The sequence below is a fragment of the Dactylosporangium sp. NPDC050688 genome (genome assembly GCF_040654515.1).
Lineage (GTDB): Bacteria > Actinomycetota > Actinomycetes > Mycobacteriales > Micromonosporaceae > Dactylosporangium.
Genome location: NZ_JBFAIC010000039.1, coordinates 1 through 57,671 on the forward strand (window position 1 = coordinate 1; position 57,671 = coordinate 57,671).

The following is a 57,671-nucleotide window of genomic DNA, read 5'->3' on the forward strand; positions in this document are numbered from 1 at the left end:
CGGCGACGTCATCCAGCTCAGCGCCGAGAACGAGGACGTCAAGTTCGTCGCGCCCGAGTCGGGCCTGATGCTGTGGTCGGACAACATCCTGATCCCGTCGACGGGGACCCACAAGGGCAACGTCGAGCAGCTCATCGACTACTACTACGACCCGAAGGTCGCGGCGGAGCTGGCGGCGTACGTCAACTACATCTGCCCTGTCCAGGGCGCCCAGGACGAGATGCAGAAGCTGGACCCGGAGCTGGCCGGCAACCCGCTGATCTTCCCGGACGCCGCCACCCTCGCCAAGACCAAGGCGTTCAAGGCCCTCACCGAGGACGAGGACAAGAAGTTCTCGGCGAAGTTCGAAGCGATCTCGGGGGCCTGAGCCGATGACCGGGCCGGAGCGGAGCGCAGGAGCCGGGCATCATCGGCGCAGTTCCAGGTCAGGGCGGCGCCGGAGCGCAGCGGAGGTGACGTCATGACCGGGCAGGCATACGGAGCGAGCGGTGCCGACCTCAACCTGGTCGGCGTGACGAAGTCGTTCGGCGCGTTCACCGCCGTCGACGACCTCAGCCTGACGGTGCCTCAGGGGTCGTTCTTCGCCCTGCTCGGCGCTTCCGGTTGCGGCAAGACCACGACCCTGCGGATGATCGCCGGGCTCGAGGAGCCGACGACCGGCCGTATCCTGCTCGGCGACCAGGACGTGACCCGCCTGAGGCCGTACAAACGCCCGGTCAACACGGTGTTCCAGAGCTATGCACTCTTCCCGCACCTGTCCATCGCCGACAACGTCGCGTTCGGCCTGCGCCGGCGCGGCGTCAAGGGCATCGCCGGCCAGGTGGAGCAGATGCTCCACCTGGTCGACCTCGACGGGTTCGGCAAGCGCAAGCCGGCGCAGCTGTCCGGCGGCCAGCAGCAGCGCGTCGCCCTGGCCCGCGCCCTGATCAACCACCCGCAGGTGCTGCTGCTCGACGAGCCGCTCGGCGCCCTCGACCTGAAGCTGCGCCGGCAGATGCAGGTCGAGCTCAAGCGGATCCAGACCGAGGTCGGCATCACCTTCGTGCACGTGACCCACGACCAGGAGGAGGCCATGACCATGGCCGACACGGTCGCGGTCATGAACGCCGGCAGGATCGAGCAGCTCGGCAGCCCGGTGGAGATGTACGACTTCCCCGGCACCGCCTTCGTCGCCAACTTCCTCGGCCAGTCCAACCTGTTCGCCGCCACGGTCACCGGCCGCTCCGGCGACGACGTCCTGGTCGAGTCGCACGGCGCCCGCTTCTCGCTGCCGGCCGCCCGCAGCCGGGTCACCGACGGGCCGGTGTGGCTCGGCGTGCGCCCCGAGAAGCTGCACCTCGCCACCGGGCTGGACAAGGTGCCGGCCGGGCACCAGTCCGTCACCGGCATCATCACCGACTCCTCCTACGTCGGCGTGAGCACCCAGTACCTGGTGCGGCCGGCCTGGGGCGACGAACTGACCGTGTTCGCGCCCAACTCCGGCGTCGCCGCCCCCCTCGCCGTGGCCAGCGAGGTGACCGTGCACTGGCGGCCCGAGCACGCGTTCCTGCTGCCGCGTCCCGAAGGGCAGACGGTGGCGCCGGTCGTCGACGCCGAGGCGTTGGCATGAGCGGCCCGCAGCGGAGCGGAGGGCTGCGAATCAGCAGCTCAGGGTGGAGCTCAGGCCGGCGCCGGAGCGTAGCGGAGGCGTTGGCATGAGCGGGCCGCAGCGGAGCGGAGGGCTGCGAATCAGCAGCTCAGGGTGGAGCTCAGGCCGGCGCCGGAGCGAAGCGGAGGTGACGGCATGAGCGCACTCGGGCACGTGGGTGCGGGCGCCACCGGTACACCTGTGAAACTGGAGAAGCCGAGAAAGCGCTGGCTGCCGTACCTGCTGCTGCTGCCCGGCGGCCTGTGGCTGCTGCTCTTCTTCGCGGTGCCGGCGATCCAGCTCTTCGCGACCAGCCTCTACGACCCGAGCGGGTCGCTCGAAGAGGGCTACGCGATGACGTGGCAGTTCAGCAACTACGCCGACGCCGCCACCGAGTACCTCCCGCACTTCATGCGCTCGCTCGGCTACGCGGCCCTGACCACGGTGATCTGCCTGCTGCTGGGCTACCCGCTCGCGTACGCGATCGCGCTCAAGGGCGGCCGGTGGAAGAACCTGCTGCTCATCTGCGTGATCGCGCCGTTCTTCACCAGCTTCCTGATCCGTACCCTGGCCTGGAAGGTCATCCTGTCGGACAACGGCTGGGTCGTGTCGACGCTCAACGCGCTGCACGTGCCGCTGCCCGACGGCCGGCTCCTCGCCACCACCCCGGCCGTCATCGCCGGCCTGGTCTACAACTTCCTGCCGTTCATGGTGCTGCCCCTGTACGCCAGCCTGGAGAAGCTCGACCCGCGGCTGCTCGAGGCCGCCGGCGACCTGTACGCCCGGCCGGTCGCCCGCTTCACCCGGGTCGCGCTGCCGCTGTCGATGCCCGGCGTGGTGGCCGGCACGCTGCTCACGTTCATCCCCGCCGCGGGCGACTACATCAACGCGCAGTTGCTCGGCACCAACCGCCAGTACATGATCGGCAACGTCATCCAGTCGAAGTTCCTGAAGGTCGGCGACTACCCGAGCGCCGCCGCGCTGTCGTTCACGCTCATGGCCGCGATCCTGGTGCTGGTCTTCGTGTACGTGCGGCGCGCCGGAACGGATGAGGTGCTCTGATGCTGCATCGCCTGCGCCGCTACGTCGCCGACCACTGGGTCATGGCGATCGGCCTGCTCGTGCTGCTGTACCTGTTCGTGCCGATCGGCGTGGTCGCCGCGATGTCGTTCCGCGACGCCGGCCGCAACGCGCCGTACTCGCTGGAGAACTACAAGTTCACCTGGGCGCACTGGGCCGACCCGTTCGGCGCCGCCGGCATCGGCCACGCCTTCTGGCTCAGCATCGCCATCGCCGCGCTCGCCACGCTCGGCGCCGTCATCCTCGGCACGCTGATGTCCTTCGCCCTGGCCCGCCACTCGTTCCGCGGGCGCGCCGCGACCAACACGCTGATCTTCCTGCCGATGGCGACGCCCGAGATCGTCATGGGCTCGTCGCTGCTGGCGCTGTTCGTCGCCTCCGGCGTGCAGCTCGGCTTCTGGACGGTCGTCATCGCCCACGTCATGTTCTGCCTGTCGTTCGTGGTCGTCACCGTCAAGGCCCGCCTCGCCGGGCTCGACCCGCGGCTGCAGGAGGCCGCGATGGACCTCTACGCCAACGAGACGCAGACCTTCCTGCGGGTCACGCTGCCCCTCGTCATGCCCGGCATCGTGGCGGCGGCCCTGCTGTCGTTCTCGCTGTCCTTCGACGACTTCATCGTCACGAACTTTAACTCCGGCAGCGTCGTCACCTTCCCCATGTTCGTCTGGGGCGCCTCCCAGCGGGGCATCCCGCCGCAGATCAACGTGATCGGCACCGCCATGTTCGTCATCTCCTTCCTGGTCGTGCTCATCGGCCAGATCCCCAACATGCGTCGTCGGAAGGCCTAGCGCATGCGTCTGCTCATCGTCGGCGCCGGCGGCGTCGGCTCCGCCGCCGTGCGTATCGCCGCCCGCCGCGACTTCTTCGAGGCCTGCGTCGTCGCCGACTACTCCCTCGACCGGGCGCAGGCCGCGGTCATGGACGCCCGCTTCACAGCGGTCCAGCTCGACGCGTCCTCCGCCGCCGCGGTGCGGCAGCTGTGCGTGGCGCACCGCATCACGCACGTGCTCAACGCCGTCGATCCGCGCTTCGTCATGCCGATCTTCGAGGGTGCGTTCGCCGCTGGCGCGCACTACCTCGACATGGCGATGTCACTGTCGAAACCGCACCCCGAGCGGCCCTATACGGAAACCGGCGTGAAGCTCGGCGACGAGCAGTTCGCCGCCGCCGGGCAGTGGGAGGCCGCGGACCGGCTCGCCCTCGTCGGCATCGGCGTCGAGCCGGGCCTGTCCGACGTCTTCGCCCGGTACGCCGCCGACGAGCTCTTCGCCCAGGTGCACGAGATCGGCGTCCGCGACGGCGCGAACCTTGTCGTCGAGGGTTACGACTTCGCGCCGTCGTTCTCCATCTGGACGACGATCGAGGAGTGCCTGAACCCGCCGGTCATCTGGGAGCGCGAGCGCGGCTGGTACACCACGGCGCCGTTCTCCGAGCCGGAGGTCTTCGACTTCCCGGAGGGCATCGGCCCGGTCGAGTGCGTCAACGTCGAGCACGAGGAGGTCCTGCTCATCCCACGCTGGGTCAGCGCCGAGCGGGTCACGTTCAAGTACGGCCTCGGCGACGAGTTCATCGACGTGCTCAAGACCCTGCACAAGCTCGGCCTGGACGGCACCCGCCCGGTCCGCGTCGGCGGGGTCGAGGTCGCGCCCCGCGACGTGGTCGCCGCCTGCCTGCCCGACCCGGCCGGCCTCGGCGACCGCATGCACGGCAAGACCTGCGCCGGCACCCTCGTGACCGGCATCGGCAAGGACGGCTCGCCGCGCCGCACCTACCTGTACCACGTCGTGGACAACGCCTGGTCGATGCGCGAGTACGGCTCCCAGGCCGTGGTGTGGCAGACCGCGATCAACCCGGTCGTCGCCCTGGAGCTGCTCGCCGCGGGCACCTGGTCGGGCCGCGGCGTGCTCGGGCCGGAGGCGCTGCCGCCGAAGCCGTTCCTGGAGCTGCTCACCGCGTACGGCTCACCCTGGGGTATGCAGGAACAATGACGCGATACGGGCCGATGTACGGGCCGGACATCACGTTCCTCGGGGTGCCGGCCTGCGACCTCGCCGAGCTGCCCGAGGCCGACGTCGTCATCATCGGCGCGCCCTTCGACGGCGGCACCTCCCACCGGCCCGGCACCCGCTTCGGCCCCGGCGCCATCCGGCAGGCCTGCTACCTCGCCCACGACGGCTCCCGGCCGTCCCTCGCGCTGCGCGTCGACCCGCTGCGCGACCTGCGCGTCTATGACGCCGGCGACGTCGAGATGTTCTCCGGCGACGCGGCCGGCTCGATCGCCGCGCTGGAGGACGCGGTCGCCGGGGTCGCCGCCACCGGCGCCATCCCCGTGATCCTCGGCGGCGACCACACCATCGCCTGGCCGGACGCCACCGGCGTGGCCCGCCACCTCGGCTACGGCCGGGTCTCCCTCGTGCACTTCGACGCGCACGCCGACACCGGCGACACCGAGTTCGGCTCCCTGGTCGGGCACGGCCAGCCGATGCGCCGGCTCATCGAGTCCGGCGCGGTGCGCGGCGACCGCTTCCTGCAGCTGGGCCTGCGCGGGTACTGGCCGGGCCCGGAGACCCTCGACTGGATGGCGCGGCAGCGCATGCGCTCCTACGAGATGACCGAGCTCGTGGCCCGCGGCCTCGACGACTGCCTCACCGAGGCGTTCACGATCGCGACCGACGACTGCGACGGGGTCTTCCTGTCCGTCGACGTCGACGTGGTCGACCCCGGCATGGCGCCCGGCACCGGGACGCCCGAGCCAGGTGGGCTCACCGCCCGCCAGCTGCTCGACGCGGTCCGGCGCTGCTGCTACGAGCTGCCGGTCGTCGGGGTCGACGTGGTCGAGGTGTCGCCGCCGTACGACCATGCCGAGATCACCGCGTACCTCGCCAACCGCGTCGTGCTGGAGGCGCTGTCCGCCATCGCCCGCCGGCGCCGCGGCGACCCCTGGGATCCCCGCCGCCCGCTGCTCGACGGCCGGGGCTGAACGCTCCCCGGCCGTCGAGGCGGCCACCTACAGCGCGGCCTCCAGCGCGTCCAGCGCGCGGTGCAGGGTCGCGTCGTCCATGACCAGCGGCGGCAGGAAGCGGATCACGTTGCCGTACGTGCCGCAGGTGAGCAGCAGCAGGCCGGCCTCGTGCGCCGCCTTCTGGATCGCCGTGGTCTTCGCCGCGTCCGGGGTGGCGCCCAGCGGGGCGCCGCGGCCGTAGGCCCGCTCTGCGGTCATGGAGCCGGGCTCCGCCGAGCCCGGCACGACGATCTCCACGGCGAGCATGGCGCCCCGGCCGCGGACGTCGCCGATGACCGGGTGCGCCGCGGCGAGGGATTCCAGGCGCGGCCGCATGACCGACTCGATCCGTCGCGCCGCGGCGCACAGGTCGAGCTCCCGCATCGTCTCGATCGAGGCGAGCGCGGCCGCGCAGGCGACCGGGTTGCCGCCGTAGGTGCCGCCGAGGCCGCCGGCGTGCACCGCGTCCATCACCGCGGCCCGGCCGGTCACCGCGGCCAGCGGCAGGCCCCCGGCGATGCCCTTCGCGGTGGTGATGAGGTCGGGCTCGACCCCTTCGTGGGTGGAGGCGAACCACTCGCCGGTACGGCAGAAGCCGGTCTGGATCTCGTCGGCGACGAACAGCGCCCCGGCCGAACGGGCCCACGCCGCGATCGACGACAGGAACCCGGGCGCCGGGACGATGAAGCCGCCCTCGCCCTGGACCGGCTCGATGAGGACCGCGGCGACCTGGTCGGCGCCGATCTGCTTCTCGATCATGCCGATGGCGAGCGCGGCCGCGTCGGGACCGGACAGCCCGTCGCGGAACGGGTACGACATCGGCACCCGGTAGATCTCCCCGGCGAACGGGCCGAAGCCGTGCTTGTAGGGCATCACCTTCGCGGTGAGGGCCATGGTGAGGTTGGTGCGGCCGTGGTAGGCGTGGTCGAACACCACGACCGCCTGCCGCCCGGTGGCGTGCCGGGCGATCTTCACCGCGTTCTCCACGGCCTCGGCGCCGGAGTTGAACAGCGCCGAGCGCTTCTCGAACACGCCCGGGGTCAGCGCGTTGAGCTGCTCGCACACCGCGACGTAGGCCTCGTACGGCGCGATCATGAAGCACGTGTGGGTGAAGCGCTCGACCTGGCGGCGCACCGCCTCCACCACTTTGGGCGCGGCGTTGCCCACGTTGGTGACGGCGATGCCGGCCGCCATGTCGATCCACTCGCGGCCGTCCACGTCGGTCAGCGTGCCGCCCGACGCGTGGTCCACGTAGGACGAGATCATGCTGCTGACGCCGCGGGCGACGGCGGAGGTCCTGCGCTTGTGGATGTCCTGCGACGCTGTCATCACAGCTCGATGTTGTGCATGACGTGCTTGATCCGGGTGTAGTCCTCCAGCCCGTACATGGACAGGTCCTTGCCGTAACCGGAGGACTTGAAACCGCCGTGCGGCATCTCCGCGACGATCGGGATGTGGGCGTTGACCCACACGCAGCCGAAGTCGAGCCGGCGGGTCATCCGCATCGCCCGGCCGTGGTCCTTGGTCCAGACCGAGGAGGACAGCCCGTACTCGACGCCGTTGGCCCAGCGGACCGCCTCGTCCTCGTCGGTGAAGCGCTGCACCGTGATGACCGGCCCGAAGACCTCGTCCTGGATGATCTCGTCCTCCTGGCGCAGGCCGGACACGACGGTCGGGGCGTAGAAGTAGCCCCGGTCGCCGACCCGGGCGCCGCCAGCATTGAGCTTCGCGTGGTCCGGCAGCCGGTCCAGGAAGCCGGCCACCCGGGCCAGCTGGTTGGCGTTGTTCAGCGGGCCGTAGAGCACGTCCTCGTCGTCGGGCGCGCCGGTCTTCGTCGCGGCGGCCTGCTCGGCGATCGCGGCCACGAAGTCGTCGTAGATGCCGGGGCCGGCCAGCACGCGGGTCGCCGCCGTGCAGTCCTGCCCGGCGTTGAAGTAGCCGGCGACCGCGATCGCCTCGGCGGCCGCCTCGAGGTCGGCGTCGTCGAACACCACGACCGGCGCCTTGCCGCCGAGCTCCAGGTGGGTACGCTTGAGCATCGGCGCGGCGGCGCCGGCGACCTCGCGGCCCGCGCGCACCGAGCCGGTGATCGACACGAACTGCGGCGTCGGGTGCGACACCAGGGCCCGGCCGGTGTCCCGGTCGCCGGTGACCACGTTGAGCACGCCCGGCGGCAGGAACTCCGCGGCCATCTCGGCCAGCAGCAGGGTCGACACCGGGGTGGTGTCCGACGGCTTGAGCACGACGGTGTTGCCGGCGGCCAGGGCCGGCGCGATCTTCCAGATGGCCATCATCAGCGGGTAGTTCCACGGGGTCACCTGCGCGCAGACGCCGATCGGCTCGCGGCGCACGTAGCTGGTGTGGCCCTTCATGTACTCCCCGGCGGACTTGCCCTCCAGGACGCGGGCGGCGCCGGCGAAGAACCGGACCTGGTCGACCGATGGGGGCAGCTCGTCGCTGGTGGTCAGCGCCCGTGGCTTGCCCGTGTTCTGGCACTCGGCGTCGATCAGCTCGGCCGCGCGGTCCTCCATGGCGTCGGCCAGCTTCAGCAGGGCGCGCTGGCGCTCCGCCGGGGTGGCGTCACGCCACGTCTCGAACGCCTTGCTGGCCGCCTTCACCGCGCGGTCCACGTCCGCCTCGCCGGACACCGGCGCGGAGGCGAACACCTCACCGGTCGACGGGTCGATCAGGTCCGAGTAACGGCCGTCGGCGGGCTCCACGTGGGCGCCGTCGATGAAATTCTGCAGTTGCTTGGTCATGTCCACTCCTTTGAGTGCCGGCAGCCACATCCTTCCACCGATTCCGCAGTGCACAACCCTTTGAGCAACTGTTTCCGCGTCGTGAACGGGCGGGCGGCGGCGTAGGCTGGCGGTTGTGACCCCGTTCTACATCGCCGGCCGACCGGCGACCAGTGACGACGCCGTCGAGATCCGTCACCCGTTCGACGGCCGGGTGGTCGGCAGCACGTCCAACGCCACCGCGGCGCAGGTCGAGGAGGCCGTCGCGGCGGCCGCGGCGGTGCGTGCCAGCGCCGCCGCCCTGCCCGCGAGCGCCCGCGCGGCGGCGCTGGACCATGTCAGCGCCCGGCTCAAGGAGCGCGCCGAGGAGGTTGCCCGGCTGATCACCGGGGAGAACGGCAAGCCGCTGAAGTGGTCCCGCGGCGAGGTCGGCCGGGCGGTGTCGACGTTCCGCTGGGCCGCCGAGGAGGCCCGCCGCTTCTCCGGCGCCGTGCAGCGCCTCGACACCGACCCCGCCGCGACCGGCCGGATCGCGCTGGTCAAGCGGGTGCCGAAGGGGCCGGTGCTCGGTATCGCCCCGTTCAACTTCCCGCTCAACCTGGTCGCGCACAAGGTCGCCCCGGCGATCGCGGTCGGCGCGCCCATCGTGCTCAAGCCCGCGCCGGCCACCCCGCTCAGTGCCCTGCTGCTCGGCGAGATCCTCGCCGAGACGGACCTGCCGGAGGGGATGTGGTCGATCCTGCCGATCCCCAACGACCGCGCCCCCGCCCTCGTCGCCGACCCGCGCCTGCCGGTGGTGTCCTTCACCGGCTCCGGCCCGGTCGGCTGGCAGATCCGCGACGCGGTGCCGCGCAAGCACGTCACCCTCGAGCTCGGCGGCAATGCCGCGGTCCTGGTCTGCGAGGACTGGGACGACCTGGACTGGGCGGCGAGCCGCATCGCCACCTTCTCCAACTACCAGGCCGGGCAGAGCTGCATCGCCGTGCAGCGGGTGTACGTGCACGACCGGCACTTCGACGCGCTCAGTGACCGGCTGGTCGCGGCGGTCGAGGCGCAGGTGACCGGCTCGCCGTGGGAGGACGCCACCGACGTCGGCCCGCTGATCAGCCACGACGCCGCACAGCGGGTGGAGGCGTGGGTCGCCGAGGCGGTCTCGGCCGGCGCGAAGCTGCTCACCGGCGGCATCCGCGACGGCGCCGGCTACGCGCCGACCGTGCTGACCGGCGTGCCCGCCGGCGCGAAGGTCATCGCCGAGGAGGTCTTCGGCCCGGTCCTGGTCCTGGAGCGGGTCGCGTCCGACGAGGCCGGCCTCGCCGCGGTCAACGACTCGCAGTACGGGCTGCAGGCGGGCGTCTTCACCCGCCGGCTCGACCGCGCGTTCGAGGCGCACCGCGTCCTGGACGTCGGCGGCATCGTCGTCGGCGACGTGCCCAGCTACCGCGCCGACCAGATGCCCTACGGCGGCGCCAAGGCCAGCGGCGTCGGCCGCGAGGGCCTGGCCAGCGCGATGGCCGACTACACCGAGGAGCGGGTCATGGTGCTGACGGGCCTGCAGCTGTAGCCGTGGCGGAGCCCGGCGGCCGGGCCTGCGTCTCGTGCAGCCGCTGGTCCCACACGTCGGGCTCCACGAAGATGAGGCACTCGTCGTCGAGCGACTCGCGGATGCGGGCCTCGGCCCGGTTGATCGCCTCCGCGACCCGCGCCACCGTCTCGGCCGGGTCGAAGGCGACCTTCGCCGCGATCAGCAGCTGGTCGGGGCCCAGGTGCATGGTCCGCAGGTGGATCATGCGGATGGCCAGCGGCTCGGCCTCGATCGCCGCCTCGATGCGCCGCAGCGTCTCCTCGTCGGCCGACTCGCCGATCAGCAGGCTGCGCATGCGCTGCGACAGGGTGATCGAGATGACGACGAGCAGCAGGCCGATGGCGATCGTCCCGACCGCGTCCCAGCGCCCGTCGCCGGTGACGACGGCGAGGGTGATCCCGACCGTGGCGAAGAACAGGCCGGTGAGCGCCCCGAAGTCCTCGGCGAGCACGACCGGCAGCTCCGGCGAGCGGGTGGTCCGGATGAAGCGCAGCCACGGCAGCCCGCGCCGGGCCGGCTGCGCCTCGCGCACCGCGGTGCGCAGCGAGAAGGACTCCAGCACGATGGAGACGCCGAGCACCGCGAACGCCCACACCGGCGACTCGACCGGCTCGGGGGAGTGCAGCTTCTCCCAGCCCTCGAACAGGGCGAACACGCCGCCGACGAGGAAGATGACCAGGGTGACCAGGAAGCCGTAGAAGTAGCGGAAGCGCTGGTAGCCGAAGGGGTGCAGGGCCGAGGCCTCCCGCTTGGCCCGCCGCCCGCCGAGGAGCAGCAGCAGCTGGTTGGCGGTGTCGGCCACGGAGTGCACGGCCTCCGCGAGCAGCGCCGAGGACCCCGTGAAGAGGAACGCGACAAACTTGCTCACGGCGATGCCGAGGTTGGCGGCGAACGCGGCGATGATCGCCCTGATGGAGTTGCCTTCCTCGGCCACGCTTGACCTGTTACCACACTTGCGACGTGAACTAACGCCGGCAACGCCGGACTGACACGTGCGCGGAACGTCACCGCACTAGGCTTCGGCGTAGAGCAGAGACCATGACAGGAGTGCGGACTGTGATCGACCTGAGCCGGATCGTCAAGGCCTACGACGTGCGGGGCACGGTGCCCGACCAGCTCGACGAGCCGGTCGCCGAGGCGCTCGGCAGGGCGTTCGTGCAGACCTTGCGCAGCCGCGGCGAGTTCGCCGAGCGGGTGGTGACCGCGCACGACATGCGCGAGTCCGGTCCGGCGCTCGCGTCGGCGTTCGCAGCGGGTGTACGGGCCGAGGGCGCCGACGTGGTCGAGGCCGGGCTCGGATCCACCGACCTGCTGTACTTCGCCTCCGGCACGCTGGACCTGCCCGGCGCGATGTTCACCGCCAGCCACAACCCGGCGCAGTACAACGGCATCAAGCTGTGCAAGCAGGGCGCGAAGCCGGTCGGGCAGGACTCGGGGCTCGCCGAGATCCGCGAGCGCGCGCAGGCCATCCTGGAGGGCCGGGGCGAGCCGCCGGCCGGCGGCCGTGAGGGCGGCATCGAGCAGCGCGGCATGCTGGACGCCTACGCGAGCTACCTGCGCGGCCTGGTGGACCTCACCGGCATCCGCCCGCTCACCGTCGTGGTGGACGCCGGCAACGGCATGGGCGGCTACACCGTGCCGGCCGTGCTCGGCGAGGGCCTGCCGCTGCGGATCATCCCGCTGTACTTCGAGCTGGACGGCTCGTTCCCCAACCACGAGGCCAACCCGCTGGAGCCGGCGAACCTCGTGGACCTGCAGGCGAAGGTCCGCGAGACCGGCGCCGACCTGGGGCTCGCCTTCGACGGCGACGCCGACCGCTGCTTCGTCGTGGACGAGCGCGGCGAGGCGGTCTCACCCTCCACGATCACCGCGATGGTGGCGGTGCGGGAGCTGGCCAAGGCGCCCGGCGCCACGATCATCCACAATCTCATCACCTCCCGGGCGGTGCCGGAGATCGTGCGCGAGCACGGCGGCGTCGCGGTGCGCACCCGCGTCGGGCACTCGTTCATCAAGGCCGAGATGGCCAGGACCGGGGCCGTGTTCGGCGGGGAGCACTCGGCGCACTACTACTTCAGCGACTTCTGGGGCGCCGACACCGGCATGCTCGCCGCCATGCACACCCTGGCCATGCTCGGCGGTCAGGGCGCCCCGCTGTCGGCGCTGACCAAGGACTACGTCCGCTACGCGGACTCCGGCGAGATCAACTCCACGGTGGCCGACCCGGCGGCGAAGATGGCCGAGATCGAGGCCGCCTACCCGGTGCCGGTCGACCGCCTCGACGGGATCACGCTGGACTTCCCCGACGGCAGCTGGGTGAGTGTGCGGCCGTCCAACACGGAGCCGCTCCTGCGGCTTAACGTTGAGGCGCCGACCGCGGAGCGGATGGCAGCACTGCGCGATGAAATGCTAGCCGTCATCCGCCGCTGACGATCGCCGCTAGATCGCCGCTAGAAGGAGTTGGAACAGACGTGTCCGTCGACCCCGCCCTGCTTTCCATCCTGCGCTGTCCCGACGAGCACCACGCGGAGCTGACGCTCGACGAGGCAGCCCAGACGCTGACCTGCACGCAGTGCGGGCGGATCTTCGAGATCCGGGACGGCATCCCGGTGCTGCTGCTCGACGAGGCCCGGCTGCCCGAGGGTGGTGCCGCATGAACCCCCTGGAGGGCACCGCGGGCGTCCGCGGGCACCGCGAGATCGACCTGTCGCTGCTGGACGACGCCGCCGCCCTGGAGCGCAACGACCCGGGCGGCATGCTGCGCGCCACCGCGTCGGCCGGCGCCCAGGTCCGCGAGTCGGCGGCGCTGGCCGCGGAGACCGACCTGAGCGCCCTGGCCGACGAGGGCCGGCCCCGCGCCGTCGTGGTCGCCGGCGTCGGCACCGCCGCGCGCACCGGCGACATCCTGGAGACGGTGGCCGGCCCGCGCTGCCCGGTGCCGGTGCTCGCGCACCGCAGCGCCGGCATCCCGGGCTGGGTCGGCGCCGCCGACGTCGTCATCGCCGTCTCCGCGTCCGGCCGCTCCCCGGAGGCCCTGGCCGCGGCCGAGGCCGCCGGCCGCCGCGGCGCCCGGCTCGTCGCGATCGGCGCCCCGGACACGCAGCTGCACGCGCTCGCCGACCGCTTCCGGGCGCCGTTCATCCCGGTGCCGCGCCGGGCCCCGGCCCGCGCCAGCCTGTGGAGCCTGGCCGTGCCGGTGCTGCTGGCCGGCCGCCAGCTCGGCCTGGTCAAGGTCAACGAGGCGGACTTCGCCGAGACCGCCGCGCGCCTGGACGCCGACGCCGACCGGTGCCGCATGACGCTGGAGTCGTTCGTCAACCCGGGCAAGAGCCTCGCGCTGGACCTGGCGCGGTCCGTGCCGATCGTGTGGGGCTCCTCACCGCTGGCCAACGTCGCGGCGCGGCGCTTCGGCGACACCCTGGCCGCCAACGCCCGCTACCCGGCAGTCGCCGGTGCCCTCGGCGAGGCGGGCCGCGGCCGGGTCGGCCTGCTCGACGGCGTCTACGGCGGCCTGGCCGAGGCCGGCCGGGACATCTTCGCCGACCCCTCCGACGAGGACGAGTCGGTGACCCGGCTGCGGCTGGTCCTGCTCCGCGACGGCGGCCTGTCCGCCGACGAGGAGGAGGCCGACGGCGAGCCCTCGGCCGTGGAGGAGAAGCGCGCCGAGGCGGTCCAGCAGCTCGCCGAGCGCCGCGGCGTGCGGGTCAGCCTCATCACCGCCGAGGGCGGCTCGGCGCTGGAGCGACTTGCGTCTCTCGTCGCGGTGCCGGACTTCGCTTCGATCTATCTTGGACTCGCGCACGGCTTCGACCCCATGGCCGTGCCCGCCGTGTCCGAGATGAAGGAGCTGGTCAGTCCGTGAGAGGTCTGGAGCGAAGCGGAGGAGCCTCGAACCAGGAGGCTCAGTTGTGCGAGCCTCGCCGTAGCGAAGCGGAGGCGACGTGAGCACAGAAGGTGGGACGAAGGCCGTTGTTGCGGCGTTGTTCGCGAATCTCGGCATCGCTGTCACCAAGTTTGTGGCGTTCGCGCTCACCGGGTCGTCGTCGATGCTGGCCGAGTCGATCCACTCCGTCGCCGACTCCGGCAACCAGGGGCTGCTGCTCTTCGGCGGCCGGCAGGCCAAGCGCCGGGCGGACGCCGAGCACCCGTTCGGCTACGGCCGGGAGCGGTACGTCTACGCGTTCGTCGTCGCGGTCGTGCTGTTCTTCGTCGGCGGCATCTTCGCGCTCTACGAGGCCTGGCACAAGCTGAGCCACCCGGAGCCGATCGACAGGTGGCAGTGGGTCCCGGTGGCCGTGCTGGTCGCCGCGATCATCATGGAGAGCCTGTCCTTCCGCACCGCGATCCAGGAGACCCAGAAGGTCAAGGGCGACGCCGGCTGGTGGCAGTTCATCCGCCGGGCGAAGCAGCCGGAGCTGCCGGTCATCCTCCTGGAGGACCTCGCAGCCCTGGTCGGCCTGGTCCTCGCGCTGTTCGGCGTGGGCATGACGCTCATCACCGGCAACGGCATCTGGGACGGCGTCGGCACCGCGGCGATCGGCCTGCTGCTCATCGTGGTCGCCGCGATCCTCGCCGTGGAGATGAAGGGCCTGCTCGTCGGCGAGGCCGCGTCCCCGGAGCAGATCGCCCAGATCAGGGCGGCGATCGTCGGCGGGCCCGAGGTCGAGTCGCTGATCCACATGCGCACCGTGCACCTGGGCCCCGACGAGCTGCTGGTCGCGGCCAAGATCGCGGTCCGGCACGACGAGACCGCGGGCGAGGTGGCCCGGGGCATCGATGCGGCCGAGTCCCGGATCCGGGCGGCCGTGCCGATCGCCAGGATCATTTACCTGGAGCCCGACATCTACCAGGCCGGCAAACCCTCCTCCGGGACGGGCGTGCCGGACACCGCGGAGGCGCACTAGCGTGGAGCTGCTCGACAGCCCGATCCGGAAGTACGCGTGGGGGTCGCACACCGCGATCGCCGCGCTGCAGGGCCGCCCGGCGCCGGCCGCCGAGCCCGAGGCCGAGCTGTGGATGGGCGCGCACCCGGCGAGCCCGTCCCGGCTGGCGGTGAGCGGCACGTCCCTGGCGGACGCGATCGCTGCCGACCCGCAGGGCCTGCTCGGCGCGTCGGCCGTGGCCCGGTTCGGGTCACGGCTGCCGTTCCTGCTCAAGGTCCTCGCGGCGGCCCAGCCGCTGTCGCTGCAGGCGCACCCGACGCTCGCCCAGGCCCGGGAGGCGCACGCGGCCGGGCACCCGTCCTATGTGGACGCGTGGCACAAGCCGGAGATGCTGGTCGCGCTGACCGACTTCGACGCACTGTGCGGCTTCCGTGACCCGGCCGTCACCGCCGCCGACCTCGCCGCGCTCGGCGTGGCCGGGCTGGAGGAGACGGTCGGCGCGCTGCGCCAGGAGGACAAGGCCGCCGCACTGCACGATGCGGTGCGCGGCCTGCTGGGCAAGCCGGACGCGCGGCTCGTCGAGGAGGTAGTGGCCGCCTGTGCCACCCGCGGCGGGGCGTACTCCCTCGCGCCTGCGCTCGCCGAGCAGTACCCGGGCGACGCGGGTGTCATCGTCGCGATGCTGCTCAACCGGGTCAGGTTGCGGCCGGGCGAGGCGGTCTGGATGCCCGCCGGCAACCTGCACGCCTACCTGCGCGGCGTCGGCGTGGAGATCATGGCGGCGTCGGACAACGTGCTGCGCGGCGGGCTCACCCCGAAGCACGTCGACGTCGACGAGCTGCTGCGGGTGCTGCGCTTCGAGGTGCTCGACGATCCGGTCACCCGGCCGGTCGAGCTCGGGCCGGGGCTGGTGACGTGGCCGGTGCCGGTCGAGGACTTCACCCTGCACCGGGCGGTGCTCGACCCGGGCGACGCCGGCACGACGGCGGTCCGGCTGCCCGGCGGCGGGCCGCGGATCGTGCTGTGCGTGCGCGGCGGGGTGCGGGTCGACGACGGCGTGGTGCCGGCCGCCCTCGCCGCGGGGCAGGCGGCGTTCGCCCCCGCGTCGCGCGGTGAGCTCGCCGTGAGCGGTGAGGGCGAGGTTTTCCAGGCCGCCACGCCCTGACGGCGTACCGGCGGACATCGCAACCGAAAAAACGCTGACTTGTCCTGATTCGTCTTGACATTATGCTTGCGCAGGGTAGTGTTCTGACTACGCAGGGTTTGACGCTGAGTCCGAGCCTGATGCGGGGGAACCAAACCGGGGGGAAGCGCGGGGCGGTGAGATCGATCTCACCGCCCCGTGCGCTGTCCTGAGGCCGGTGAGCGTTCCTCGAGCGCTGCCGCGTACCGTAAGGGTCGCGCCGCTTTGGGCCCTTGGCCGCGTCTGGTCGATCAGCGCGGCCCGGGACGGGCCCAGGTTCACATCCGGCCCACAGACCAGGAGACTGCATGACCAGCACGCTGCCGCCGCGGACCGACCAGGCAAACCGCCCGAAGAGCGTCGCCGAAGGCGACTTCAAGGTGGCCGATCTTTCCCTGGCGGCCTTCGGGCGCAAAGAGATCCAGCTCGCCGAGCACGAGATGCCCGGTCTGATGGCGATCCGCCGTGAGTTCGCCGCGTCGCAGCCGCTGCGGGGCGCGCGGATCACCGGCTCGCTGCACATGACGATCCAGACCGCGGTGCTGATCGAGACCCTCGCCGCGCTCGGTGCGCAGGTGCGCTGGGCCAGCTGCAACATCTTCTCCACCCAGGACCACGCGGCCGCCGCCATCGCGGTCGGCCCCGAGGGCACCCCGGAGCAGCCGGCCGGCATCCCGGTCTACGCCTGGAAGGGCGAGACCCTGGAGGAGTACTGGTGGTGCACCGAGCAGGTCCTGCTGTGGCCGGACGGTGAGGGTCCCAACATGATCCTCGACGACGGCGGCGACGCCACGCTGCTCGTGCACAAGGGTGCCGAGTTCGAGGGCCTCGGCGCGGTCCCCGCGGTCGACACCGCCGACTCCGAGGAGTACGCGGTCATCCTCGGCCTGCTGCACACGTCCCTCGCGGAGGACAACCGCCGCTGGACGAAGATCGCCGCCGGCATCAAGGGCGTCACCGAGGAGACCACCACCGGCGTGCACCGCCTCTACGAGATGCAGCAGCAGGGCGCGCTGCTCTTCCCGGCGATCAACGTCAACGACTCGGTCACCAAGTCGAAGTTCGACAACAAGTACGGCTGCCGCCACTCGCTCATCGACGGCATCAACCGCGCCACCGACGTGCTGATCGGCGGCAAGGTCGCGGTCGTGTTCGGCTACGGCGACGTGGGCAAGGGCTGCGCGGAGTCGCTGCGCGGCCAGGGCGCCCGGGTCATCGTGACCGAGGTCGACCCGATCTGCGCGCTGCAGGCGGCGATGGACGGCTACCAGGTCGCCACGATGGAGGACGTCGTCTCGACGGCCGACATCTTCATCACCGCGACCGGCTGCCTCGACGTCATCACCGCCGACCACATGGCGCAGATGAAGCACCAGGCGATCGTCGGCAACATCGGCCACTTCGACAACGAGATCGACATGGCCGGCCTGGCCAAGCGCTCCGACGTCGCGCGGATCCAGATCAAGCCGCAGGTCGACGAGTGGAAGTTCGACGACGGCCACTCGATCATCGTGCTGTCGGAGGGCCGTCTGCTCAACCTGGGCAACGCGACCGGCCACCCGAGCTTCGTGATGTCCAACAGCTTCGCCAACCAGGTCATCGCGCAGATCGAGCTGTTCACCAAGCTGGAGCAGTACCCGATCGGCGTCTACACGCTGCCGAAGCACCTCGACGAGAAGGTCGCCCGGCTGCACCTGGACGCCCTCGGCGTCAAGCTCACCGAGCTGACCAAGAAGCAGGCCGAATACCTCGGCATCCCGGTGGAGGGTCCCTTCAAGTCGGACCACTACCGCTACTGACACCAGCGCGCACGCAGGGCCCGGTCGCTTCGGCGGCCGGGCCCTGCGGCGTTTCAATGGCCTCTTCTACAACTTGTAGAACACGGCGACCGGCCGGTAAGGTAACGCTGACCTAAGTAAGGTTCGGCTAACCTGCGGAGCGCTCGAATGACCGCCATCTACCTGATCGGCCTGCGCGAAGGGCTCGAGATCACCCTGGTGGTTTCGATTCTCGTCGCGTTCCTGGTCAAGAGCGACCGCCGGCATCTGCTCAAGTTCGTCTGGGCCGGCGTCGCAATCGCGGTGCTGCTGTCCGTGGGCTTCGCCGCCCTGCTGGAGGCGGGCGCGGCGACGCTGAGCTTCGAGCATCAGGAGCTGTTCGAGGCGTGCGCCTCGTTCGCCGCCGTCGCCTTCGTCACCTGGATGATCTTCTGGATGCGCCGGATGGCCCGCCGGATCGCCGCCGAGCTGCGCGGCCGCCTCGAAGAGGCGATCCAGGTCGGCGCCTGGGCGATCGCCGGTATGGCGTTCCTCGCGGTGATCCGCGAAGGCCTGGAGACCTCGATCCTGTTCTACGCCGCGGCCCAGGGCACGAAGGACTCCGCCGAGCCACTCATCGGCATCAGCCTCGGTCTGCTCACCGCGGTCGTGCTCGGCTGGCTGCTCTACGCCAGCGCGGTGCGCATCAACCTGACCCGCTTCTTCACCTGGACCGGCGCGCTGCTGGTGCTCGTCGCCGCCGGGATCTTCAAGTACGGGGTGCACGACCTGCAGGAGAGCGGGGTCCTGCCGGGCATCAACACGCACGCGTACGACGTGACCGGGGCGCTGCCGCCGGACACCTGGTACGCCGAGCTGCTGCGCGGCATGTTCAACATCACGCCGCAGCCGACCGTGCTGGAGACCGTCGCCTGGCTCGGCTACGGGATCCCGGTCCTGATCCTGTTCCTGCTGCCGCTGCTGCGGCGCAAGACCCCGACGCCGGCGCCCTCCCAGCCGGTCAGCACGCCTGCCTGAGCCTGAGCACTCACCCCCCTTTCGTAGGAGAACCATGCGTACATCAGCCTTGATCGCGGTGAGCGCCGGCACGGTGGCCGCGCTGACCCTCGGTGGTTGCGGCGGCGACGGCGCCGGCGATGGCAAGCCCGCGGCGGCCGGCAACGGCAAGATCGCCGTGACCGCGACCGACACCGAGTGCAAGGTCGAGAAGACCGAGGTGGCGGCCGGGGCCGTGACGTTCGCCGTCAGCAACAAGGGCGCCAAGGTCACCGAGTTCTACGTGTACGCCTCCGGCGACCGGATCATGGGCGAGGTCGAGAACGTGGCGCCCGGCCTGAGCCGCGAGCTCATCGTCGAGCTGCCCGCCGGCACGTACGAGACGGCCTGCAAGCCCGGCATGATCGGCAAGGGCATCCGCGGCGGGTTCAAGGCCACCGGCGAGGCGAAGCCGCTCACCGACGACGCGAAGCTCGCCCAGGCGACGCAGGACTACCAGCGCTACGTGAAGAGCCAGACCGGCGCGCTGATCGACAAGACCACCGAGTTCGTCGACGCGGTCAAGGCCGGCGACATCGAGAAGGCCAAGACGCTCTTCCCGATCGCCCGCACGTACTGGGAGCGCATCGAGCCGGTCGCGGAGAGCTTCGGCGACCTCGACCCGGCCATCGACGCCCGCGAGGCGGACCTGGAGGCGGGCCAGGAGTGGACCGGCTTCCACAAGATCGAGAAGGACCTCTGGGTCGCCAAGGACGTCAGCAAGTCCGGGCCGACCGCCGACAAGCTGCTCGCCGACGTCAAGACGATCGTCGAGAAGGCCAACAGCGTGCAGCTGTCGCCGCTGAACCTGGCCAACGGGGCGAAGGAACTGCTCGACGAGGTCGCCACCGGCAAGATCACCGGCGAGGAGGACACCTTCTCCCACACCGACCTGTGGGACTTCGCGGCCAACCTCGAAGGCTCCCGCGCCGCGATCGCCGCGCTGCGCCCGGTGATCGAGGAGAAGGACGCCGCCCTGGCCAAGACCCTCGACGAGAAGTTCGCCGCGGCCCAGGCCGAGCTGGACAAGCACCGCAACGGCGACGGCTGGAAGTTCCACAACGAGCTGTCCGAGGGTGACCTCAAGGCCCTCGCCGACGCGATCAACGCGCTGGCCGAGCCGATCAGCAAGGTCGCCCCGCTGGTCGCCGGGAAGTAGGCGACCGGCACCGGCACCGGCATCGCACCCACGGAAGGGACGCACGATGGATCGACGCAAGATGCTCGGGCTCGCCGGTGCCGGCGCCGTCGGCGCCGCCGCCGCGGGTGTGGCCGGCGCGACGCTGATCGACGGCGCCACGCACCCGGCGCAGGCCGCGGACGCGGGTGCGGCGATCCCGTTCTACGGCGAGCACCAGGCGGGCATCGTCACCCCCGCCCAGGACCGCCTGCACTTCGTCGCCTTCGACGTCATCACCGACAAGAAGGCCGAGCTCGTCGAGCTGCTGGAGAAGTGGACCCACGCCGCCGCGCGGATGACGCAGGGCCGCGACGCCGGCAGCATCGGCGCGGTCAACGGCGCTCCCGAGGCCGCGCCCGACGACACGGGCGAGGCGATCGGCCTGCCACCGTCCGGCCTCACCCTCACCATCGGGTTCGGGCCGACGCTGTTTCGCACCGCCGAGGGCAAGGACCGCTTCGGCATCGCGGACCGCCGCCCCGTCGCCCTGGCCGACCTGCCACGCTTCGCCAAGGACGCGCTCAAGCCGGAGATCTCCGGCGGCGACATCTGCATCCAGGCGTGCGCGCACGACCCGCAGGTGGCCGTCCACGCGGTGCGCAACCTCGCCCGCATCGGCTTCGGCGTGGTCAGCGTCCGCTGGACGCAGCTGGGCTTCGGGCGCACCTCGTCGACGTCCCGCGACCAGGTGACCGCCCGCAACCTGTTCGGCTTCAAGGACGGCACCGCCAACCTGAAGGCCGAGGACACCCAGCTGCTCAAGGACCACCTGTGGGTGCAGCCGGGTGACGGCGCGGAGTGGATGGCGGGCGGCTCCTACCTCGTCACCCGCAAGATCCGTATGCTCATCGAGACCTGGGACCGCACCTCGCTCGGCGAGCAGGAGGCGATCATCGGCCGGGACAAGGGCGAGGGCGCGCCGCTGGGCGGCAAGGGCGAGTTCGACACGCCGCAGTTCGCCGCGACCGGCGCCGGCGGCGAGCCGCTCATCGCCGCGGACGCCCACGTGCGGCTGGCGCATCCGGACTCCAACGACGGGGCCCGGCTGCTGCGCCGCGGCTACAACTTCGTCGATGGCTCCGACGGGCTCGGCCGCCTCGACGCCGGGCTGTTCTTCATCGCCTACCAGCGTGATCCGCGGCGGCAGTTCGTGCCCGTGCAGACCCGCCTCGCGCGGCAGGACACGCTCAACGAGTACGTCCGCCACGTGTCAAGTGGTTTGTTCGCGTGCCCTCCGGGCATCCGTGCGGCCGACGACTACTGGGGTCGGGCACTATTCGCGTAGATTGACCGCATTCGAAGGCGTGTTTCTCGGATATTTCGGGCGCAAGTCAGCAAGATCTAATTTCACCATCTGTAACTTGGGAACTTCGGAACGTCCATTTCGATGTCCAAATGGTCAGGCAACAGTCCGCATAACGGGACAGTTACGAATCTCTACATCCTCTATGCAGGTAGCCCCTCGCGTCGTTTCCTTTAGGCACCACAACGCAGCCTGGTTGGCCCACGGTCGTGCCCGCGACCGCGGACTCCATCGTGGCCAGGGCTGTCGTTCCTGACTGGAGGAGACATGCGCACGAGATCGAAGGGGCTCACCGGCCTCATCGCGGTCGCGGCGGCTTCGCTGCTTACGTTGACCGCCTGCGGTGGCGGGAGTGAGAGCAACAAGGAGACGCCGACGTCCAACGCCGGCTTCGCCGACTGCGAGAAGAGCCCGAACACCTGCAACAGCGGCAACACCAAGCCGGGCGGCGAATACATCTTCGGCCTCGAGCAGAGCTTCACCAGCTGGAACATCACCACCGAAGAGGGCAACACGCTCGTCGCGTCGCAGGCCCTGTCCGGCATCATCCCCCAGGTCTTCAAGTCCGACCCGAGCGGCGAGCTCCAGCTCAACTCGGACCTGCTGACCTCGGCCGAGCTGACGAACCAGAACCCGCAGACGGTGGTCTACAAGATCAAGGCCGACGCGGTGTGGAGCGACGGCACGGGCATCAGCGCCGAGGACTTCATCTTCATGTGGAAGATGAACTCCGGCAAGAAGGAGCACTGCTCGGAGTGCACGCCGGCCAGCACCTCAGGCTGGGACCTGATCAAGAGCATCGTCGGCTCGGACAACGGCAAGACCGTGACGGTGACCTTCGAGGACGGCAAGACCTACGCCGACTGGAAGGGCCTGTACTCCACCGACGGCCTCTACCCGGCCCACCTCGCGACCAAGCAGGGCTTCGACCTGAACAAGCCGGAGGGCGTCAACAGCGCCTCGAACTGGTTCAGTGAGACCGTGCCCACCTGGTCCGGTGGCCCGCTGCTGATCGACACGTTCAACAAGGACCAGTCGCTGGTGCTCAAGAAGAACGACAAGTGGTACGGCAAGGTCAAGCCGTCGCTGGACAAGGTCGTCTTCAAGTTCATCATCGACCAGGGCAGTGTCATCCCGGCCCTGCGCAACAAGGAGATCACCGGCATGTCGCCGCAGCCGAACGCAGCGCTGGTGAACGGCGCGGCCGAGACCCCCGGCGTGATCTACCGCATCGGTCACGGGTACCAGTGGGAGCACCTGGACCTGAACCTGAAGAACAAGTACCTGGCCGACGTCGCGCTGCGCCAGGCGATCTTCACCGCGATCAACGTCAAGTCGGTCATCGACAAGACCTACGGTGTGTTCGACAAGGCCGCCAAGCCGCTGGGCAGCCACAACTTCTTCCCGGGTGACCCGAACTACAAGGACGTCGTGACCCCGACGGGCCAGGGCTCCGGTGACGTGGAGAAGGCCAAGAAGATCCTGACCGACGCCGGTTACAAGATCGAGGGTGGCAAGCTCCTCACGAAGACCGGCGAGGCCGTGCCGGCGATGCGCTTCCGCCACACCAAGGGCAACCAGCTGCGCGCCACCACCGCCGAGCTGGTCCAGGCCGCGCTGAAGAACATCGGCCTGGACATCAAGATCGAGGTCACCGAGACGCTGGGCAAGACGCTCTCGACCGCCGACTACGACATGATCATCTTCGCCTGGGTCGGCAGCCCGCTCTACCAGGGTTCGGCCGAGCAGAACTGGGTCACCGGCAATGGCGGCAACTACGGCAGCTACTCCAACCCCGACGTCGACAAGCTGACCAACGAGGGCGCCCGCTCGCTCGACCCGAAGAAGGCCGCCGACCTGATCAACCAGGCCAACGAGATCATGGCGAAGGAAGCCTACGTCCTTCCGCTGGCTCAGAAGCCCACGCTGACGTTCACGTACTCGGACTACGTCAACATCCGGGACAACGCCACGCAGTGGAGCCCGACCTACAACATCCAGGAGTGGGGCCAGAAAGCGGCCTGACGCACCGGATCGACGGGGACCCCGGACGCCGACCGGCGTCCGGGGTCTTCCCGCACCTGCGAACAGCGGAGGAAACTCATGATCGCCTATGCGGTGCGCCGGCTCCTGATCGGAATCCCGGTGCTCATCGCCGCCTCGATATTCGTGTTCGCCATCGCCTCGTTCTCGGGCAACCCGATCGACGACATGGAAGCGCGCAACCCACCGGTGCCGCTGGAGACCAGGCAGCTGGAGGCTCACCGGCTGGGCCTCGACAAGCCTCTGGTGGAGCGGTATGTCTCCTGGCTGGGCAACCTCGTCCTGCACGGCGACTTCGGCCAGTCCACCGAGAAGACCATCAACATCGGTGACCAGCTCGGTGACCGGCTCTGGGTCACCCTGCGGCTGGTCTTCGTCGCCATGCTCCTGGCCGTGATCCTGGCAGTGATCTCCGGCGTGCTGAGCGCCGTCAAGCAGTACAGCAAGATCGACTACGGCTTCACCTTCGTCGGCTTCCTCGCCCTGTCGATCCCGTCGTTCTGGCTGGCGCTGCTGCTCAAGGAGGCCGGCGTCGCGTACAACCAGAGCACCGGATCCCAGGTCTTCTACACGCTCGGAGACAAGGACTACAACCACGACACGTTCGACACGTGGGGCAAGATCACCGATATCGCGGGGCACATGGTCCTGCCCACGATCTCGCTGACGCTGATCACGTACGCGGCCTGGAGCCGGTACCAGCGCAGCGCGATGCTCGAGGTGCTCAACAGCGACTACGTGCGGCTGGCCCGCTCCAAGGGGCTGCGCCGCCGCCAGGTCATGGTCCGCCACGCGCTGCGGACCGCGCTGATCCCCCTCGCGACCATCACGGCCGTCGACATCGGCGGGATCTTCGGCGGCGCGGTGATCACCGAGACCGTCTTCAACTGGTCCGGCATGGGCACCTACCTGCTGGAGTCCGTCACCCGGCGGGACGTCAACTCGCTGCTCGGGTGGCTGCTCGTCTCCGGCCTCGTGGTGATCGTCTTCAACATCATCGCCGACCTCCTCTACGCCGTGCTGGACCCGAGGATCCGCTATGAGTAGCTCACTGGTCACCAAGGCCCCCGAGGCCACCCCTGTCCTGACCACGCGCCAGCGCAGCCAGCTCGAGCTGGTGCTGCGCCGCTTCCTGCGGCACCGGCTCGCCGTCGGCAGTCTCGTGCTGTTCCTGCTCATCGTGCTGTTCGCGTTCGTCGGCCCGCTGCTGTGGAAGTACGACTACGCCTACATCGACGGCCCCAGCTTCTCCCCGCCGTCGGCGCAGTACCCGCTCGGCACCGACCAGGCCGGCCACGACCTGCTCGGCCAGAGCATGCGCGGCACCCAGCAGTCACTGAAGATCTCGCTGCTCGTCGCGCTGATCGCCACCACCTTCGGCGCGCTGTGGGGCGCCGTCGCCGGCTTCTACCGCGGCTGGGCCGACGGCGTGCTCATGCGCCTCGCCGACGTGGTGCTCACGCTGCCCAGCATCGCGATCGCGGTGACCCTGTCGGTCAACCTCCAGGGCGGCGCCAGCTGGTGGGGGCTCGCCCTCGTGCTGTCGTTCCTGGCCTGGGCCGGCATCTCCCGGGTCGTCCGCGGCGTCGTGCTGTCGCTGCGGGAACAGGAGTTCGTCGAGGCGGCCAAGGCGATGGGCGCGAGCGACCTGCGCATCATCGTCCGGCACCTGCTGCCCAACGCGCTCGGCACGATCATCGTCGCGGCCACGGTGACGATCGCGACCACGATCCTCGCCGAGACGGCGCTGTCCTTCATCGGCTTCGGCGTGCAGCGCCCGGACACGTCCCTGGGCCTGCTCATCAACGACGCCAAGCTCTCCGTGCAGGACCAGCCGTGGCTGTTCTACTTCCCGGGCCTGTTCATCATCCTCATCGCGCTGACGGTCAACTTCATCGGTGACGGCCTGCGCGACGCGTTCGACCCCCGACAGACACTGGTGCGCCGATGACCTCCATCGAACTCAACAGCCGCCCCGCCGCGACCGACACCGTGCTGGAGGTCGACAACCTCAGCGTCTCGTTCCCCACCGAGGACGGCCTCGTCAAGGCGGTCCGGGGCGTGTCGTACGCGCTGCGGCGCGGCGAGACGCTCGGCATCGTCGGCGAGTCGGGCTCCGGCAAGTCGGTCACGTCGCTCGCGCTCATGGGCCTGCTGCCCACCTCCGCGAAGATCACCGGCTCGGCCCGTTTCCGCGGCGAGGAGCTGCTCGGCAAGAACGACCGTGAGATGAGCAAGATCCGCGGCAAGAACCTGGCGATGATCTTCCAGGACCCGCTGACGTCGCTGAACCCGGTCTACACCGTCGGCAAGCAGATCGCCGAGGCCGTCCTGGTGCACCACGACGTCAGCAAGCGCGCCGCCTGGGAACGCGCGGTCGACCTGCTCAAGGTCGTCGGCATCCCGTTCCCGGAGCAGCGGGTGAACAACTACCCGCACGAGATGTCCGGCGGCATGCGGCAACGGGTCGTGATCGCCATCGCGATGGCGAACAACCCCGAGGTCATGATCGCCGACGAGCCGACCACGGCGCTGGACGTCACCGTCCAGGCGCAGGTCCTGGAGGCGCTCGAGGCGGCCCGCACCGAGATCGGCGCCGCGCTGGTGCTCATCACCCACGACCTGGGGGTCATCGCCGGGCACGCCGACCGGGTCTGCGTCATGTACGCCGGCAAGCTGGTCGAGTCGGGCACCGTCGACGACATCTTCTACCGGCCGCGGATGCCCTACGCCCTCGGCCTGCTGGGCAGCCTGCCCCGCGTTGACGAGGGCCGCGACGCCCGGCTCACCCCGATCGTCGGGACGCCGCCGTCGCTGCTCAACCTGCCGCCCGGCTGCCCGTTCCGGCCCCGCTGCCCGCTCGCCCAGGACATCTGCGACGAGGTCGAGCCCGACCTGCTCGAGGTCGAGCCCGGCGGCCGGCACGCCGCGGCCTGCCACTTCAGCACGCAGCTCGTCGACACCCAGGCCACCGACGTCTTCGCGGTGACCTCCGTCGACGTGGACACCGAAGAGGTCGCGGTGGCCGACACGGCCCTGGCCGCCGACACCCCGGAGGACGCCGCATGACGACCGAACTCACGAAGCCGGCCGCGACCGGGACGGTCATCTCGGCGCGCAACCTGGTCAAGCACTTCCCGGTCCGCTCCCGGGGCATCCTGCGCCGGCGGATCGGCGAGGTGCACGCCGTGTGCGACGTCTCCTTCGACATCGGCGCCACCGAGACCCTCGGCCTGGTCGGCGAGTCGGGGTGCGGCAAGTCGACCACGGCCCGGCTGCTGCTCAACCTGATCCGCCCGACCAGCGGCGAGATCCACTACGCGGGCAAGGACCTCGCCAAGCTGTCCCGCGCGCAGATGCGGCCGCTGCGCCGCGACCTGCAGATCGTGTTCCAGGACCCGTTCGCCTCGCTCGACCCCCGCATGACGGTGTTCGAGATCATCGCTGAGCCGCTGCGGATCCACGGCCTGTTCTCCGACGGCGGCGCGGCCAAGGTCCGCGAGCTGATGTCGACCGTCGGGCTCAACGCCGAGCACGGCAACCGCTACCCGCACGAGTTCTCCGGCGGCCAGCGCCAGCGCATCGGCATCGCCCGCGCCCTGGCCCTGCGGCCGAAGGTGCTGGTCCTCGACGAGCCGGTGTCCGCGCTCGACGTCTCCATCCAGGCGGGCGTCATCAACCTGCTGGAGGACCTGCAGCGCGAGCTCGGGCTGTCCTACCTGTTCGTCTCCCACGACCTGTCCGTGGTCCGGCACATCGCGCACCGCGTCGCGGTCATGTACCTGGGCCGCATCGTGGAGACGGCCACGGTCGAGGACCTGTTCACGAAGGCGTCGCACCCGTACACGCAGGCGCTCATCTCGGCGATCCCGCTGCCCGACCCGCGCAAGGAACGGGTCCGGCAGCGCATCCTGCTCACCGGCGACGTGCCCAGCCCGGTCAACCCGCCGAGCGGCTGCCGGTTCCGGACCCGCTGCCCCAAGTTCGCCGACCAGCTCAGCGCCGAGGAACGCAAGCTGTGCACGGACGAGGTGCCCGCCCTGACCGACCGCGGCCAGGGCCACCGCAGTGCCTGCCACTACGCGGAGGCCGTCAAGCTCGTCTAGGACGCGCCCCGCTCCGGCCCCGGTCTGCGCGAACAGGCCGGGGCCGCGGCGTGCGCCGCTCTGCGGCGTGCCGGCCGCTTTCCGCGCTTTTCCGCGGCGTGTGCTTGCTGCGGCGGGCCGCTTTTTCCGTGGTGCGGTCAGTACGGCACGGCGGGGCGCAGCGGGTGGGGCTTCGGGGCCTGCTCGAACGGGCCGACGAGCTGCGGGCCGGCCGCGCCGGGCAGGCCCGGCCACACGCTCGCCGACGCCGCCCGGGCCTTGACCAGCTGGACGCTCGCCCGGCGGTTGCGCTCGGCGATCACCGCCGCCAGGTATGCCCAGCCGGGGGCGTCCGGCGGCGGCGGGGGAGTCGTGCACAGGGCGACCTCGCGGGCCAGCGCGCGGCCCAGGGCGGTGCGGGACGGTTCGGTGATCTCGCGGTTGCGGGCCAGGAAGTGCCGCACGGCGAGCGCCAGGCTGTCGTCCAGGCCGGTCAGGTCGAGCCGGGCCGCCCAGCCGCGAAGCGGCGGCGGCATCGCCGGGACCCAGCCCCAGCTGGCGGGGGTCCGCTCGTGGATGACGATGGTGCCGGCGGCCCAGTCGCCGAGGCGCTTGCCGCTGCGGCCGACGAGCATCGTGCCGAGGCTCGCGACCCAGGTGACCACGGGCAGCAGCAGGCCGGGCCACTCCAGGGTCATGCCGACCAGGGCGCGGGTGAAGGCCTGACGGAAGCGCACGGGCCCGCCGTCGTCGCGGACCACGCGCAGCCCCATCGCGGCCTTGCCGGGGGTGCGCCCGCGCAGGACGGTCTCGAAGAACACCGGGTAGCCCAGCGCCGTGGTGGCCAGGATGACCGTGAAGATCGCCTGGCCGAGGCCGTCGTCGAACAGCCCGGCGGCGCTGCTCACCAGGCGGAGCAGCGCCGCCACGACGAACAGCACGATGAAGAGCACGGCCTGACCGAAGGCGTCGATGATGAGGGCGAGCACCCGCGAGCCGAGCCGGGCGACGCGCACGTCGAGCTCGACCGCCTCCCCGCTGACCAGGCGGTCTCCGGGGCTCTCCGGGGCGGTGGCGACGCTCATGGGCAACAGTGTGCAACAGCGGCGCCGCAACGGTGGCCCGCGCGGGGTGCCGGGGCCGTCTACGCTGCCGTCGTGGACCTGGACGCATACGTGGCGGAGCATGCGGCCGAGTGGCGGCGGCTGGACCAGCTGGCCCGCCGCCGGCGGGTGACCGCCGCGGAGGCCGACGAGCTGGTCGCGCTCTACCAGCGCGCCGCCACGCACCTGTCGGTCGTGCGCAGCCGCTCGCCCGACCCGGCGCTGGTCGCCCGGCTGTCCCGGCTGGTCCTCGCGGCCCGCAACGCGATCACGGGCACGCCCGCGTTCTCCTGGCGGCGGGTGGGGCACTTCTTCACGGCCGGGTTCCCGCTCGCCGTCTACCGGGCGTGGCCGTGGTGGTCGGCCGTCGCCACGACGTTCAGCCTCGTCGCGTTCGGCATCATGGGGTACGTGGTGGCCCACCCCGAGGTCGCCGACCTGTTCATGGACGACGCCACGATCACCAGGATGGTCCAGAGCGACTTCGTCGGCTACTACAGCCAGTTCGCGTCGCAGAACCAGACGCTGCGCGTGTGGACCAACAACGCGGTGCTGACCGCGGAGTGCCTCGCCGGCGGCGTGCTGATCCTGCCGGTGCTGGTCGTGCTGTTCTCCAACGCGGTCAACATCGGGCTGACCGGCGGCGTGATGATCGCCTACGGGCGCGGCGACGTCTTCTTCGGCATGATCATGCCGCACGGCCTGCTGGAGCTGACCGCGGTCTTCGTCGGCGCCGGCGTCGGGCTGCGCATCGGCTGGGCCTGGATCGCGCCCGGCCCGCTGCGCACCCGCGGCCGCGCGCTCGTCGAGGCGGCCCGCGAGGGCATGCTGGTCGCGCTCGGCCTGGTGGTGGTGCTGCTGGTCAGCGGCGTCCTGGAGGGCTTCCTCACCCCGTCGGCCCTGCCGATGCTGGTCAAGGACGTCATCGGGGCCCTGGTCTGGCTGGCGTTCCTCGCGTACGTGGTGATCCTCGGCCGCGCGGCACACCTGGAAGGCGTGTCGACGGACCTGCCGGAGGAGCTGACCGAGGCGCCGGTGCCGGCGGCCTGACGGTCACAGCCGGCCGGTGGCCTTGAGCGCCAGGTAGTGGTCGGTGACCCGGGACGCGAACACGTCCGCCGGGGCGTCGACCACCTCGACGCCGTGGCGGCGCAGCGCGGCGCTGACCCGCTCCCGCTCCGCGAGGGTCCGCTGCGCGGCCGCCGCGGTGTACACGTCCTCCGGGCCGGCGTCCGGCCGCACCTGGGCCATCCGGCTCAGCTCGGGGTCGTGCACCGCGGCCACGACGACCTTGTGCCGGGCGGCCAGCTGCGGCAGGACCGGCAGCAGCCCGTCGCCGAGCGCGCCCGGCTCCAGCGCGGTGAACAGCACCACCAGGGCCCGCTTGCGCTCCCGGCGCAGGACCTCGCCGGCGACCAGGCCGAAGTCCGTCTCGACCAGCGCCGGCTGCAGCGGGGCCATCGCGGTGACGAGCCGCCACAGCAGGGTGCTCTTGTCGACGTTGGTCACCGACGCGCGGACCGCGGTGTCGACGGCGAGCAGGTCGACCCGGTCGTCGGCGCGGGCGGCGACGGAGGCGAGCAGCAGCGCGGCGTCCATCGCCGCGTCCAGGCGCGGCTCGTCGCCGATGCGCGCCGCCGAGGTCCGGCCGGTGTCCAGGACGCAGACGAGCCGCCGGTCGCGCTCCGGCCGCCAGGTGCGCACCACCACGTCGGAGCGGCGGGCGCTGCCGCGCCAGTCGATGGAGCGCACGTCGTCGCCGATGACGTACTCGCGCAGCGTGTCGAACTCGGTGCCCTGGCCGCGGCCGCGGGTCACCACGGAGCCGTCCAGCACGCGCAGCCGGGCGACCTTCTCCGGCAGGATCCGCCGGGATGCGAACGCCGGGTACACCCGCACCAGCCACGGCGGGGTCATGGCGTCCGCGGCCCGCCGGGTGGTCTGCCGGTACGCGAGGCGCATCGGGCCGTAGGAGCGCAGCGTGACCCGGACCGCCGGCCGGTCGCCCCGCCGCGTCGGGGTCAGCGTGGTGGTCAGCCGGACCGAGCGACCCGGCTCGATCCGCACGTCCTGCTCGGCCGGGTACGCGCCGGCGGAGGGCACCCACGCGTCGCGGACCCGCCCGGTGAACGGCCGGTCGGCGCCGTTGCGGACGGTCAGCTCGACGCTGCCCGTGTCGCCGAGCCACAGCGACCGCTGCCCGGAGCGGGTCAGGGCCAGCGCCTTCGGCGGGACCGCGGCGAGGACGTCCACGACGCAGGCGGCGGCGACCGCGACGAGCAGCACCCCCGCGCCGAGCCACAGCCACTCCGCGCCGGCCCGGTCGCCGAGGGCGACACCGGCGAGCGCGAGCAGCAGCGCGCCGGCGGCGACGGCCGCGGCCGGGCGCCAGGTGATCACGCGGGCACCCCGTCGCCCGCGGCCGCGTTTTGGCGTGGTGCGGGCCGGTGCGGTGCGCGACGGCTTGTCATCGCGGGGTCGGCACGGTGGCCAGGACGGAGTCGAGCACCGTGTCGGCGGTGACACCCTCCAGCTCCGCCTCGGCCCGCAGCCGCACCCGGTGCCGCAGCGTCGGGCGGGCGAGGGCCTTCACGTCGTCGGGTGTGACGTACTCCCGGCCGGTCAGCCACGCCCACGCCTTGGCCGCGGCGAGCAGCGCCGTCGCGCCGCGCGGCGACGCGCCCAGCTCCAGCGACGGCGATCTGCGGGTGGCCCGGCACAGGTCGACCATGTACGCGAGCACGCCGTCGGCGACCGCGACCCGCTGCACGGCGGCGCGGGCGGCGGCCAGGTCGGCCGCGGTCGCGACCGCGCGCACCCCGGCGTCGTGCAGCCGGCGCGGGTCGAAGCCCTGGTGGTGGGCGCGCAGCACGCCGAGCTCCTCGTCGCGGGTCGGCAACGGCACGGTCAGCTTCAGCAGGAACCGGTCCAGCTGCGCCTCCGGCAGCGGGTAGGTGCCCTCGTACTCGATCGGGTTCTGCGTCGCGGCGACCAGGAACGGGTCCGGCAGCGGGCGGGCCCTGCCCTCGACCGAGACCTGGCGCTCCTCCATGACCTCCAGCAGCGACGCCTGGGTCTTCGGCGGGGTCCGGTTGATCTCGTCGGCGAGCAGCAGGTTGGTGAAGACCGGCCCCTCGCGGAACTCGAACTCGGCGGTGCGGGCGTCGAAGACCAGCGAGCCGGTGACGTCGCCGGGCATCAGGTCCGGGGTGAACTGCACCCGCTTCGTGTCCAGGTCCAGCGCCGCGGCGATGGTGCGCACCAGCAGCGTCTTCGCCACGCCCGGCACCCCCTCCAGCAGCACGTGCCCGCGGGCGAGGAGGGCGATCACCATGCCGGACACGACGGCGTCCTGGCCGACGACGACCTTGCCGACCTCGGCGCGCAACCGGCCGAGGGCCGCGCGGGCGTGCTGCGGGTCGCCGACCGGCTCGGGCGCCGGCTTGGCCAGCGGGACAGCGGTGTCGGTCACCGTCGGGCTCCTTCTGAGAGGTCGGGTTGTTCGGTGGTGACGGCCTCGACCAGGGCCTCCAGCCGGACGGCTGCGGTGACCAGCGAGTCGTCGTCCTGCGGCGGTGCGCCGAAGAGCGTGTCCATGACCACGTGCGGCGGCCAGCCGCTCGACGCGGCGACCGCGGCCACGACCGTCTCCCGGCTGGTGCCGGGCTCCAGCCGCAGCAGCCGCGCCATCCTGCCCAGCGCGGCGGCCCGCAGCGTCGTCAGGGACTCCTCACGGGCCCTGGCCCGCTGGTAGAGCCGGCCGCGACCGGTGACCGTCTCGCCGGCGCGGACCACGACGGGCAGCGGCTCCACGACCGGCCCGCCCATCCGCCGGGCCCGGGCGAGGGCGTACAGCAGGAAGACGACGGCGAGCAACGCGGCGATCACGTAGGTCCAGGCCGGGAACGCCTCCCACAGCGGGTTCGGCGGCTCGCCGGCCGCCCGGCCGCCGTCGGCCTCGCCCGACGGGGAGCCGGCCGGACCGCTGCGTCCGGCGCTGCCGGCACCGCCGCCGGGGACGGTGGCGGTGGGCCCGGTGGTCGCGGTGGGCCGTGCGGGGGTCGGCCCGGCCGTGGGGTCGGGCCGCTGCGTCGGGGCGCCGAGGCCCGGGTCCCGCTCCGGCTCCGGCGGCGCCTCACGGTGGTGCAGGTCGACCCAGACCAGTCGCGGCCTGGCGGTCAGCAGGCCCACGGCGAGCCGGGCGTTGCCGTGCTCGCCGATCCGGTCGTTGCGGAACGGGTCGGCCGAGCCGACGATCGCCATCGTGGTCCAGCCGCGGCTGAACACCACGAGCGAGTCGTCGTAGCAGCGGGCGAGCTGCCGCTCGACGCCCGCGTCGACCGGGCCGTACCGGGTCCGGCGCACCCCGGCCGGGCCGGCGTCGGCGGCGGGCCCGTAGTCGCAGCCCGGTGCGCTGACCCCGCTGGCGTACCCCCGGCTGCTGCGCCTGATGGGCAGCTGGCCGCGCAGCAGGGTCTGCCGGCTCGGCTCGACGACCACGACCCGGGTCGAGGCGGGCAGCAGCGCCAGCCGCCGCAGGTACTCGGGGTGCACGAACTGCGGGGTGGTGAGCAGGATCGTGACGTCGCCGCGGTGCTCGGGGCGGAAGGCATCGGCGGTGCCGCCCACCCGGGAGATCGTGACCCCGGCGTCGCGCACGGCGCCGGCGAGGGAGGCGGCGCCGATGCCGGCCGTGCTCACCGGTGACAGGTACGCGGGGTCGTCCTCGTCGGGCTGCTCCCACTGGTACAGCACCAGGCCCGTCAGTAGGACCAGCAGGACCGCGACGGGTGGCACCGCCAGCCGCAGCCAGCGCCGGGAGCGGGTCTTCCTCATGCGCCGACCTCCGCCGCGTACTGCCGCATCAGGGTGTCGTGCTCGGCGGTGGCGGGCAGCTGGCCGTACCAGATGTCGGAGAAGACCCCGGCCGCGCCGCGCAACGGGGACTCGACCGCCGGCGCCACGGCCGCCGCGGCGTGCGCCACCTCGGTGACCGTCATGCCGGGCAGGATCTCCACCGTGCGCCGGTCGGCCAGGCCGCGCACGATCGCCCGGAGCCGCTCGCGGACCGCCTCGGCGTAGCGGCCCTCCGCGGCGAGCCGGTCCGCCAGCGTGAGGAACACCTGCGCGGGCAGGTCGGGCAGCTCGTCGCCGGACGACGGCTCCAGATCCTCCCCGGTCACCTCGACCGGCCCGGGCGCATCCTTCTTCGCGCCTTTCCCACGCCGGCGCAGCCGCGGGAAGCGGGATGGGACCCAGCGTGGATAGCAGTAATGCAGGATCCCGCCGACGACCGACAGCAGCAACAGGCTGAACACCAGCAGCGGCAGCCCGATCGTGTCGTCGAGCAGCTGCAGGAGCTCGGCCCAGCGGCGCGTCACTGCCGCACCGAGCCGAGCAGGACGGTGTGCGCCAGGTCGACGGGGCGGCCGAGCCGGCGGGCGCGGCCGACCGCCACGTCCAGGCCCTCGACACGCATCCGGGTCTCCAGGTAGAGCACCGCGTCGAGGCAGGCGAGCGCGGCGTAGACGACCGTGTTGGCCAGGACCCACACGGTGATGGTGACGACCCGGCTGAGCAGCGCGTCGCTCGGCAGCACGGTCTGCAGCAGCGTGCCGGTGCCCCAGCCGATGGCCACCCGGATCGCCGCCCAGCCGCCGTAGCCGCCCAGCCGGACCGCCACCCCGCGCAGCCCCACCGAGGCGAGGCTGAGCGAGCGGGCCAGCGCGGCGCCGGGGCCGACCCGGTCGACCACCAGCGCGGGCGCGGCCAGGCCGATTGCGCCGAAGCACCAGAACCAGGGCAGCGCCACGATCGCGCTCGGCAGCAGGATCAGGCCGACGACCAGCGCCAGCGCCAGCAGCGCCGGGGCCCGCCGGCCCCACTGGCGCAGCAGGTCGCGGGCCGGCACCGGCGTACTGAGCAGGGCGGGCGCGGCGGCGGCGCCGGTCAGCCCGCCGAGCAGCGCCAGCACGACGCCCTCGGTGGTCAGCCCGATGCAGAAGACCAGCCACCACAGCCCGCCGTCGTCGCTGGTGAACAGGTCCGTCGTGCCGTCGACGCCGGCGGCGGCGCGCAGCGGGTACAGGACCGCCTGCTCGCATGCGGCCAGCACGAACGCGGCGATCAGGAGCAATCGGGCATTGATCCGCAGCAGCTGCACCGCCGCGTCGAGCAACTCACCGAACGTGAGCGGACGCAGTGGGATGACGGGGCTGGACTGCTCCACGCGGACACCGTAGTCGGCGGGTGCGAATGCGGTGGTCCGCCCTACCGGAAAGCCGGAAACTGACCAAGATCGGGCGTCGGGTTCCCACCTTCGGGCGTGGAGGTGAAATATTGGACCGCATGAGAGCCCGTGTCCTGGTGGTCGACGACGACCCCGCCCTTGCCGAGATGCTCGGCATCGTCCTGCGCAGCGAAGGCTTCCTCCCGTCCTTCGTCGCGGACGGTGAGCGTGCACTCGGTGCGTTCCGGGACAGCCGGCCCGACATCGTCCTGCTCGACCTGATGCTGCCGGGCATGAGCGGCATCGACGTGTGCAGGTCCATCCGCGCCGAGTCCGGCGTGCCGATCGTGATGCTCACCGCCAAGAGCGACACGGTCGACGTGGTGCTCGGCCTGGAGTCCGGTGCCGACGACTACGTGATGAAGCCGTTCAAGCCCAAGGAGCTGGTCGCCCGCATGCGGGCCCGGCTGCGCCGCGGTGAGGACGTCGCGCCCGAGCTGCTGACCATCGGCCCGCCCGGCAACCAGATCACCATCGACGTGCCGGCGCACACCGTCATGCGCGACGGCGAGGAGGTCAAGCTCACCCCGCTCGAGTTCGACCTGCTGGTGGCCCTGGCTCGCAAGCCGCGCCAGGTGTTCACCCGGGAGGTGCTGCTCGAGCAGGTCTGGGGCTACCGGCACGCCGCCGACACCCGCCTGGTCAACGTGCACGTGCAGCGGTTGCGCGCGAAGATCGAGCCCGATCCGGAGAAGCCGGAGATCATTCTCACCGTGCGTGGCGTGGGCTACAAGGCCGGCACGGGCTGATCCGAGGACAGGGTTCCACCGTGCTGCGTATCGACCCGATCATCGTGCAGGTCCGCCGCTTCCGCCGTTTCCGGCCGAGGCGGCTGGTCCCGCTCGCGGCCAGCCGCCGGCTGCGGCGCTACTACGCGGCGGCGCGGCGGCAGTGGCGGCGGTCGCTGCAGTTCCGGGTCGTGGGCATCACGCTGCTGCTCTCGGCGATCCTGGTGTCGGCGTTCGGCTACACGGTCGCGTACATGATCAGCCAGGGCGTGCTGCGCACCCAGGTCGACACGTCGAAGGAGCGGATCCTGCGCGGCGCCCGGGAGGCCGCCAAGCAGCTGGAGGGCTACACCCAGGCCGACGACCCGGGCCTGCCCGGCAAGATGCGGGTCGTCGCGACGGACCTGTCCAGCTCGATGGACGTGCCCGACTCCGAGGTGATCATCCTGCGGCGCAACTCGCCGCTGGCGGCCGCCTCGCCCGACACCGGCGCGGCCGCGGTGATGCAGCAGGCCCCGATGCGCAAGCTGCGCGAGTCGGTCGTCGGCAGCCGCCTCGGCACGTATCAGCAGATCGAGACCCTCGACGTCGGCCAGGGACCGACCCGGTTCCTGGTCATGGGCACCCCGATCGTCACCGGCGGCGAGCCCCTGGAGCTGTACTACCTGCTGCCGTTGGAGGCCGAGAACGCGCTGGTCGAGTTCGTCGCGCTGGTGGTGACCGTCACCGGCATCGCGCTCGTGGCGTTGCTGGCGCTGATCGCGGCCACCATGACCCGGCTCGTGGTCAAACCGGTCCGGGTCGCCGCCCGCACCGCGCAGCGGCTCTCCGCCGGCCTGCTCGACCAGCGCATGCAGGTCAAGGGCGAGGACGACCTGGCCCGCCTGGCGGCCGCGTTCAACCAGATGGCGGCCAACCTGCAGCGGCAGATCGTCCGGCTGGAGGAGATGTCACGCCTGCAGCGGCGCTTCACCTCCGACGTGTCGCACGAGCTGCGCACGCCGCTGACCACCGTACGGATGGCCGCGGACCTGCTGTTCGCCTCCCGTGACGACTTCGACCCGGCCGCGGCGCGCAGCGCGGAGCTGCTGCAGGCCGAGCTGGACCGGTTCGAGGACCTGCTCACCGACCTGCTGGAGATCAGCCGGTTCGACGCCGGGTTCGCCGCCTTGGACGCCGAGCCGACCGACCTCGTGCCGATCGTGCGGCGGGTGGCGGAGCGGCTGGAGTCGCTCGCCGAGCGCTGCGGCGTGCCGTTGCGCGTGGACGCCCCCGAGGACGGCGCGATCGCCGAGGTCGACCCGCGGCGCGTCGAGCGGGTGCTGCGCAACCTGCTCGGCAACGCCATCGAGCACGGCGAGGGCAAGCCCGTGGTGGTGACCCTGGCCATCGACGAGGCCGCGGTGGCGGTGACCGTGCGCGACCGCGGGGTCGGCCTCAAGACCGGCGAGGAGAAGCTCGTGTTCAACCGCTTCTGGCGGGCGGACCCGTCCCGGGCCCGGCAGACCGGCGGCACCGGGCTCGGCCTGTCCATCAGCCTCGAGGACGCCCGGCTGCACGGCGGCTGGCTGGAGGCGTGGGGCGCGCCCGGCAAGGGCGCCCAGTTCCGGCTGACCCTGCCGGTGCGCTCCGGCGACCGGCTGGTCTCCTCGCCGCTGCGGCTGGTCCCCGACGACGCCCGCGCCGACGAGGCCGCGCTGATCGGGGAGACCCCATGACCGGCCCGGAGCGCAGCGGAGGGCTGGGCATCATGGGCGCAGTTCGAAGGTCAGGGCGGCGCCGGAGCGTAGCGGAGGTGACGTCATGACCGGCCCGGAGCGCAGCGGAGGGCTGGTCATCATGGGCGCAGTTTCGTGGTCAGGGCGGCGCCGGAGCGTAGCGGAGGTGACGTCATGACCGGCCCGGGGCGTAGCGGAGGGCTGGTCATCGTGGGCGTGACCCGGCTGCGGCGGCTCACTGCGGCGCTGGCCGTCACCGCTCTGCTGCTCGGCGGCTGTGGCCTGCCCGACCGCACCGACCCGAAGTACGTCGGCCCGGCGGCGACGCCCAACCCGGCCCAGGACCGCGCCCAGGACCCGCCGAACCCGCAGGGCGTCAACAACCTGTCGGACCTCGTCGTGCGGTACCTCTCGACGTCCGTCGGCGGCAACGTCACCAGCCCCGACCAGCCGGACGCGGTCTCCGAGACCCAGGCCCGCATGAAGACCTTCATGACGGAGACGGCGCGGGCGCAGTGGTCGCCCGGGCCGCAGGCACCCCTGATCGTGGTCCAGGCGAAGTTCGAGAAGCTCGAGCGGGAGCCAGGCACCAACCGCAGCAGCCTCGCGGTCGAGTTCACCCCGATCGGCCAGCTCGACCGTGACGGCCGGCTCGTGCTGGCCCAGCTCGACGACACCTTCGAGCGCAACTTCGTGTTCGAGGGCGAGGAGAGCAACGGCGAGGTGCGGCTGTCCAAGGTGCCCGACAACATGCTGCTCAGCGTCGGCGGGCTCAATGAGTGGTACCAGCCGCAGCCCATCTACTTCTGGGAGGCGGACGTCGAGGCGCCGAAGCTGGTGCCCGACCTGCGGTACATGCCGCGGGTGCTGCCGGCGTCGAAGCGGATCAGCGAGGTCATGCTGTGGCTTGTCGACGGCCCGTCCTCGTGGCTGGCCCCGGTCGTGGACAAGCTGCCGTCGGACATCGAGACGAAGGACAACCCGACGCTGCAGCCCGACGGCAACGTCGTGGTGAACCTCAGCTCGAAGGCGCGGGCCAAGAGCCCGGAGGACCTGCGCAAGCTGTCGAGCCAGATCCGCTGGTCGATGGAAGGGCACCCGCCCGTCACGCTGTCGTACGAGAACGCCAAGGACACCACCAACGTCTCCGAGGGCTACGAGAGCGACAACGCCGCGGTCGTGCCGGGCGAGCCCGACCAGGACAAGTTCGTCGTCGTCGACGGGGTGGTCCGCCCGTCCGACATCCCGGTCGGCGGCCCGCCGCAGCTGTTCCAGCCCGGACCACCGTTCAACACCAACGTCGTCTCGGCCACGATCAACCGCGATCACACGAGGGCGGCGCTGGTCCGCAGGGTGGCGAACGGCCGGCAGCAGCTGGTCGTCAGCGCCGCCGACCCGTCGGCCGAGCCGCGGTACGTCGACAGCACCGTGCCCCTGAGCGCCGCGCTGAGCCGGCCCGCCTGGATCAACCGGCCGGCGCCGCGGTTTTTGGTCGCCGACGGTAGCCGGCTGTGGTCCGTCACGCCCCCGGCGAAGGCCGGCGAGGCGGCGAAGGCCGACATCGTGCCCGGCCCCAACGACGCGACCGTCACCGCCGTGTCGGCGTTCTCCGTGTCGCCCGACGGGCGCCGCATCGCGCTCATCGTCAACGGCAAGGCGATGATCGCCCCGGTGCGGATCGAGAACGGCCGGCTGCGGCTCGGCGAGCAGCGCCAGGTGCCGAACAGTCTCGGCGACAACCAGGCCATCGGGTGGATCAGCGAGACCACGCTCGCGATCGGCGGCAAGCCCAACCCGGACGAGGCGCTGCTGCCCGACGCCAGCTACTCGCTGATCTCGACGAGCATCGACGGCACGGGCGAGGCCCCGCTGCCGCTGCGCAAGCCGAGCGACACCAGCACCTACATCATCAGCCAGCTGTCGGCGCGGACCAACGATCCGACCGACTCGCCGCAGCAGGTGCTGGTCCTGTTCGAGGCCAACCAGGAGGCGCGGGCCGTGTTCGCCGACGACACGGGCGAGATCAAGCTGAGCAGCGCCGGCCCGGCGGTGGCGCCGTCAGCGGGCCAGCCGCCGACCGGGAAGCCGACGTCGCCCTTCTACGCGGACTGAGCTGCGCCGTGCTCGCGGATCTGCTGGACCTGGTGCTGCCGGCCACCTGCGCGGGTTGCGACGAGCCCGCGCGGGGGCCGCTGTGCGAGCCGTGCCGGGTGGCGCTCGCGGCCGCCAAGCCGGGCCGGACGCGGCCGGTGCCCGAGCCGCCGGGGCTGCCGCCGGTGTACGCCCTCGCGGCGTACGCGGGCTCGGTGCGGCGGATGCTCATCCAGTACAAGGAACGCAACCGCCACGAGCTGACTCCGGCGCTCGGTGGGCTCCTGGCCAGGGTGGTGCTCACGGCCGTCACCGCACCTGGCGGAACGGCGGCGCCCGGCTCCTCAGGGGCCTTTCAGGCGGCGGCCGGGTTCGGTGGGGCGGTGACGCTGGTGCCGGTGCCCGCCACGGCGGCCGCGGCGCGGCGGCGCTTCGGGGACCACATCGACCGGATCGCGCAGGAGGCGGCCGCGGCGCTGCGGCGGCGGGGCGTCGACGCCCGGGTCGTAGGACTGCTGCGGGCGCTGCCGAAGCGGGAGGACTCGGCCGAGCTGTCGGCGGCCGAGCGGGCCAGGGCGGCCGGGGCGGCGTTCACGGTGCGCGGGCGGCGCTTGGCGCCCGGCAACACCGCGGCGCCCGGCCGGCCCGCGTCAGGCGTCACCGGCGCGTCCGGACGAGCCGCATCAGGCGACCTCTCGACCGGCCGGCCCGCGCCGGGCGTTGCGTCCTTGTCCGCGGCGGGCGCTCCGGGCGCTCCGGGCATGCCCGGCGGCGGCTCCTTGTCCTCCCGGGCGGCCGCCGGCGCGCACGGACGGGGCGCGGGCGGCAGTGGCCTCCGGGGCACCGTCGTCCTGGTCGACGACATCATCACCACCGGATCGACGCTCGCCGCTTCCGCCGCCCGGCTCGCCGCAGCCGGAATCCGCGTCGACCGCGTCGCCGTTCTGGCCGCTACGCAGCGTGCCACGTAGCATGCGCTGTTCGTGGCGATATGAGCGGAACGTTACTTTGAGCGCTACTCGGGGTAATCCGCGAGGAGGGTTTCAGAAGTTGAACACAGAGTTCTTGTGAACCGGGGGTGACTAGTGGCTGTCCTCGGTTTAACGTCGAGAGACGAGCTGACCGAGACCTGTCCGGTCAGCCTCAGCCGGCGTTCGCGAACCGCCGGTTCGGAAGGGAGGAAGCTGCCCCATCCGTTTCGGTCGCGTGCCGCGTGGGCTCAGCCTCTGGGGAGGCGCGCTCCGGCCGAGCAGTCGACACAAACAACCCGAACCCAAACCCGTTGCATCAGCTAGACCCGTGGGGGAGGCCAGGAGTGGACATCGTCGTCAAGGGCCGCAACGTCGAGGTGCCCGACCATTACCGGCAGCACGTCGCAGACAAGCTGCAGAAGGTCGAGCGATACGACCACAAGCTCATCCGCGTCGACGTCGAGTTGTTTCACGAGCGCAATCCGCGCCAATCCGATCACTGCCAGCGTGTGGAGATCACGTGTGTCTCCCGCGGACCGGTGATCCGGGCGGAGGCTTGTGCCGCCGACTTCTATAGCGCGCTGGACGCCGCGATCACCAAATTGGACAGCAGACTGAGCCGGGCCGCCGACCGGCGGCGCGTCCATCGGGGGCGGCACGCGCCGGTCTCCGTCGCCGCGGCGACCGCGTCGCTGGCGTTTACGCCGCCCGAGCGGGCGGGCGTCGCCGCCGTGGGTGGCCGTGAGGACCAGATCGATGCCGACGGGTTCGACCTGATCGATGAGCAGGACGACCAGCCGTGGCACATCGTGCGGGAGAAGGAGCACCCGGGCGAGCCGATGACCGTGGACGACGCACTGTTCCACATGGAGCTGCTGGGCCACGACTTCTACCTGTTCAACGACAAGGAGTCGGGCCGGCCCAGCGTCGTGTACCGGCGCAAGGCGTACGACTACGGGGTCATGAGCCTCGGCACGTGAGCCGGTGCGGCGGGCCGGTGCCGCGCCGGCCCGCCGCACGCACTCCGACCTACAGGTCGCGGGCCAGCACCGCCGTGTCCGGGTAGTCGGCGAAGACGCCGTCGAGCCCGGCCGCCAGGAAGGTCCTGATCTCCGCGATCACGTCGCCCCACGCGTCGGGGTCGGTCCCCCTGCGCAGGTTCAGCGGCAGGAACTGGTTCTCGTTGCGGAAGGTCCACGCGTGCACCCGCAGCCCGCGCGCGTGCGCGTCGCCGATGAGCGCGGTCGGCTGGAGCAGGTTGCCCGCCGGGTCCCGGGCGATGACCAGGTTCTTGGTGGCGCCGACGCCGTCGGCGAAGGTCTTGAGCCAGTCCAGGCCGGCCGGCTTGGCCAGGTCCGCCCAGGTGCGCGGGTCGCCGGTGCTGCGCAGGTCGAACGGGGCGCCGGCCGCGTCCAGCAGGACCACCGACGGGGTGTCCACCAGGCCGCGCAGCTTCTTGATGCTGGTCGGTTCGAAGGACTGCAGGAAGGCCGCCGCGTCGCGCCCGGCCAGGCCGTTGCGCTTGAGCACCCGCGCCAGCAGCGGCTCCAGGGCCAGCCCGATCGACGCGAAGTACGTGGGGTGCTTCGTCTCCGGGTACACGCCGATGCGGCGCCCGGCGGCCCGCCCGGCGGACTTCGCCAGGTCGATGACCTCCTGCAGGGCCGGGATCTGGAAGTACCCGTCGTAGATCGTGTTGTGCGTGCGGACCGCGGGCAGCCGCTCGACCGCGCGCAGGGTCTTGAGCTCGGCCAGGGTGAAGTCCTCCGTGAACCACCCGGTGACGGCGACCCCGTCGATGGTCTTCGTGGTCCGGCGGGCCGCGAACTGCGGCTTGGACACCACGTCGGTGGTCCCGGAGATCTCGTTCTCGTGCCGGGCGACGAGCTGGCCGTCCTTCGTGGGCACGAGGTCGGGCTCGATGAAGTCCGCGCCCATGGCGATCGCCAGGCGGTACGCGGCCAGGGTGTGCTCGGGCCGGTGCCCGCTCGCCCCGCGGTGGCCGATGACCAGCGGCCGGGACGGGTTCGGAGGCTTGCCGGGGTGGGCGGCTGCCGGGCTGACGAGGGCCTGTGGGAGGACCGCGGCCCCGGCGGCCACTCCCATGCCCGAGATCACTGCACGTCGACGCATGCGCCCGATGCTCGCGGGCGCACGGCAACACCCGATGACGCCTAGGTGGCCGCCGGGCGCAGCTTGGCGAACTGAACGTTGTCGATCCGGGTGCCGTCCGGCCCGGGCAGCCGCTCGCGCTGCAGGCCCTCCCGGTGGTAGCCGGCGGCCTCCAGCACCCGCTGGGACGCGATGTTGTCCGGCGCGGTGCCGGCGATCATGCGCGCCATGCCGATCTCGAACCCCCAGGCGGTGACGAGGCGGGCGGCGCGGGCCGCGTACCCCTTGCCGCGAGCGGCCGGGGTGAGGCTGTACCCGATCATCGCCTCGCGCAGCGCCGGCTCCGCGTAGTACAACGCGATCTCGCCGAGGTAGCTGCCGTCGGCCGCGTCGCGGATGGACATCTCGGCGCGCTGCCCGGCGAGCCACTTCGACACCGACTCCGCGCACTGCCGCGTGATGACGGCGGGGTCCACCGGGGTGCCGACGACCGAGCGGCCGCTCACGTCCGGGAGGCTGCGCATCTGGTACGTGTCGGGCCCGTCCTCCTCGACGATCGGGCGCAGCGTGACGACGCCGTCGGCGAGCGAGCCGCCGGGCAGGTCGGGCAGCACCCGGACGCTCGGGCCGCTGGGGTCGGCCGCGGTCCGGGCCCACACGACCGTGTCCTGCCAGCCGCCGTCGCGGGCCCTGGTCGAGCCGCGCGCGATGCCCTCCCGGACAAAGCCGCCGGCGACCGCGACGCGCTGGCTCGCCCCGTTGGTCAGTGCGGTCACCAGGTACAGCCGCTGCAGGCCGGACTCGAACAGCATGGTGGCGAACTGGTCGAGCGCGGCCGAGGCGACCCCCTGGCGGCGGGCCCACGGCGCGACCCAGTAGCCGACCTCGGCGGTGCCGTCGCCGCGCGGGGTCGAGCCGACGCTGCCCAGCACGCGGTCGGTCCGGGGGTCGGCGACCGCGAAGTCCTCGGGCCTGCGCCGGAAGAACTCCAGAGCGTCGTCGCGGGTGTACGGCTGCGGCAGGAACGGCAGGTAATGGGCGATGACCGGGTCGCCGCACGCCTCGGCGACGGCGTCGGCGTCGTCGTCCCGGAACGGCCTGAGCGTGACCTTCACCGCAGGTCCTGCTTGAGCAGGGTCGCCACCCAGCCGTCGAGCCGGACGCCGCGTTGCTCGCAGCTGTCGCGCTGCACCCCTTCGACCACGAAACCCACTTTCTCGGCCACCCTTCTCGATCCGAAGTTGCCCACGTGCGCCCGCCAGACGATCCGGCCCAGGCCCAGCCGGTCGAACCCGAAGCCGCAGATCGCCCGCGCGGCGTCGGTCATGAACCCCTTGCCCCTGATCCAGGGCGCGGAGGAGAAGCCCAGCTCGGCCGTCACCGGGTCGGTCGGGTTGATCCGCAGGTCGATCGTGCCGGCGAACCGGTCGTCGGGGTCCGCGAGCACGAAGCCGACCCCGGTGCCGCGCAGCCAGCCGGCCTCGTACCGGTGATGGATGAAGTCCAGGGCGTGCTCCGGGCCGTAGTCCAGCGGGACCGACGTCCACTGGACGGTCTCCGGGTCGCGGAACGTGTCCACCAGGTCGTCCAGGTCGCTCTCCCGCGCCATCCGCAGCGTGCCCGGCCCAGCGGGCAGGCGGGTCGGCGGGTTGCCGAACGTGTGGGCGCGCAGGGCGCCCGGCCCGCCCGGGGCCACCCACGGCGGGGGCGTGTCGCAGACCTCGCCGGGCAGCAGCACCCCGTGCCAGCCGTCGACGAAGCCGCCCTCCTTGGCCGGCAGCAGCGAGCGCACCACGCCGTCGAACGTGAAGCCGATCCGCTCGGCGCTGAGCTTCGAGGCGTGGTTGCCGACCTCCGCCCGCCAGACCAGCCGGATGAGGCCGAGGACCTCGAACGCCCAGTGCGCGACGGCCCGCCCGGCCCGCTCCGCGACCCGCCGCCCGCGGGCCCACGGGGCCACCCAGGTGCCCAGCTCGGCGTGCTTGTTGCGCAGGTCGAGGGTGACCAGGCCGGCGGAGGCGAGCAGTTCACCCGTGCGGGCGTCGAACACCCCGAGCGGGGCGGACGTCTCGTTGACCCATGCGGTCCGGGACATCTCCCGCACGTAGGCGACCGCCTGTTCGCGCAGGTAGGGCACCGGGACCATGGTCCAGCGCTGGATCAGGGGATCCTGGCAGGCGCGGAAGACGTCTTCGGCGTCGTCCTCCTGCCAGGCGCGCAGGACGAGCCCGTCGCCGGTGGTGAGTTCGATCGGCTCCATGTCCGCCGATCCTGCCCCAAATGTGCCCGCCGTCGGCGGATATTTCTTCGCTACCTGGAGGTGATTTATACCATTTTGTACCCTCGTGTCCGTACAGTGGGGAGGCGGGGGCGTCAGTTCGGTCGAGAAGCCGCCTACGATGGGTCGCAGACGTTTGAGGGAGCGCTGACCCGTGTCGATTTTCGAGAAGATCCTCCGCGCCGGCGAGGGACGCCAGGTGCGGCGGTTGAAGGCTGTCGCCGTAGCCGTCAACTCGCTGGAGGAGGAGTACGCCGACCTGTCCGACGAAGAGCTGGCCGACATGACGAACCAGTTCAGGGAGCGGCTCACCGACGGTCAGACGCTGGACGACATCCTGCCCGAGGCGTTCGCGGTCGCCCGCGAGGCCGCCTCCCGGGTGCTCGGGCAGCGCCACTACGACGTGCAGGTCATGGGCGGCGCCGCCCTGCACTACGGCAACATCGCCGAGATGAAGACCGGTGAGGGCAAGACGCTCACCTGTGTGCTCCCCGCCTATCTCAATGCGCTCTCGGGCAAGGGCGTGCACGTCATCACCACCAACGACTACCTCGCCCAGCGCGACGCCGAGTGGATGGGGCGCGTACACCGGTTCCTCGGCCTCACGGTCGGCACCGTGCTGCCGAACCAGCCGTCGTCGGCGCACCGGGCGGCGTATGAGTGCGACATCACGTACGGCACCAACAACGAGTTCGGCTTCGACTACCTGCGCGACAACATGGCGTGGTCGCGCGACGAGCTCGTGCAGCGGGGCCACAACTTCGCGATCGTCGACGAGGTCGACTCGATCCTCATCGACGAGGCCCGCACCCCGCTGATCATCGCCGGCCCCGCCGAGCAGTCCGCGCGGTGGTATCAGGAGTTCGCCCGGGTCGTCAGCCGCCTCAAGCGCGGCAAGGACGGCGACGGCGACTACGAGGTCGACGAGTCCAAGCGCACGATCTCCGTCACCGAGCGCGGCGTCGGCAAGGTCGAGGACCAGCTGGGCATCGACAACCTGTACGAGTCGGTCAACACCCCGCTCGTCGGCTACCTGAACAACGCCATCAAGGCCAAGGAGCTGTACAAGCGCGACAAGGACTACGTCGTCAACGACGGCGAGGTCCTCATCGTCGACGAGTTCACCGGCCGCATCCTGCACGGCCGGCGCTACAACGAGGGCATGCACCAGGCCATCGAGGCCAAAGAGGGCGTCGAGATCAAGCAGGAGAACCAGACCCTCGCCTCGATCACCCTGCAGAACTTCTTCCGCCTGTACTCGAAGCTCTCGGGCATGACGGGCACCGCCCAGACCGAGGCCGCCGAGTTCAACAAGGTCTACGGCGTCGGCGTCATCACCATCCCGACGCACCGCTCGATGGTCCGCGTCGACCACCCCGACGTCATCTACAAGACCGAGAAGGCCAAGTACAACGCCGTCGTCGACGACATCGTCGAGCGGCACGCCCTCGGCCAGCCGATCCTCGTCGGCACCGTCTCGGTCGAGAAGTCGGAGCTGCTGTCGCAGCTGCTGCGCAAGCGCGGCGTCGCCCACGCGGTCCTCAACGCGAAGTTCCACGCCAAAGAGGCCGAGATCATCGCGCAGGCCGGCCGCAAGGGCGCCGTCACCGTCGCCACCAACATGGCCGGCCGTGGCACCGACATCCTCCTCGGCGGCAACGCCGAGTACCTCGCCGCCGCCGAGCTGCGCCAGCGCGGCCTGTCGGAGGAGGAGGACCCGGAGGAGTACGCGGCCGCGTTCGAGGACGCCCTGACCCGCTGGGAGAAGCTGGTCGAGGACGAGTCCGACGAGGTCACCGACGTCGGCGGCCTCTACGTCCTGGGCACCGAGCGGCACGAGTCGCGCCGCATCGACAACCAGCTGCGCGGCCGCTCCGGCCGCCAGGGTGACCCGGGCGAGTCCCGGTTCTACCTGTCGCTGCAGGACGAGCTGATGCGCCGCTTCCGGGCCAGCGCGGTCGAGGCGGTCATGGACCGCTTCAACATCCCCGAGGACGTGCCCATCGAGTCCAAGATGGTCACCCGCCAGATCAAGAGCGCCCAGACCCAGATCGAGGGGCAGAACGCCGAGATCCGCAAGAACGTCCTCAAGTACGACGAGGTCCTCAACAAGCAGCGCAAGGTCATCTACGCCGAGCGCAAGCGGGTCCTGGACGGCGAGGATCTCAGCGAGCAGGTCCGCAACATGATCGACGGTGTGGTCGGCGACTACGTCGACGCCGCCACCTCGCTCGGCGAGACGGCCGAGGACTGGGACCTCGAGCAGCTGTGGACCAACCTCAAGCAGCTGTACCCGGTCGGCGTCACCATCGAGGACCTGGAGGAGGAGGCCGGCGGCTCCCTCGACCCCGAGTTCCTCAAGAACCAGCTCATCGACGACGCCCACGCCGCGTACGACCGCCGCGAGGAGGAGCTCGGCGCCGAGGCCGTCCGCGAGCTGGAGCGCCAGGTCCTGCTCAACGTCATCGACCGCAAGTGGCGCGAGCACCTCTACGAGATGGACTACCTGCAGGAAGGCATCACGCTGCGGGCCTACGCGCAACGCGACCCGGTGGTCGAGTACCAGCGCGAGGGCTTCGACATGTTCCAGCAGATGCAGGAAGGCATCAAGGAAGAGGCGGTCGGCTTCCTGTTCAACCTGGAGGTCCAGGTCGAGGAGGCCCCCGCGCCGCAGCTCGACGTCGTCTCCGCCGCCGAGACCGGCGCCAACATCCCGCTGCCCGAGCCGCAGGTCGAGATCCGCGCCAAGGGCCTCGGCGGCAACCGGATGCCGCGCGCCCTGCAGTACTCGGCCCCCACGATCGACGGCGAGGCGGGTGTCGTCATCGAGCAGCAGGAGGAGGCCCCCGCCCTCGGCATCGGCGGCACCGGGACCGGCACCCGCGCCAACCCGCCATCCCCCGGCTCCGGCGTGCGCCGCTCGGGCCCGGCCGCCCCGTCGGCCGCCCGCAAGCCCTCCCCGGGCCAGGCGGTCGCCAGCAACGGCCCGTCCCGCAACGCCCCTTGCCCGTGCGGCTCCGGCAAGAAGTACAAGCGCTGCCACGGCGCCCCCGGCGGCGCCTGACCCCGCCCCACGGCCCCACCCGGCCGCCCGCCCTCTTCCTCTGAAGGGCGGGCGGCCGTTTTCCTGCCGCCCTGCCGCTTCCGTTTGTTGCAGCCGGCATTCGCAGCCAGTGCTCCGACCACGAACGTGCACGGTGTTGGCCGTTGCCCGGGTGGGGCCTGGTCGCCGCCGGCTCTCTTGCTCGCGTGTGATCTTGCCTGGTTGATCGAAGTCGTGTGGTGGTCATCCAGACGACCAAGCCGCGGCTTCGATCATCACGGTGGCCCGGGCGGCGGCACGGCGGGTGCCGCCGCCCGGTCTGCCGGTCCGTCACCACCACGGCACATGCACCGTGAACGGGCGCAGGTTGCGGCTGGCCGGCGACGTGCCGCGGCGCCACCGTATCCCGGGTAGCCGGTCGGCGCTGACCCACGTGTGACCTTGCCTGGTTGATCGAAGTCGCGTGGTGGTCATCCAGACCTCGCCCGGCGCCTGCCCGGGCGGGGTGGTGGCTCGCGTGGGCGGTTGTCCGGGCCGACGGGCGGCTCGCGCGAGTGGATGGTTAGGTGAGTGGTTGATCGGGCGGGTGGAAACCCGGTACGCCCGCCGCCCCTCCAGCGGGCGCACCGGGGGTCTTGCGCACCCTTGTCCGGGTGGGCCGCTGAGCAGCGGGGACCCGCCGGTGCCGCGAGGTTGGCCGGTGGGTCCCCGCTGTCAGGTGGCCAGCCTGGGACGAAGGGCTGGTCTGCGGCGAGCCGCCGTCCTGCCCCGTGCCGGGACGGCGGCTCGCACGAGCGGGGTGAGGTCCGGTGCGCCCTGCCGCCCTCCATCGGTGGGCGCACCGGACCTCGTGCGGGGAGTGAAGGTCGAAGACCGGTGCGCCGCGTCAGTGAGGCGCACCGGGGCTGGGGTGGAGAGCGGAGATGGGCCGGTGCGCCTGCCGCCCTCCCTCGGCGGGCGCACCGGAGCTTCAGACCACCTGGACGAGGGTGCAGAGCCAGCTGGTCAGGCCGGGGGAGGGGCGGGTCTGGCGTTCGAGGCGGACGGCCATCGCCCACACGGTGGTGCCCTGCTCGAGGACGGCGACGAGCTCGGCGACGCCGGGCAGGGGCTCGCTGACCAGCATGCGGCGCACGCGGACCAGGTTGCCCTGACGGGCGGCGTGTGACGGGGACATGCGGACCCGGACGGTGCGGCGGGTCAGCTGGTCGGTGACGGCGGTGCAGTGCTTCGGATGGGTGACCTGGCGCAGGTGGGCGGCAGGACGGTAGCCGTTGAGGATCTCGACGCACATGCCGACGAACCGCTGGGCGGCCGGGTGCGGCGGTGGCAGGGGCTGCTCGCCGGCCGGCTGCGCGGCGCGCCGGGGGCGTGCGGAGGCGGGTCGTGCCGGCCCGGGGAACGCGAGCCAGTCGCCGGGCAGGAAGTCCATGCCGCCCACCGGCTGGACGGGCCGCCGAGCCTGCGTCACCTCGCACGGCGGGTCCAGCGCCGGCGTCGGCCGCACCACCACCGCAGGACCGCCCAGCGCCACCTCTGCGGAGCCGCTCAGCGTGACCTCCGCGGAACAGCCCAGCGCCACCGACGCCGGTGAGGACGCCGTGGCGCCGGTCAGCGCCGAGCCGGCTGGCGGCCGGATGACGGTCCGCGCCGCGGCGGACCGCCCGGTGCGGGCACGACGGCGCGGGCGAGCCTGAGTCGTGGTGGGCGCCATGACTGTCCCCCGATCCTTACGTTTGCCTTCGTTTGCCTCCTCCTTTCTACGACTCAATCACACGGCGGTCAAGGCAAACGTAAGCAAACGCAAGATCAATTCAGCCGTAAAAGTACGATAAAACCGGAAATACTGGAGCCCGTCGCTTTACGCGAACGGCTCGTCGTCGGCGCGGTCGACCAGCGGGTTCGAACGCACCCATTCGGCGGTCTCGGCGTACTTGCGCTCGATGTACTCCTCGAGCTTGGACCGCTCGATCCGCCACTGCCCCCGCCCGCCCACCTTGATCGCGGGCAGCTCGCCGCTGCGGACCATGTGGTACACCTGCGACGTCGACACGTTCAACTGCTCGGCGACGTCGGCCATGAGCAGGAATCGCGGCTCCATGGGCTCAGTTTGCCACCGTTCACCCGCGACGACTTTCGACCACCCCGGAAAGCCGACCGTGACACGCGGGCGTTCGGGCGCCAAAAACGGTGCGAAGGGTGTAGGACAGGTGTCGTGACGAGTGACCTCACGCGTGTGTACCTGCCGGCGACCCTGGCCCAGCTGGCCGTGCTGCGGGAGGCCGGCGAGCTGCCCCCGCCGGTCGAGGCGCACGCGGTGACGCCCGCGCTGCGGGAGTGGTACGCCGAGGGCGACGAGGAGGAGCTCGAGTACGTCGCGTTCACCCGGGCGGCCCAGAGTGCCCTGCGGCTGCTGCGGCACGACCCGAAGGCGTCCCGCCGGCGGGTCGTGCTGTGCGTGGACCTGCCGGAGAAGACGCTCAAGATGGCGGGGCTGGACCTCGGGTCGAGCCAGGTCGAGGTGTCGGGGAAGGTGCCGCTGCGGGCGGTCGCCGCGATCCACGTCGACGGCCACGACGCCGAGGCCGCGGTGTCAGCCGCCGCGGACGTGGTGGAGGAGGCCGCGGCGGGCGACCCGGACGCGCAGTTCACCGTCGACAGCGCCGAGGATCACGAGCTGGAGTGGTACGACCCGTCGGAGCTGGACCAGCTCATTCCTTAGCGGGCCGTCGCATCGTGCGCCCGACGAGGATCATGGCGACGAAGGCACCGGCGAACAGCACGATCATGCCGTGGTTGATCTGCTCCGGCAGGCGGCTGTAGATGATCTGCGCGTCGAACTCGCTGTAGTCCTCGACGATCTCGGTCAGCGGGAGGCGGCCGAGCCAGCCGAGCAGCGTCGCGACCAGGGTCAGCACGCCCGCCGCGGCGCCGGCCGCCGGGTACAGGGGCCACGGCAGTGCCAGGCCCGTGCGCCGCAGGTAGGCGAAGGCGACGACACCGGCCAGCACGCCGCTGAGCACCGACGTGGTCAGCTGCAGGCGGGACGCGGCCTCGGCCATCGTGCCGACGGTCTCCTGGTTGCCGAAGAGGTCGACGAGGTCGTTCTGGAAGTACGCGGCGACGAGCCCGAGCGCGGTGGCGGCGACGCCGCCGGCGACCCCGGCCGTGACGACGACCACATGCCGCAGCGCGGCGGTCGCACCGCCGAGCGCGCCGGTGACGGCGATGACCGCGGCGACGTACGGCACCGCGGGCCCGTGGTGGTACGCGATCAGCGTCCCGGCCATCGCGACCAGCCCGACGGCCAGGCCGCCGGCCGCACCGGCGAGCACCGCGCGCCAGGGCAGCAGCCCGACGGCGAGGACCCCGGCGGCGGCGCCGGCCAGGATCGTCGCGAGCAGGACGCTGGGCAGCACCAGGGCCGCGAGGGTGGTGGTGAGGAAGTCGCTCGCCGCGTTGGCGATGACGCTGTACGTCGACCAGAGCGTCAACGCCAGCAGCACGAGCGCGACGGCGACGACGGTGACCGGCCGGCGCTGCCCATGTTCGGTTGCTGACACCTCGGACGAAACGGTACTCACGAGCAAGGAGCGTACGCGGACGCGACCCGAATGACCGTTCAGGGGAGCGTGGGAAGATGAGAAGGAACCTCGTCAACGTTGCCGAGCACAGATCTGGGAGTTGCGTGATGGATGGCCTGTTCGCCGTGCCCGACCCGACCAACGAGCCGGTCCGCGGCTATGCGCCCGGGTCGGCGGAGCGGGAGAGCCTGCAGCGGCGCCTGGCTGAGCTGGCCGGTGACCGCCACGAGCTGACGATGACGATCGACGGCCGGCAGCGCATGGCCGCCGGCGATCCGATCGACGTCGTGCAGCCGCACCGCCACCGGCACGTGCTCGGCGTGACGCACAACGCGACGACCGCCGACGCGGCCGCCGCCGTCGACGCGGCGAAGCGCGCCGCGCCGGCCTGGCGGGACCTGCCGTTCAGCGAGCGGGCCGCGGTGTTCCTGCGCGCCGCCGACCTGCTCGCCGGGCCGTGGCGCGACACGCTCAACGCCGCGACCATGCTGGGGCAGAGCAAGACCGCGATCCAGGCCGAGATCGACGCGGCCTGCGAGCTGATCGACTTCCTGCGGTTCAACGTGCACTTCGCCCAGCAGATCCTGGCGGAGCAGCCGAAGTCGTCGCCCGGTGTGTGGAACCGGTTCGACCACCGCCCGCTGGAGGGGTTCGTCTACGCGATCACCCCGTTCAACTTCACCGCCATCGCGGGCAACCTGCCCTCGGCACCGGCGCTGATGGGCAACACCGTGGTGTGGAAGCCGTCGCCGACGCAGCAGCTCGCGGCGCACTACACGATGCGACTGTTCGAGGCCGCCGGCCTGCCCGCCGGCGTGATCAACCTGGTCACCGGCGATGGCCTGGCCACCTCCGAGGTCGCGCTGGCCGACCGCGACCTGGCCGGCATCCACTTCACCGGCTCGACCGCGGTGTTCCGCACGCTGAACCGGACCGTCGCCGAGCGGGAGTACCGCTCGTACCCGCGCATCGTCGGCGAGACCGGGGGCAAGGACTTCGTGATCGCCCACCCGTCCGCGGACCCGGCGGCGCTGACCACGGCGCTGATCCGCGGTGCGTTCGAGTACCAGGGGCAGAAGTGCTCCGCCGCCTCCCGCGCGTACGTGCCGGCGAGCATCTGGTCGGCGATCAAGGACCAGCTGGTCACGACCGCCGAGGGGCTCACCTACGGCGACGTCACCGACTTCGGCAACTTCGGCGGCGCCGTCATCGACCGGCGGGCGTTCGAGCGGCACGCGCAGGCCCTCGACCGGATCAAGAACTCGGCGTCGTGCACGGTCGTCGCCGGCGGCACCACCGACGACAGCGAGGGCTTCTTCGTGCGCCCGACCGTCGTGGAGGCCACCGACCCGGCGCACGAGGTGTTCACCATCGAGTACTTCGGCCCGATCCTCGGCGTGCACGTCTACCCCGACGCCGACTACGACGCCGTGGTGACGCAGGCGGAGTCGGTCGCGCCGTACGCGCTCACCGGGTCGATCTTCGCCACCGACCGGCAGGCGATCGAGCGGGCCTCGCACGCGCTGCGCTTCGCCGCCGGCAACTTCTACGTCAACGACAAGCCCACCGGGGCGGTCGTCGGGCAGCAGCCGTTCGGCGGCGGGCGCGCCTCCGGCACCAACGACAAGGCCGGCTCCTGGCACAACCTGCTGCGGTGGACGTCGCCGCGCACGATCAAGGAGACGTTCGTGCCGCCGACCGACCACCGTTACCCGCACATGGGCTAGACCCGCGCCGGTGCGACCGCGACGATCTTGTCCAGGGTGAAGGCCCGGTCGTCGCGGCGCATCCGGCACCACGCGTCGATGTTGCCGCCGGACAGATGCGCGTTGTCGATGACGCGTTCCGACGTGCGGCCGCTGGCGTCGACGTACCGGATCCACACCGGCGAGCCGTCCTCGACCGCGGCGGCCAGCAGCTGGGCCTGCTCCGGATTCAGCTGCGGGGCCCGCTGCCGGATCACGTCCAGCGGATCCGGCCGGCGCTGCTGCGGCACGAGCAGCCGCACGGCCAGCTCGCCGGGGTCCACGGTGGGCCGCGCCGGGGGGCGGCGCGCGTGGTCGACCCTGGCCCGGTGCAGCCGGACCGGCCCGGGACCGGCGTCGCGGGCCGGCCGGTACCCCGCGGACCGCAGCGCGGCCAGGGTGTCCACGGGCGACAGGGCGGACCCGGCGACCGTCGGCGCGATCCGGTGCAGCTTCAGCGGCGCCAGCCCTTCCGCGGCGACGATCTCGTCGAGCAGGGCCGTGTCGTCGCTGATGATCACGCTGCCGACTCCGCGCACGTGCAACGTGTCGGCCAGCGCCGCGGGCAGCAGCCGCTGCGCCACGTCGGACAGGCTCCGGCCGTCGGCGAGCGCCCGGCCGAGCGGGCTGAGGGCCCCCGACGCGCACACGCCGAGCAGCGTGGCCTCGGCGACGACCCCGATGACGGCCGCCCCGAGATCGTCCAGCTCCCGCGTCTGCAACGGCGCGGTCCACCGTACGAGCGGCGCCAACGACGACACGTCCGCCACCGCCGTGTCGGGGGGCAGGTGGTCGTGCATCGCCCGGACGACGACCTGCCGCAGCGGCGGCCCCGACCACCACTCCTTCAGCAGCCTGGCGAGGCGGTCTGCGGGCGCCCGCTCGGCCCAGTCGTCATAGGCGACGGTCGGCACCAGCCGCACCCCGTCGGCCCCCAGCAGCCGCGCCGCGACCGCCAGGTCCGCCAGCAGCGCCACCGTCGGCTCGTCCAGGCCCGACGCGAGCGCCAGCCGGCGCTGCTCGCGCACCGCGACCCCGCCGGAGCGCTGCCGGCCCAGCGGGCGGGCCGCCGCCGCGTCCAGCAGCACCGGCAGCCGCTCCAGCAACAGCGTCGCCGCGCGGACCGCCGCGTCGCGCACCGCCGACCGGTCCGCGGGCAGCAGCGACGGCGCGGGCGGGGCCGGCTGGAACGGCTCGGCCGGCGCCTGCGGCAGCAGCGCCGCGCTGTACAGGGCGCCGTCGTCCTCCGACGGCCAGACCAGCGCCCGCTGCAGCAGCACCTGCAGGGTGGCGTCCAGCGCCGGGTCGTCGACGGCCACGCCGAGGCGGTCGGCCAGCTCCGGCAGCGGCACCGGGCCGGGCCCGGACAGCCCCTCGAGCACCTGCACCGCCGGCAGCGGCAGCGTCGCGACGACCTCGTCGACCCCGGTCCGTGCAAGGAGCCGGGCGGCCAGCTGCACCAGGTCCTCGGGAGGCGTCGCGCCCAGCGCGTCGGGACGCCGGCGCAGCACGGCGCCCAACTCGTCCGGTGCCAAACGACCCAGCCAGCCGACCAGTGCACCTCTCGTCACGAGTCGTGACCTTATAGGTTTGGGAGGTGACCAACCCATCGCCCGGCAACGTCGCCGGCAACTGGCAGGACGCCCACTTCGGGGAGCAGGGCGGGCGCCTCACCTACGGTGACTACCTGCAACTGTCCGGTCTGCTCGACGCGCAGGTCCCGGAATCCGACCCGGCCGCGCACGACGAACTCCTCTTCATCACCATCCACCAGGTGTACGAGCTGTGGTTCAAGCTCATCCTCCACGAGCTCACCGATGCCCGGGACCGCCTGCTGGCGGGGGAGACCTATCTGCCCCGGATCCGCCTCGAACGCTGCCTGGCCATCCAACGGGTGCTGGTCGGCCAAGTGGACGTCATCGACACGATGACCCCGCAGGACTTCCTGCGCTTCCGTAACAAGCTGTCCCCGGCGTCGGGGTTCCAGTCGGCGCAGTTCCGGGAGATCGAATTTCTCTCCGGGCTGAAGGATCCGACGTACCTGCAGCGCTTCCGCGGCCTGTCCGGCGCCGAGCAGGCCCGGCTGAACCGCCGGCTCGAGGAGCCCAGCGTGTGGGAGGCGTTCCTGGCCACCCTGGAGAAGGCCGGCTTCGCCGTCGCCACCCGGGAGGAGCGCATCGCGTCGCTGCTCACGATCTCCCGCGACCGCGAGCACCACGGCTCGTTCTGGGACCTCGCCGAGACCCTCGTCGCCCACGACCAGGCGTGGTCGCTGTGGCGCGCCAGGCACGTCCTCATGGCCGAACGCCAGATCGGCACGAAGGCCGGCACCGGCGGCAGCGCCGGCGGCGCCTACCTGCGCTCCCGCGTCGAGCTGCGCTTCTACCCCGAGCTGTGGGAGCTGCGCTCACACATGTAGCGACGCTACTCCCTGCTTTGTGCCAACCGGCCCACCCGGTCCGTCGCTGGGCGTCGATGCGGGCCTACCGTGCCAGGTGATGGGGAGGGGCCCGATGAAGACGACGACCGGCGCGAAGACAGTGCTCGGCAACCGGTACCGGCTGGAGACCGAGGTCGCCCGCGGTGCCATCGGCGCGGTCTGGCGCGCGTACGACGCGCAGACCGGCCAATGGGTCGCGGTCAAGATCATGCGCGCCGAGGCGGCCGAGGTGCCCGAGCTGGTCGACGGCTTCCTCGGCGAGGCCGAGCTGCTCGCCGGCCTGGACCACCCGTCGGTGATCAGGGTCCACAACCTGATCACCGGTAAGGGCCTGCTCGCCATCGCGATGGAGCTCATCAACGGCTCCGACCTGCGCCGCCGGCTGCGCTCCGACGGGCCGCTGCCGCCCGCCGTGGCCGCCGAGGTCGTCGCGCAGGTCGCCGACGCGCTGGCGTACGTGCACGCCGCCGGCATCGTCCACGGCGACGTCAAGCCCGGCAACCTGCTCGTCCCGCTGGACGGCGGCCCCGTGCGCCTCGCCGACTTCGGCGTCGCCCGCCGCCTGGACCAGCCGGCCGGCCCCACGCACGCCACCCCGGAGTATGTGGCCCCCGAGGTCGTCGCCGGCGGCCTGCCCAGCCCCGCGTCCGACGTGTACGCGCTCGGCGTGGTGCTCTTCGAGCTGATCTGCGGCCGCAGCCCGTACCGTGGCGGATCCCCCAACGACGTGCTGCGCCGGCACGCCGACTGTGTGCCCGTGCCCCCACCCGGGATGCCGGCCGCGCTCTGGCCGATCATCGAGGCCTGCATGGAGCTCGACCCCCGCATGCGCCCGGCGGCCGCCTCGATCGTGGGCCGGCTGCGGGTCGCGGAGGGCGCCCTCGACGGCTTCGAGCCGCTGCCCCGCCTGCCCGCCGAGGCCGTCACCTTCTGGGCCCGCTCCGCCGAGCTGACCGCCCCCGTCGCCGCCCCGGTCCGCCGCGTCGACTGGGTGCCGCTGCCGACCGCCCCGACCTCGCCGGCCGCGGCATCGGCGGCCCTGATGATGGCGGTACCGATCAAGGATCTGCCGACGGAGCCCAACGGCCTGCCGCTCGCCGAGCTGCCCACGCAGGCGCAGGGGCCGGGCGCGTTCGCCGCCTCGGTCCGCCAGGACGTCGCCGACCTGCCCACCGCCCCGAACGGCCTTGCGCCCGCCACCGCCGAACCGCCGACGGAGGTCATCGCCCCCGTGCCGGCCGAGGAGCCGACGGAGGTCGTCGCCGTGGCGCCGGTTGAGGTTGTCGCGGCGGTGCCGGGTGAGGAGCCGACGGAGGTCGTCGCCGTGGCGCCGGTTGAGGTTGTCGCGGCGGTGCCGGGTGAGGAGCCGACGGAGGTCATCGCCCCCGTGGCGCCGGTTGAGGTTGTCGCGGCGGTGCCGGGTGAGGAGCCGACGGAGATCGTCGCCGCGGTGCCGGTTGAGGTTGTCGCCGCGGTGCCGGACGAGGAGCCGACGGTGGCCGCCGCGCCGGTGGCCGCCGAGGAGCCTGCCGCGGTCGCGCTGGTCAAGCCGGCGGACGCCGCGCCCGCCGGCCCCGACTCCGATGAGGCCGTCCCGGCAACCGGCGCCGCCGGGGAGCCCGCCGAGGACCAGCCTGCCGCCGAGGTCACCGCTGCTCAGCCCGCTGCCGAGGCCACCCGGGACGCCGAGGCCGCCGAGGACGAGCCTGCCGCCGCGGAGGTCGCGGCCGCTGCTGGCGAGGTCGACGCTCAGGAGACCGGCGCGGTCGCCGAGGAGGCCGCCGGACCCGTGCTGGTGACGGACGTGCCGCTGTGGGGCAGCGACACGCTGGAGCGGCCCGAGGCCGCGCCGGTCGCCGAGGTGAACGGGGTGCCCACCGCGGACGCGTTCACCGCCGTCCTCACGCCCGGCGTCCCGCTCCAGCGGACCGCCGCTGAGGAGCGCTCCACTGACGTCGTCGTCCACGCGGCCTGGCCCGTGCTGCCCGACCCGGCGACCGCCCCGGTCGAGCTCGGCAAGGCGCCCGCCGACCCTCCGTACAACACCTCCGAAA

The 57,671-nt window shown here is 72.0% G+C and carries 48 protein-coding genes (1 of these 48 running past the window's edge); 32 read left to right on the forward strand and 16 right to left on the reverse strand.

Annotated features, from left to right (window positions below):
* From AB0H83_RS30820 to speB, 6 genes are all read left to right on the forward strand, one after another.
* The coding region (locus AB0H83_RS30820; protein WP_360100922.1) for an ABC transporter substrate-binding protein at positions 1–367 on the forward strand (367 nt) is incomplete at its 5' end.
* Between the two features lie 93 nt (positions 368–460).
* Entirely contained in the window at positions 461–1,609 is a 1,149-nt protein-coding gene (locus AB0H83_RS30825; protein ID WP_360100925.1) for an ABC transporter ATP-binding protein, read from the forward strand.
* 174 nt (positions 1,610–1,783) lie between these two features.
* A complete protein-coding gene (locus AB0H83_RS30830; RefSeq protein ID WP_360100928.1) occupies positions 1,784–2,689 on the forward strand; it encodes an ABC transporter permease in 906 nt (301 codons plus the stop codon).
* On the forward strand, positions 2,689–3,495 hold the full coding sequence (locus tag AB0H83_RS30835; RefSeq protein ID WP_360100931.1) for an ABC transporter permease: 807 nt from the start codon (positions 2,689–2,691) through the stop codon (positions 3,493–3,495). The genes AB0H83_RS30830 and AB0H83_RS30835 overlap by 1 nt, the downstream gene beginning before the upstream one ends.
* A gap of 3 nt (positions 3,496–3,498) precedes the next feature.
* A complete protein-coding gene (locus AB0H83_RS30840; protein WP_360100934.1) occupies positions 3,499–4,695 on the forward strand; it encodes a saccharopine dehydrogenase C-terminal domain-containing protein in 1,197 nt (398 codons plus the stop codon).
* Positions 4,692–5,687, forward strand: coding sequence for an agmatinase (speB, locus tag AB0H83_RS30845; protein ID WP_360100937.1), 996 nt, complete (start codon positions 4,692–4,694; stop codon positions 5,685–5,687). Before AB0H83_RS30840 ends, speB begins: the two co-directional genes overlap by 4 nt.
* Positions 5,688–5,714: 27 nt before the next feature.
* On the opposite strand, the gene gabT is transcribed toward speB, so the two are convergent.
* The gene (gene gabT, locus AB0H83_RS30850; protein ID WP_360100940.1) at positions 5,715–7,037 is read right to left on the reverse strand and encodes a 4-aminobutyrate--2-oxoglutarate transaminase; all 1,323 of its coding nucleotides are present in this window, start codon (positions 7,035–7,037) and stop codon (positions 5,715–5,717) included.
* On the reverse strand, positions 7,037–8,473 hold the full coding sequence (locus tag AB0H83_RS30855; protein WP_360101193.1) for a gamma-aminobutyraldehyde dehydrogenase: 1,437 nt from the start codon (positions 8,471–8,473) through the stop codon (positions 7,037–7,039). The genes gabT and AB0H83_RS30855 overlap by 1 nt, the downstream gene beginning before the upstream one ends.
* Positions 8,474–8,582: 109 nt before the next feature.
* On the opposite strand from AB0H83_RS30855, the gene AB0H83_RS30860 reads away from it, so the two are divergent.
* Complete coding sequence (locus AB0H83_RS30860) at positions 8,583–10,007, forward strand: aldehyde dehydrogenase family protein (protein WP_360100943.1); 1,425 nt, start codon at positions 8,583–8,585, stop codon at positions 10,005–10,007.
* Here the strand turns inward: AB0H83_RS30860 and AB0H83_RS30865 are convergent.
* Complete coding sequence (locus tag AB0H83_RS30865; RefSeq protein ID WP_360100946.1) at positions 9,979–10,962, reverse strand: cation diffusion facilitator family transporter; 984 nt, start codon at positions 10,960–10,962, stop codon at positions 9,979–9,981. The genes AB0H83_RS30860 and AB0H83_RS30865 overlap by 29 nt on opposite strands.
* A 122-nt stretch (positions 10,963–11,084) precedes the next feature.
* Between AB0H83_RS30865 and AB0H83_RS30870 the strand changes: the two genes are divergently transcribed.
* From AB0H83_RS30870 to AB0H83_RS30935, 14 genes are all read left to right on the forward strand, one after another.
* On the forward strand, positions 11,085–12,455 hold the full coding sequence (locus AB0H83_RS30870; RefSeq protein ID WP_360101196.1) for a phosphomannomutase/phosphoglucomutase: 1,371 nt from the start codon (positions 11,085–11,087) through the stop codon (positions 12,453–12,455).
* A gap of 41 nt (positions 12,456–12,496) precedes the next feature.
* Positions 12,497–12,682, forward strand: coding sequence for a Trm112 family protein (locus AB0H83_RS30875; RefSeq protein ID WP_360100949.1), 186 nt, complete (start codon positions 12,497–12,499; stop codon positions 12,680–12,682).
* Positions 12,679–13,887: an SIS domain-containing protein gene (locus tag AB0H83_RS30880; protein WP_360100952.1), complete on the forward strand. Its 1,209-nt coding sequence runs from the start codon at positions 12,679–12,681 to the stop codon at positions 13,885–13,887. Before AB0H83_RS30875 ends, AB0H83_RS30880 begins: the two co-directional genes overlap by 4 nt.
* 79 nt (positions 13,888–13,966) lie before the next feature.
* Entirely contained in the window at positions 13,967–14,929 is a 963-nt protein-coding gene (locus tag AB0H83_RS30885; protein ID WP_360100955.1) for a cation diffusion facilitator family transporter, read from the forward strand.
* A gap of 1 nt (position 14,930) precedes the next feature.
* Entirely contained in the window at positions 14,931–16,073 is a 1,143-nt protein-coding gene (gene manA / locus AB0H83_RS30890; RefSeq protein WP_360100958.1) for a mannose-6-phosphate isomerase, class I, read from the forward strand.
* A 326-nt stretch (positions 16,074–16,399) separates the two neighbouring features.
* Positions 16,400–17,890 carry an adenosylhomocysteinase gene (ahcY, locus tag AB0H83_RS30895; protein ID WP_360100961.1) on the forward strand — a complete coding sequence of 497 codons (1,491 nt, stop codon included), beginning with the start codon at positions 16,400–16,402 and terminating at the stop codon, positions 17,888–17,890.
* Positions 17,891–18,037: 147 nt separating this feature from the next.
* Positions 18,038–18,886 (forward strand): iron uptake transporter permease EfeU, encoded by an 849-nt coding sequence (efeU, locus tag AB0H83_RS30900; protein ID WP_360100964.1) that lies wholly within the window; start codon positions 18,038–18,040, stop codon positions 18,884–18,886.
* A gap of 34 nt (positions 18,887–18,920) precedes the next feature.
* Positions 18,921–20,063 (forward strand): iron uptake system protein EfeO, encoded by a 1,143-nt coding sequence (gene efeO / locus AB0H83_RS30905; protein WP_360100967.1) that lies wholly within the window; start codon positions 18,921–18,923, stop codon positions 20,061–20,063.
* 46 nt (positions 20,064–20,109) lie between these two features.
* Positions 20,110–21,369: an iron uptake transporter deferrochelatase/peroxidase subunit gene (gene efeB, locus AB0H83_RS30910; protein ID WP_360100970.1), complete on the forward strand. Its 1,260-nt coding sequence runs from the start codon at positions 20,110–20,112 to the stop codon at positions 21,367–21,369.
* Between the two features lie 285 nt (positions 21,370–21,654).
* Positions 21,655–23,412 carry an ABC transporter family substrate-binding protein gene (locus tag AB0H83_RS30915; RefSeq protein WP_360100973.1) on the forward strand — a complete coding sequence of 586 codons (1,758 nt, stop codon included), beginning with the start codon at positions 21,655–21,657 and terminating at the stop codon, positions 23,410–23,412.
* Positions 23,413–23,490: 78 nt separating this feature from the next.
* Positions 23,491–24,477: an ABC transporter permease gene (locus AB0H83_RS30920; RefSeq protein WP_360100976.1), complete on the forward strand. Its 987-nt coding sequence runs from the start codon at positions 23,491–23,493 to the stop codon at positions 24,475–24,477.
* Positions 24,470–25,381 carry an ABC transporter permease gene (locus AB0H83_RS30925; protein ID WP_360100979.1) on the forward strand — a complete coding sequence of 304 codons (912 nt, stop codon included), beginning with the start codon at positions 24,470–24,472 and terminating at the stop codon, positions 25,379–25,381. The genes AB0H83_RS30920 and AB0H83_RS30925 overlap by 8 nt, the downstream gene beginning before the upstream one ends.
* Positions 25,378–26,499 (forward strand): ABC transporter ATP-binding protein, encoded by a 1,122-nt coding sequence (locus AB0H83_RS30930; RefSeq protein WP_360100982.1) that lies wholly within the window; start codon positions 25,378–25,380, stop codon positions 26,497–26,499. The genes AB0H83_RS30925 and AB0H83_RS30930 overlap by 4 nt, the downstream gene beginning before the upstream one ends.
* Positions 26,496–27,536, forward strand: a complete 1,041-nt coding sequence (locus AB0H83_RS30935) for an oligopeptide/dipeptide ABC transporter ATP-binding protein (RefSeq protein WP_360100985.1) — start codon at positions 26,496–26,498, stop codon at positions 27,534–27,536. The genes AB0H83_RS30930 and AB0H83_RS30935 overlap by 4 nt, the downstream gene beginning before the upstream one ends.
* A gap of 137 nt (positions 27,537–27,673) precedes the next feature.
* Here the strand turns inward: AB0H83_RS30935 and AB0H83_RS30940 are convergent, their stop codons facing one another.
* On the reverse strand, positions 27,674–28,600 hold the full coding sequence (locus tag AB0H83_RS30940) for an RDD family protein (RefSeq protein WP_360100988.1): 927 nt from the start codon (positions 28,598–28,600) through the stop codon (positions 27,674–27,676).
* Positions 28,601–28,672: 72 nt separating this feature from the next.
* Here AB0H83_RS30940 and AB0H83_RS30945 point away from each other — a divergent pair, with 72 nt between their 5' ends.
* Complete coding sequence (locus AB0H83_RS30945) at positions 28,673–29,668, forward strand: stage II sporulation protein M (protein ID WP_360100991.1); 996 nt, start codon at positions 28,673–28,675, stop codon at positions 29,666–29,668.
* 3 nt (positions 29,669–29,671) lie between these two features.
* On the opposite strand, the gene AB0H83_RS30950 is transcribed toward AB0H83_RS30945, so the two are convergent.
* From AB0H83_RS30950 to AB0H83_RS30970, 5 genes are all read right to left on the reverse strand, one after another.
* On the reverse strand, positions 29,672–31,015 hold the full coding sequence (locus tag AB0H83_RS30950; protein ID WP_360101199.1) for a DUF58 domain-containing protein: 1,344 nt from the start codon (positions 31,013–31,015) through the stop codon (positions 29,672–29,674).
* A 70-nt stretch (positions 31,016–31,085) separates the two neighbouring features.
* On the reverse strand, positions 31,086–32,069 hold the full coding sequence (locus tag AB0H83_RS30955; protein ID WP_360101202.1) for an AAA family ATPase: 984 nt from the start codon (positions 32,067–32,069) through the stop codon (positions 31,086–31,088).
* Positions 32,070–32,086: 17 nt separating this feature from the next.
* On the reverse strand, positions 32,087–33,454 hold the full coding sequence (locus AB0H83_RS30960; RefSeq protein ID WP_360100994.1) for a DUF4350 domain-containing protein: 1,368 nt from the start codon (positions 33,452–33,454) through the stop codon (positions 32,087–32,089).
* Positions 33,451–33,999 (reverse strand): DUF4129 domain-containing protein, encoded by a 549-nt coding sequence (locus tag AB0H83_RS30965; protein ID WP_360100997.1) that lies wholly within the window; start codon positions 33,997–33,999, stop codon positions 33,451–33,453. Before AB0H83_RS30965 ends, AB0H83_RS30960 begins: the two co-directional genes overlap by 4 nt.
* Positions 33,996–34,847, reverse strand: coding sequence for a hypothetical protein (locus AB0H83_RS30970; RefSeq protein WP_360101000.1), 852 nt, complete (start codon positions 34,845–34,847; stop codon positions 33,996–33,998). Before AB0H83_RS30970 ends, AB0H83_RS30965 begins: the two co-directional genes overlap by 4 nt.
* Positions 34,848–34,966: 119 nt before the next feature.
* On the opposite strand from AB0H83_RS30970, the gene mtrA reads away from it, so the two are divergent.
* From mtrA to raiA, 5 genes are all read left to right on the forward strand, one after another.
* Positions 34,967–35,656, forward strand: a complete 690-nt coding sequence (gene mtrA, locus AB0H83_RS30975; protein ID WP_033364613.1) for an MtrAB system response regulator MtrA — start codon at positions 34,967–34,969, stop codon at positions 35,654–35,656.
* An 83-nt stretch (positions 35,657–35,739) separates the two neighbouring features.
* On the forward strand, positions 35,740–37,353 hold the full coding sequence (gene mtrB, locus AB0H83_RS30980) for an MtrAB system histidine kinase MtrB (RefSeq protein WP_360101205.1): 1,614 nt from the start codon (positions 35,740–35,742) through the stop codon (positions 37,351–37,353).
* Between the two features lie 174 nt (positions 37,354–37,527).
* Positions 37,528–39,465 carry an LpqB family beta-propeller domain-containing protein gene (locus tag AB0H83_RS30985; RefSeq protein WP_360101004.1) on the forward strand — a complete coding sequence of 646 codons (1,938 nt, stop codon included), beginning with the start codon at positions 37,528–37,530 and terminating at the stop codon, positions 39,463–39,465.
* Positions 39,466–39,473: 8 nt separating this feature from the next.
* Positions 39,474–40,415: a hypothetical protein gene (locus AB0H83_RS30990; protein ID WP_360101007.1), complete on the forward strand. Its 942-nt coding sequence runs from the start codon at positions 39,474–39,476 to the stop codon at positions 40,413–40,415.
* A 344-nt stretch (positions 40,416–40,759) separates the two neighbouring features.
* The gene (raiA, locus tag AB0H83_RS30995) at positions 40,760–41,395 is read left to right on the forward strand and encodes a ribosome-associated translation inhibitor RaiA (protein ID WP_360101010.1); all 636 of its coding nucleotides are present in this window, start codon (positions 40,760–40,762) and stop codon (positions 41,393–41,395) included.
* A 49-nt stretch (positions 41,396–41,444) separates the two neighbouring features.
* Here the strand turns inward: raiA and AB0H83_RS31000 are convergent, their stop codons facing one another.
* The 3 genes from AB0H83_RS31000 to AB0H83_RS31010 are packed head-to-tail and all read right to left on the reverse strand — an operon-like array spanning position 41,445 to position 44,787.
* Positions 41,445–42,548, reverse strand: a complete 1,104-nt coding sequence (locus tag AB0H83_RS31000; protein WP_360101013.1) for a glycerophosphodiester phosphodiesterase — start codon at positions 42,546–42,548, stop codon at positions 41,445–41,447.
* Positions 42,549–42,589: 41 nt separating this feature from the next.
* Positions 42,590–43,642: a GNAT family N-acetyltransferase gene (locus AB0H83_RS31005; protein WP_360101016.1), complete on the reverse strand. Its 1,053-nt coding sequence runs from the start codon at positions 43,640–43,642 to the stop codon at positions 42,590–42,592.
* Entirely contained in the window at positions 43,639–44,787 is a 1,149-nt protein-coding gene (locus AB0H83_RS31010) for a GNAT family N-acetyltransferase (protein WP_360101019.1), read from the reverse strand. Before AB0H83_RS31010 ends, AB0H83_RS31005 begins: the two co-directional genes overlap by 4 nt.
* Before the next feature lie 172 nt (positions 44,788–44,959).
* On the opposite strand from AB0H83_RS31010, the gene secA reads away from it, so the two are divergent.
* On the forward strand, positions 44,960–47,869 hold the full coding sequence (gene secA, locus AB0H83_RS31015) for a preprotein translocase subunit SecA (RefSeq protein ID WP_360101022.1): 2,910 nt from the start codon (positions 44,960–44,962) through the stop codon (positions 47,867–47,869).
* 949 nt (positions 47,870–48,818) lie between these two features.
* Here secA and AB0H83_RS31020 read toward each other — a convergent pair.
* Positions 48,819–49,562 carry an Rv3235 family protein gene (locus AB0H83_RS31020; RefSeq protein WP_360101025.1) on the reverse strand — a complete coding sequence of 248 codons (744 nt, stop codon included), beginning with the start codon at positions 49,560–49,562 and terminating at the stop codon, positions 48,819–48,821.
* 147 nt (positions 49,563–49,709) lie between these two features.
* Complete coding sequence (locus AB0H83_RS31025; protein ID WP_360101028.1) at positions 49,710–49,949, reverse strand: helix-turn-helix domain-containing protein; 240 nt, start codon at positions 49,947–49,949, stop codon at positions 49,710–49,712.
* Positions 49,950–50,063: 114 nt separating this feature from the next.
* On the opposite strand from AB0H83_RS31025, the gene AB0H83_RS31030 reads away from it, so the two are divergent.
* On the forward strand, positions 50,064–50,570 hold the full coding sequence (locus tag AB0H83_RS31030; RefSeq protein WP_360101031.1) for a hypothetical protein: 507 nt from the start codon (positions 50,064–50,066) through the stop codon (positions 50,568–50,570).
* Here AB0H83_RS31030 and AB0H83_RS31035 read toward each other — a convergent pair.
* Positions 50,560–51,432, reverse strand: coding sequence for a hypothetical protein (locus AB0H83_RS31035; RefSeq protein WP_360101034.1), 873 nt, complete (start codon positions 51,430–51,432; stop codon positions 50,560–50,562). The genes AB0H83_RS31030 and AB0H83_RS31035 overlap by 11 nt on opposite strands.
* A gap of 107 nt (positions 51,433–51,539) precedes the next feature.
* Here AB0H83_RS31035 and pruA point away from each other — a divergent pair, with 107 nt between their 5' ends.
* A complete protein-coding gene (gene pruA, locus AB0H83_RS31040; protein WP_360101037.1) occupies positions 51,540–53,159 on the forward strand; it encodes an L-glutamate gamma-semialdehyde dehydrogenase in 1,620 nt (539 codons plus the stop codon).
* Here the strand turns inward: pruA and AB0H83_RS31045 are convergent.
* On the reverse strand, positions 53,156–54,748 hold the full coding sequence (locus AB0H83_RS31045; RefSeq protein ID WP_360101040.1) for a hypothetical protein: 1,593 nt from the start codon (positions 54,746–54,748) through the stop codon (positions 53,156–53,158). The two genes, pruA and AB0H83_RS31045, sit on opposite strands and share 4 nt — an antisense overlap.
* Before the next feature lie 26 nt (positions 54,749–54,774).
* Between AB0H83_RS31045 and AB0H83_RS31050 the strand changes: the two genes are divergently transcribed.
* Positions 54,775–55,596: a tryptophan 2,3-dioxygenase family protein gene (locus tag AB0H83_RS31050; RefSeq protein WP_360101043.1), complete on the forward strand. Its 822-nt coding sequence runs from the start codon at positions 54,775–54,777 to the stop codon at positions 55,594–55,596.
* A gap of 94 nt (positions 55,597–55,690) precedes the next feature.
* Positions 55,691–57,671 carry the 5' portion of a protein kinase gene (locus AB0H83_RS31055; protein WP_360101046.1) on the forward strand. Its footprint extends 527 nt past the window's final position, so the window shows 1,981 of its 2,508 coding nt (coding positions 1–1,981); it begins with the start codon at positions 55,691–55,693; the stop codon falls past the right edge of the window.

Coding starts and splice junctions, on each gene's coding strand:
- AB0H83_RS30840 (WP_360100934.1), top strand. CDS start 3,499: ATGCGTCTGCTCATCGTCGGCGCCGGCGGCGTCGGCTCCGCCGCCGTG.
- AB0H83_RS30835 (WP_360100931.1), top strand. CDS start 2,689: ATGCTGCATCGCCTGCGCCGCTACGTCGCCGACCACTGGGTCATGGCG.
- AB0H83_RS30830 (WP_360100928.1), top strand. CDS start 1,784: ATGAGCGCACTCGGGCACGTGGGTGCGGGCGCCACCGGTACACCTGTG.
- AB0H83_RS30925 (WP_360100979.1), top strand. CDS start 24,470: ATGAGTAGCTCACTGGTCACCAAGGCCCCCGAGGCCACCCCTGTCCTG.
- AB0H83_RS30825 (WP_360100925.1), top strand. CDS start 461: ATGACCGGGCAGGCATACGGAGCGAGCGGTGCCGACCTCAACCTGGTC.
- AB0H83_RS30985 (WP_360101004.1), top strand. CDS start 37,528: ATGACCGGCCCGGGGCGTAGCGGAGGGCTGGTCATCGTGGGCGTGACC.
- AB0H83_RS30940 (WP_360100988.1), bottom strand. CDS start 28,600: ATGAGCGTCGCCACCGCCCCGGAGAGCCCCGGAGACCGCCTGGTCAGC.
- AB0H83_RS30880 (WP_360100952.1), top strand. CDS start 12,679: ATGAACCCCCTGGAGGGCACCGCGGGCGTCCGCGGGCACCGCGAGATC.
- AB0H83_RS31000 (WP_360101013.1), bottom strand. CDS start 42,548: ATGCGTCGACGTGCAGTGATCTCGGGCATGGGAGTGGCCGCCGGGGCC.
- AB0H83_RS30915 (WP_360100973.1), top strand. CDS start 21,655: ATGCGCACGAGATCGAAGGGGCTCACCGGCCTCATCGCGGTCGCGGCG.
- ahcY (WP_360100961.1), top strand. CDS start 16,400: ATGACCAGCACGCTGCCGCCGCGGACCGACCAGGCAAACCGCCCGAAG.
- gabT (WP_360100940.1), bottom strand. CDS start 7,037: ATGACAGCGTCGCAGGACATCCACAAGCGCAGGACCTCCGCCGTCGCC.
- AB0H83_RS30930 (WP_360100982.1), top strand. CDS start 25,378: ATGACCTCCATCGAACTCAACAGCCGCCCCGCCGCGACCGACACCGTG.
- pruA (WP_360101037.1), top strand. CDS start 51,540: ATGGATGGCCTGTTCGCCGTGCCCGACCCGACCAACGAGCCGGTCCGC.
- AB0H83_RS31010 (WP_360101019.1), bottom strand. CDS start 44,787: ATGGAGCCGATCGAACTCACCACCGGCGACGGGCTCGTCCTGCGCGCC.
- mtrA (WP_033364613.1), top strand. CDS start 34,967: ATGAGAGCCCGTGTCCTGGTGGTCGACGACGACCCCGCCCTTGCCGAG.
- AB0H83_RS30935 (WP_360100985.1), top strand. CDS start 26,496: ATGACGACCGAACTCACGAAGCCGGCCGCGACCGGGACGGTCATCTCG.
- efeU (WP_360100964.1), top strand. CDS start 18,038: ATGACCGCCATCTACCTGATCGGCCTGCGCGAAGGGCTCGAGATCACC.
- AB0H83_RS31025 (WP_360101028.1), bottom strand. CDS start 49,949: ATGGAGCCGCGATTCCTGCTCATGGCCGACGTCGCCGAGCAGTTGAAC.
- AB0H83_RS30920 (WP_360100976.1), top strand. CDS start 23,491: ATGATCGCCTATGCGGTGCGCCGGCTCCTGATCGGAATCCCGGTGCTC.
- efeO (WP_360100967.1), top strand. CDS start 18,921: ATGCGTACATCAGCCTTGATCGCGGTGAGCGCCGGCACGGTGGCCGCG.
- speB (WP_360100937.1), top strand. CDS start 4,692: ATGACGCGATACGGGCCGATGTACGGGCCGGACATCACGTTCCTCGGG.
- AB0H83_RS30960 (WP_360100994.1), bottom strand. CDS start 33,454: ATGAGGAAGACCCGCTCCCGGCGCTGGCTGCGGCTGGCGGTGCCACCC.
- AB0H83_RS31020 (WP_360101025.1), bottom strand. CDS start 49,562: ATGGCGCCCACCACGACTCAGGCTCGCCCGCGCCGTCGTGCCCGCACC.
- efeB (WP_360100970.1), top strand. CDS start 20,110: ATGGATCGACGCAAGATGCTCGGGCTCGCCGGTGCCGGCGCCGTCGGC.